The 42,977-nt window shown below is 32.7% G+C and carries 24 protein-coding genes and 1 pseudogene; 12 read left to right on the top strand and 13 right to left on the bottom strand.

Features of this window, described 5'->3' with window-relative positions:
* Positions 1-547, bottom strand: a 547-nt coding sequence (locus FWJ34_RS03235; RefSeq protein ID WP_308253892.1) for a 1-(5-phosphoribosyl)-5-amino-4-imidazole-carboxylate carboxylase, incomplete at its 3' end; no start/stop codon positions are given.
* Between the two features lie 289 nt (positions 548-836).
* Between FWJ34_RS03235 and dnaN the strand changes: the two genes are divergently transcribed.
* Together dnaN and FWJ34_RS03225 are read left to right on the top strand one after the other, a co-directional pair.
* A complete protein-coding gene (gene dnaN, locus FWJ34_RS03230; RefSeq protein WP_308253891.1) occupies positions 837-2,006 on the top strand; it encodes a DNA polymerase III subunit beta in 1,170 nt (389 codons plus the stop codon).
* Positions 2,007-2,433: 427 nt separating this feature from the next.
* Positions 2,434-11,196, top strand: a complete 8,763-nt coding sequence (locus tag FWJ34_RS03225) for a hybrid fatty acyl-AMP ligase/type I polyketide synthase (RefSeq protein ID WP_308253890.1) — start codon at positions 2,434-2,436, stop codon at positions 11,194-11,196.
* A gap of 208 nt (positions 11,197-11,404) precedes the next feature.
* Here FWJ34_RS03225 and FWJ34_RS03220 read toward each other — a convergent pair whose 3' ends face one another.
* The 5 genes from FWJ34_RS03220 to FWJ34_RS03200 form a co-directional block, all read right to left on the bottom strand.
* Complete coding sequence (locus tag FWJ34_RS03220) at positions 11,405-12,316, bottom strand: DUF6208 family protein (RefSeq protein ID WP_308253889.1); 912 nt, start codon at positions 12,314-12,316, stop codon at positions 11,405-11,407.
* A 93-nt stretch (positions 12,317-12,409) separates the two neighbouring features.
* Positions 12,410-13,876: a glycolate oxidase subunit GlcD gene (glcD, locus tag FWJ34_RS03215; protein WP_308253888.1), complete on the bottom strand. Its 1,467-nt coding sequence runs from the start codon at positions 13,874-13,876 to the stop codon at positions 12,410-12,412.
* Positions 13,877-13,943: 67 nt separating this feature from the next.
* Positions 13,944-15,224: a glutamate-5-semialdehyde dehydrogenase gene (gene proA, locus FWJ34_RS03210; RefSeq protein WP_308253887.1), complete on the bottom strand. Its 1,281-nt coding sequence runs from the start codon at positions 15,222-15,224 to the stop codon at positions 13,944-13,946.
* A gap of 240 nt (positions 15,225-15,464) precedes the next feature.
* Positions 15,465-19,034 (bottom strand): transcription-repair coupling factor, encoded by a 3,570-nt coding sequence (gene mfd / locus FWJ34_RS03205; RefSeq protein ID WP_308253886.1) that lies wholly within the window; start codon positions 19,032-19,034, stop codon positions 15,465-15,467.
* A 126-nt stretch (positions 19,035-19,160) separates the two neighbouring features.
* Positions 19,161-19,454 (bottom strand): hypothetical protein, encoded by a 294-nt coding sequence (locus tag FWJ34_RS03200; protein ID WP_308253885.1) that lies wholly within the window; start codon positions 19,452-19,454, stop codon positions 19,161-19,163.
* A 595-nt stretch (positions 19,455-20,049) separates the two neighbouring features.
* On the opposite strand from FWJ34_RS03200, the gene glpX reads away from it, so the two are divergent.
* Positions 20,050-21,090, top strand: coding sequence for a class II fructose-bisphosphatase (gene glpX / locus FWJ34_RS03195; RefSeq protein ID WP_308253884.1), 1,041 nt, complete (start codon positions 20,050-20,052; stop codon positions 21,088-21,090).
* A gap of 160 nt (positions 21,091-21,250) precedes the next feature.
* Here the strand turns inward: glpX and FWJ34_RS03190 are convergent, their stop codons facing one another.
* From FWJ34_RS03190 to FWJ34_RS03170, 5 genes and pseudogenes are all read right to left on the bottom strand, one after another.
* Positions 21,251-22,345, bottom strand: coding sequence for an alanine--glyoxylate aminotransferase family protein (locus tag FWJ34_RS03190; RefSeq protein ID WP_308253883.1), 1,095 nt, complete (start codon positions 22,343-22,345; stop codon positions 21,251-21,253).
* Between the two features lie 150 nt (positions 22,346-22,495).
* On the bottom strand, positions 22,496-23,452 hold the full coding sequence (locus FWJ34_RS03185) for an RNA polymerase sigma factor, RpoD/SigA family (protein WP_308253882.1): 957 nt from the start codon (positions 23,450-23,452) through the stop codon (positions 22,496-22,498).
* Positions 23,453-24,168: 716 nt separating this feature from the next.
* A pseudogene (locus FWJ34_RS03180) lies at positions 24,169-25,047 on the bottom strand (ribonucleotide-diphosphate reductase subunit beta); the annotation flags it as partial.
* A gap of 157 nt (positions 25,048-25,204) precedes the next feature.
* A complete protein-coding gene (locus tag FWJ34_RS03175) occupies positions 25,205-25,795 on the bottom strand; it encodes a hypothetical protein (protein ID WP_308253881.1) in 591 nt (196 codons plus the stop codon).
* Between the two features lie 137 nt (positions 25,796-25,932).
* Entirely contained in the window at positions 25,933-26,127 is a 195-nt protein-coding gene (locus FWJ34_RS03170) for a hypothetical protein (RefSeq protein WP_396231612.1), read from the bottom strand.
* 354 nt (positions 26,128-26,481) lie between these two features.
* Between FWJ34_RS03170 and FWJ34_RS03165 the strand changes: the two genes are divergently transcribed.
* The 5 genes from FWJ34_RS03165 to FWJ34_RS03145 all read left to right on the top strand — a co-directional run bounded on the left by FWJ34_RS03165 (position 26,482) and on the right by FWJ34_RS03145 (position 35,459).
* Positions 26,482-27,759, top strand: a complete 1,278-nt coding sequence (locus FWJ34_RS03165) for a VWA domain-containing protein (RefSeq protein ID WP_308253880.1) — start codon at positions 26,482-26,484, stop codon at positions 27,757-27,759.
* A gap of 536 nt (positions 27,760-28,295) precedes the next feature.
* The gene (locus FWJ34_RS03160) at positions 28,296-29,162 is read left to right on the top strand and encodes a GGDEF domain-containing protein (RefSeq protein WP_308253879.1); all 867 of its coding nucleotides are present in this window, start codon (positions 28,296-28,298) and stop codon (positions 29,160-29,162) included.
* A 5-nt stretch (positions 29,163-29,167) separates the two neighbouring features.
* Complete coding sequence (locus FWJ34_RS03155; RefSeq protein ID WP_308253878.1) at positions 29,168-29,755, top strand: slr1658 superfamily regulator; 588 nt, start codon at positions 29,168-29,170, stop codon at positions 29,753-29,755.
* A gap of 26 nt (positions 29,756-29,781) precedes the next feature.
* Complete coding sequence (locus tag FWJ34_RS03150) at positions 29,782-30,126, top strand: slr1659 superfamily regulator (RefSeq protein ID WP_308253877.1); 345 nt, start codon at positions 29,782-29,784, stop codon at positions 30,124-30,126.
* A 53-nt stretch (positions 30,127-30,179) separates the two neighbouring features.
* On the top strand, positions 30,180-35,459 hold the full coding sequence (locus FWJ34_RS03145; RefSeq protein WP_308253876.1) for an AAA family ATPase: 5,280 nt from the start codon (positions 30,180-30,182) through the stop codon (positions 35,457-35,459).
* 106 nt (positions 35,460-35,565) lie between these two features.
* Here the strand turns inward: FWJ34_RS03145 and murF are convergent, their stop codons facing one another.
* Positions 35,566-36,921 (bottom strand): UDP-N-acetylmuramoyl-tripeptide--D-alanyl-D-alanine ligase, encoded by a 1,356-nt coding sequence (murF, locus tag FWJ34_RS03140; protein WP_308253875.1) that lies wholly within the window; start codon positions 36,919-36,921, stop codon positions 35,566-35,568.
* A 157-nt stretch (positions 36,922-37,078) separates the two neighbouring features.
* On the opposite strand from murF, the gene FWJ34_RS03135 reads away from it, so the two are divergent.
* From FWJ34_RS03135 to FWJ34_RS03125, 3 genes are all read left to right on the top strand, one after another.
* Positions 37,079-38,389, top strand: a complete 1,311-nt coding sequence (locus FWJ34_RS03135; protein WP_308253874.1) for a hypothetical protein — start codon at positions 37,079-37,081, stop codon at positions 38,387-38,389.
* A gap of 206 nt (positions 38,390-38,595) precedes the next feature.
* Complete coding sequence (locus FWJ34_RS03130; protein WP_308253873.1) at positions 38,596-40,302, top strand: extracellular solute-binding protein; 1,707 nt, start codon at positions 38,596-38,598, stop codon at positions 40,300-40,302.
* 24 nt (positions 40,303-40,326) lie between these two features.
* Positions 40,327-41,049, top strand: coding sequence for a hypothetical protein (locus tag FWJ34_RS03125; RefSeq protein ID WP_308253872.1), 723 nt, complete (start codon positions 40,327-40,329; stop codon positions 41,047-41,049).
* Positions 41,050-41,169: 120 nt separating this feature from the next.
* Here FWJ34_RS03125 and FWJ34_RS03120 read toward each other — a convergent pair whose 3' ends face one another.
* Positions 41,170-41,496: a hypothetical protein gene (locus FWJ34_RS03120; RefSeq protein WP_308253871.1), complete on the bottom strand. Its 327-nt coding sequence runs from the start codon at positions 41,494-41,496 to the stop codon at positions 41,170-41,172.
* Positions 41,497-41,661: 165 nt separating this feature from the next.
* Between FWJ34_RS03120 and FWJ34_RS03115 the strand changes: the two genes are divergently transcribed.
* A complete protein-coding gene (locus tag FWJ34_RS03115; protein WP_308253870.1) occupies positions 41,662-42,852 on the top strand; it encodes a substrate-binding domain-containing protein in 1,191 nt (396 codons plus the stop codon).
* The last annotated feature ends 125 nt before the right edge of the window (positions 42,853-42,977 follow it).

The raw sequence follows: 42,977 nt of genomic DNA, 5'->3' as shown, positions 1-42,977 counted from the left end.
CCATTCCAGCTACCACAATTAGCACATCAGCTTCAGCAATTAAATGACGATGACTTAACAATCGATGAATTCCAGCCACTCCTACATCCCATAATCTTTCTACTTCAAAACCGCATAATTGAGCGGTAATCGCTGATTCTTCCGCTACGGGTAAGTCAGCCGTACCCGCAGTAACGATGGTAATTTTACCCTTATATTTAAGAGAATTTTGCCCAATAGCGGCAATTTTTGCCATAGGATAGTATCGCAAATCTGGAATGTTTTCTTGTAATACTTGTGCTATTTCAGGTTCTAATCTGGTAGCCATGACGATAGATGCTTTTTCTTGCATCACGGGGATAATTTGGATCATTTGTTCTGGGGTTTTTCCTTGACTCCAGATTACTTCAGGAAAACCAGTGCGTAGTTGTCGATGATGATCAATTTTGGCAAAATCTCCTATAGGCTCAAAATCAAGATATTTCAGTTTTTTGATACCCTCTTGGGGGGATATTTTCCCCTCTGCGATGGCTGATAATAGTATTTCTAGGGATTGGCGATCGCTCATTTATTAAATAGGGGTTGCCTCATAGTATTTTTATTTTGATGAGGGTAGCTATTAGCAGTAGGCTATCAGCTTCAATGACCAAAAATCAAATTTTTAGCTTAGTAGTGTTATTGAGTTAATAGTTTATTAACTACTATTTAATTTACCACAACCTATTTCAGATTGCTATAGTTAATTGTTAATTGTTAATTGTTAATTGTTAAGTTATTCTAGTTATTCTGTGCTGAAAAAAAACAAATATTTAGTACAATAGAACTAAAAATCATAAATAAGATATAGGAAAATTGTCGTGAAAATTGTTTGCTCTCAAGTTGATCTTAAGAATAATTTATCGTTAGTTAGTCGTTCTGTGCCAAGTCGTCCGACTCATCCGATTTTAAGTAATGTTTTGTTGGTAGCTGATAAGGCTAAAAATTGTGTCACTCTTACTGGTTTTGATTTAAGTTTAGGTATTCGTTCTAGTTTTTCTGCTGAGGTAGAAGAATCTGGGATGATTACTTTACCTTCAAAGTTTTTAAATGATATAATCTCTCGTTTACCTGATGGTGAGGTTAGTTTATCTTACGACGAAGAAGATCTTGAAGATAACCCTTTAGTTGCTATCGATTCTTTATCGGGTAAATTTCAACTGCGTGGTGTTAGTGGTGATGAGTTTCCAGAATTGCCTACTATTGAGAAAAAAGAATCTTTTTTATTGCCTATCAGTGCTTTAATTGAGGGTTTAAAGGGTACATTATTTTCTGCTAGTACCGATGAAACTAAACAGGTTTTGACAGGGGTACATCTTACTCGTCATTTGAATATTCTTGAATTTGCCGCTACGGACGGACATCGATTAGCAGTAGTAAAAACTACTGAGGAAAGTTCTGATGAAGATACAGAGACTGGGGTTAGTGATGAGCAGAATTTTAGTCTTACTATTCCCTCCCGTGCTTTGAGGGAACTAGAGAAGATGTTATCTTCAGGAAAAGAAAATGAAGCTGTGGCGTTGTATGTTGATAACGGTCAACTTGTGTTTGAATTGGGTAATCAACATTTGACGAGTCGAAAATTAGAAGGTGGTTATCCTAATTATAATCAGTTGATACCGACTAAGTTTGAACGAAAGATGATTGTCGATCGCAAACGGGTTATTGAGGGTTTAGAACGAGTTTCTGTTTTTGCGGATCAAAAGAATAATCTGGTTAAGTTTAAGTTAGATCCTGATAATAATCAAGTCATTTTATCGGTGGAGGCTAAAGAATTAGGTAATGCGAAAGAGTCTTTTTCTGTAGAGATTTATGGAGATGGTGCTTTTGAGATTGGTTTTAATATTAAATATTTGATGGAGGGGTTAAAGGCTTTGTCGGCTAATGAGATTACTTTTCATTTTAATGGTGCAACTCAACCAGTTATTCTTACTCCATTAAGCGGTTTACAAATGACCTATCTCATTATGCCTGTCCAAATTAGGGATTGATATAATATGTTGATAAATAATAAATAATAAGTAATAGGTAATAGGTAATTAGGTAATAGGTAATAGGTATAGCAATAAACGGGTTAGTTAAGACATTCTCAAAATCTATAGTTGTCATTCCGAGCATAGAAAGGAATCTCAAAACGTCCTAATCAACTATTTATCTGTTATGACAAAGGGCTTATAATTTTATAGACAAATATTCAATCAATGAAATTACTTTATTAGCTTAACCAATAAACTAAATAGAATTACTCCTAATCCTTCTTCTCAAATGTGCTACCTTTAATAATAATTTTATCTCTAACTAAGGTAACATCAACCTTACTGCTTAAATCTGCTAAAATAGTAAGATTGATTGTTGTTAATTGTTAACGATTGTTTAATAATTAGAAAGATACTTAATAATTACGTTAATTCGATATACATGGGATACGTTAAACATTCTAACTTCGTTAATCTACTTCAAGAACGCGCGCTTTCACAACCTGACAAGGTTATATTTACTTTCTTAGGCGACGGTGAAGCACAGACAGAAAGTTTAACCTATCAACAATTAGATAATCAAGCAAAAGCCATCGCCCATAATCTTTCTAAGGTTGCCACTAATTTATTAGGTAACAAAGGGGAAGGGGAAAGGGCATTATTATTGTATCAACCCGGTTTAGAATTTATTACGGCTTTTTTAGGGTGTTTATATGCTGGAATCATCGCAACCCCTGCCTATCCTCCCCGTCAAAATCGATCTTTTACTCGTTTAGAGACTATTATTAAGGATGCCGGTGCAGTTTTTGCCCTCACTACAGAATCTTTAAAGCAAAAAATTGAACAAAAATTAACTAAAAATAGCAATATTACTTGTATCCCGACAGATAATATTCCCCTAGAATTAGAACACCATTGGCAACAATCCCCTTATATTCAAGAAGATAATCTCGCTTTTTTACAATATACCAGTGGTTCGACCGGTACGCCTAAAGGAGTTATGGTAAGTCATGGTAACTTGATTCACAATTCTCATTTAATTAGCAGTTGTTTTGAAAATGATAATACAAGTATTGGTTGCTCATGGCTTCCCCCTTATCATGATATGGGCTTAATCGGGGGTATTTTACAGCCAATTTATTCTGCCATCACCACCATTATGATCCCCCCCGTGAGCTTCTTACAACGGCCTATTCGTTGGCTGAGAGCTATTTCTAAGTATAGAATAACTACTACGGGCGGTCCAAATTTTGCTTATGAAATGTGTGTCAATTCTGTTACCGAAAAACAAAAGGCGGATTTAGACTTAAGCAGTTGGAATTTGGCGTTTAGTGGTGCAGAGCCCGTAAGGGCGGAGACTATTGCCAAATTTAGCCAATATTTCGCCGATTGTGGCTTTAAACGGGAGGCTTTTTACCCTTGTTACGGCATGGCAGAGACTACCTTAATTGTTTCGGGGGCAGAAAAAAATCACCCTCCGGTTATCAAAACCTTGTCAGCAGAAGCATTAACTAAAAATACCATCACTGTTGTGGAGGAAAATTCCCCTGATAGTCAAGTATTGGTTAGTAGTGGTAAAATTGCTCAAGATTTGCAGTGTTTGATTGTCAATCCTGATAGTTTAGAAGAATGTTTAGAGAATGAAGTAGGAGAAATTTGGGTAAAGGGTGCGAGTGTCACTCAGGGTTATTGGCAGAGAGAAGAAGCTACTAAAAATACTTTTCAGGCTTATACCAAGGAAGGAAAAGGCACTTTTTTACGCACAGGAGATTTAGGTTTTTTGAGTGAGGGAGAGTTATTTGTGACAGGAAGACTCAAGGATTTAATTATCATTCGAGGTAGAAATCATTATCCTCAAGATATAGAAGAAAGTGTCGCTAGTTGCCATAGAGGTATTAACTCTGAAAGTGGTGCGGCTTTTGCCATTGATGTTAATGATGAAGAGCAATTAGTAGTAATTTTTGAAATTAAGCGCACTTTTTTGACCAAAATCAACCAAGATGCTAGTTTAAAGCAGGAGATTTTTGCAAAAATTCGTCAAATTATCGCCGAAAATCATGAGTTGCAAGTCTATAGTATTGTCTTGTTAAAAACTGGCAGTATTCCCAAAACTTCTAGTGGCAAAATTGCCCGTTATGCTTGTCGTCAGGGATTTTTAGATAACACTTTACAAGTTGTCGCCCACTGGGATATTAATCATCAGCTATCACCAGAGGAAACGAAAAGACTCGGTGATGAAGAAATGACAGAAATAGGAAATGGGGAGATAAGAAGAAAAGAAGATAACGAGATAAGGAGAGAAGGAAATGAGGAGAAAATTAACTACCAATTCTCAAGTTTCAACTCTCAACGGTTAACTATTCAAAATTGGTTAAAGGAAAATATCGCGCAACGCATTGGGGTTAAACCTCAACAAATTGACATCTATCAACCTTTTATTAATTATGGTTTGGATTCCGTGCAAGTTGTAAGATTAACAGCAGAATTGGAAGATTGGTTAGATTCTCGTTTATCTCCTACTCTTGCCTATGATTATCCTAATATTGCCCAATTATCAGAATATTTAGCGGAGGAAAAAACTACCGTTACCCCTATTAATAATAGTCAGAGTCAATTTTCCTTAAATGAAACCAAAATTGCTATTATTGGCATGGCTTGTCGTTTTCCCAAAGCCAATAATTGTGAGGAATATTGGCAACTATTATCTCAAGGGAAGGATGCTATTAGCCAAAGTAATCGTCAAAACTTGCCCTATCTTGGTGGTTATATTAATAATTATGACCAATTCGATCCTCTTTTTTTTGAAATATCCCCTAGAGAAGCTGTAAATATTGATCCGCAACAAAGAATATTACTACAAGTAACCCATGAAGCCTTAGAAAATGCTAACATCACTGTGGAAAGTTTATCTGGTAGTGATACTGGAGTTTTTATCGGTATCAGTAGTTCGGATTATGCTCAGTTACAAGTGAAAAATGGTTGGGATGTAAACGTTTATACCGGCACTGGTAATGCGGCTTCTATTTCCGCTAATAGAATATCTTATAACTATAATTTACTTGGTCCTTCTTTAAGTTTCGATACGGCTTGTTCATCTTCTCTGGTTGCGGTACATTTAGCAGTTAATAGTTTGAAAAATTGTGAGTGTAGTCAAGCCATTGTCGGTGGTGTCAATCTTATTCTCTCTCCTGAATTAACCGAAACTTTTCAAAAGGCGGGGATGATGGCAGAAAATGGCAAGTGTAAAACTTTCTCTGCTGATGCTGATGGTTATGTTAGAGGAGAAGGTTGTGGTGTTATTATTTTGAAACCTCTTGCTCAGGCGATCGCCAATGATGATAATATATTAGCAGTGATTTATGGTTCGGCGATTAATCAAGACGGGCGAAGTAATGGATTAACTGCACCGTCGGGAAAAGCACAACAAAAAGTGATACAATCGGCATGGCAAAATTCAGGGATTAATGCTGATAAAATTAATTATATCGAAGCTCATGGCACTGGTACAGCATTAGGCGATCCGATTGAACTTAATTCCCTCAGTGAGTTATTATACTCTAGTGGTGGGCAGGAATTTTTTACTTATGTAGGTTCTGCAAAAACAAACATCGGACATTTAGAAGCGGCCGCCGGAATAGCAGGATTAATAAAGACAGTTTTGGCATTAAAACATAATATTATCCCTCCTACGATTAATTTTACTAAACTTAATCCTTATATTAATTTAGACAAAAGTCGAGTTAAAATCGCCACAAAATCTATTTCTTGGGAATCTTCCACTCAACCTCGTTATGCAGGAATAAGCTCATTTGGTTTTGGAGGGACAAATGCTCATGTTATTATTGGTGATAAATTACCTCCCTTAATCCCCCTTGATAATCAAGACAAAAGACAAACTTCCTTTAATCCCTCCTTACAATGGGTGAATACAAAAGGAGAAGAAAAAAAAGAAGTTGTTAACAAAAATGAAGGTGAAACTAATTCTCTTCTATCGTCAACAGACAGGAAAAAAGAAAAAGGAGATGGTAATAAACAAAAATCAGGAGACGAAAGTCAGTCATTTTCTTTTGCTAATTCCTCATTATCAACTCTCAACTCTCAATTTTCAACTATTAATCCGAGTTATCATATTCTGACATTATCGGCACAAAGTGAGACAGCTTTAGATGATTTAATTATTCGTTATCAATCTTATTTACAAGAAAAATCTGAGGTTAATTTTGCTGATATTTGTTTTACTGCTAATGTTGGGAGATCGAGTTTTCAATATAAGTTAGCATTAGTAGGTAAGAATCGAGAAGAAATTTTTTCGCAGTTAAAACACCGTCAAAATAGGATAGTTAACTATAATCAACAAATTGCTTTTTTATTTACCGGGCAAGGATCACAGTATAGTAAAATGGGCTATGAGTTATATCAAACTTCCCCGACTTTTAAAAATACCATCGATTATTGTGAGCAAATTTTAAATAACTATCTAGACAAACCAATAACAGAAATTTTATTTGATGGCGAAAATGAAAACTTATTAAATCAGACAATTTATACTCAACCAGCTTTATTTGTCATTGAATATGCCTTAGCAAAATTGTGGTTAACATGGGGCATAAAACCGGCTATAGTTATGGGGCATAGTGTAGGAGAATATGTGGCGGCAACGATAGCTGAAATTTTTAGTTTAGAAGACGCTTTAAAGTTAATTGCTTATCGAGGAAAATTAATTCAAAAGTTACCCCTTGATGGTGGAATGTTATGTTTATTGACTAATGAAGAAAAAGTTAATCAATTAATTGACAAGTTTAATGATCAAGTTGAAATTTCTGTTATCAATGGTGATAATAATATAGTCATCTCTGGTTATCAGCAAATCTTAGATGTTATTGAAAATGAAGCAAGAAAAAATAATATCAAGACGAAAAAATTAACCGTATCCCACGGGTTTCATTCTTTTTTGATGGAGTCAATCTTAGCTGAATTTAGAGAAATCGCCCTTACTGTTGACTATAAGTTACCAAAGTTGCCTATTATTTCTAATGTCACGGGGAATGTTAATCAACAAGAAATTGCTACGGCACAATATTGGGTTGAGCATATCATAAAACCTGTGAGATTTAATCAAAGTTTGGCATATCTACAACAGGAAAATTATCAAGTCTTATTAGAAATTGGGGCGAAGCCTATCCTCTTAGGTATGGCAAAACATTCTTTAAATAATGACGACAATATTTATTTACCTAGTTTGAGGAATAAGGCATCAGACTGGCAAAATTTACTGACAAGTTTAGCCGAGTTATACACTTTAAACATTAAAATTAATTGGGTAAGTTTTTATCAAGATTATCCTCAATTAAAAAAAGTACAACTACCAAATTATCCTTGGCAAAATCAGCGTTATTGGTTAGGAGATAATGAAGATAACAAGGAAGACAATCAAAAATTATCTTTCGATGGGTTGTATAAACTTCATTGGTTAAAAGCAGAAAAGTTAGACGTTAATAATCACACTAAATATAGTTACTTAATTTTCGCTAACAAATCATCTCAAGAAGAAACGTTAGCTAGTCAATTAATCTTTCAAGGAAATCAAGTTTATTTAGTCTATCGGGAAAAAGAATATAAACAAGAAGGTAACAATTATTGGTTAAATCCGAGTAATCCTCAAGATTATCAAAATTTATGGCAAAATATTGAGCAACCTATCGACAAAATAATTTATTTTTGGGGTTTATCTACATTAACGCCAACAGCAACTTTAGATTTAGAGGAAACTAATTTTTTAGGCTGTCTTCCCGTCATCTATTTACTACAAAGTTTGGTAATGACTGCATATAAAAGTAAAATTTGGTTAGTGACTCAAAACTCTCAATTAGTTACTACCGATGAAGAAATAAATCCTCAAGGTGGTAGTTTATGGGGAATAGGAAAAGTTATCAACCTTGAGCATCCCGAATATTGGGGGGGTATAATTGACATTGATAATCAGGAAAATTCTTTTCAGTTATCGTTATTATTAACAAAAATTAATGACGATAATGATAACCTTGAAAATATGAGTGCCATTCGAGAAGAAAATATTTACTATCCTCGTTTGCAAAAACAATTTTCTCCTGTTGATAATCAACAACTGGGGTTGCTTAATCAAGATATGATTATTTCTCGCAAAGACGCAAAGACGCAAAGATATTCATATAACATCATACCTAAGATCAGAAATCCTCAAGAATCTTATACTCTAAGAGAAAAATCCCCTCAAGTTTCTATTAATAATGAATCAAGTTATTTAATTACTGGTGGATTAGGTGCCCTAGGTATTCAATGCGCCCGTTGGTTAATTAGTCAAGGGGCAAAAAATTTAATCTTAATATCTCGTCGTCAACCATCCATAACCATTCAACGGCAATTAGATTCTTGGCAGAAACAAGGAATAAAAATTTTGGTGGCTAATGTTGATGTCTCAAACTTAGAAAATTTAAGAGGAATTTTTCAACAAATTTCTTCCTCATTTTTCCCGCCTCTCAAAGGTATCATTCACAGCGCCGGAGTTTTAGCTGATGGAATCTTAACTACTCTTACTGCCGAAAAGTTATCTTCAGTTATGGCAGGAAAAATTCAAGGCGCATGGAATTTACATCTCCTTTCTCTTGATTTATCCTTAGACTTTTTTGTGATGTTTTCTTCTGTCGCTTCTTTGTTAGGTTCAGCAGGACAAAGTAATTATGGTGCGGCAAATGGTTATTTAGATAGTTTTGCTAGTTATCGTCATCGTTTAAATCTTCCTGCTTTAACAATAAATTGGGGTGCCTTTGATGTTGGTATGACAGAATTAAAACAACATTCTCTTTCTGCTGACGGCATTGACTTAATTAATGTCCATGAAGGGATAAACTTATTAGGAGACTTGATTAACTCTTCTTCATGGCAATGGGGAGTAATGAAGATTAATTGGCAAAAATTAGCCCAAAAATTCCCTAATTTATTGACTTATCCTTACTTAAAAGAAATTGTCGCTGATTTTGATGACAAAACTTTCACTAATCAAGGCGTTAACAATCTCTTTACAGAATTAACTCAAGCTGATAATAACGAAAGAGAGATTTTATTAGTTGATTATCTCACAAAAGCGATTGCCAATATTTTACATCTCAACCCGAAGGAAATTAATCCTGATGAAAGTCTTTTAGATTTAGGTATGGATTCTTTGATGATAATGGAAACAATTAACTACCTAAAAACTGACTTACAATTGATATTATACCCTCGTGAATTTTATCAGCGCCCTCGAATTTCAGTATTAGCTAGTTATTTAAGTGAGGAATTTTCTTCAACTCACCTTTTAGAAATAGGAAGACTCGAAGGCAAAGAGACTCAAAAACAAGAAGACTCAAAGACAAAAAGACTTGAAGATAGAAAGACAGGGAAACTCGAAGCGGAAAATAAGTCATTTTCTGTTGCTAATCCTTCACTATCTACTATTAACTATCCACTATCGACTATTAATCCAAAGCCTATTGCTTTTATTTTATCAAGTCCGCGCTCTGGATCAACTCTCTTAAGAGTCATGTTAGCAGGGCATGGGAATTTAGTCTCTCCTCCAGAATTGCATTTATTACCTTTTGTGAATATGCAGGAAAGACAAAAACAATTAGAGACTTCTCATCTCGGAGAGGGATTAATTCGTACTATTATGGATTTAAAAGGAATTTGTGCCCAAGAAAGTGAAGATTTAGTTAATCAATGGGTGAAGGAAAATTTATCTATCTCTGAGTTATATAAAATTTTGCAACAATTAAGCGGTAATCGTCTTTTGGTAGATAAGTCTCCTACCTATGGCATGGCAAAAGAAATTCTTTACCATAGTGAAAAAATGTTTTCCCAAGCAAAATATATACATTTAATTCGTCATCCTTATTCAGTGGTAGAATCTTTTTCCCGTTTACGCATGGATAAATTACTAGGGTTAAGTGACGGCAACCCCTACGAAATTGGTGAGTCTATTTGGCATCAAACCAATCAAAACATTCTCGATTTTACTCGTGGATTAAACCCATCTAAAATCTATCAAGTTTTTTATGAAGACTTAGTGACACAACCGGAAAAAATTATGCAGGAAATGTGTGACTTTTTAGAAGTGCCTTTTTCTGAATCAGTCTTAAATCCTTACGAGGGTGACAGAATGACAGATGGTGTGCGTAGTAAATCTATGTCAGTAGGTGATCCTAATTTTAACACCCGCAGTCACATTGATCCTAAATTAGCTAATCATTGGCGTAAAATTCAGTTGCCTATTTTTCTTCATCCTATCACTGTCAATCTGGCAAAATCTTTTAACTATCAACTACCTCACGAAGCAACAACGGTAAAAATGACAGAAGAATTTATCAATGTCGGAGGGTTAAATCTCTGTGTTTGTCTATGGGGAAATCCCGCAAATCCCCCCATCGTCCTAATACATGGTATCTTAGAACAAGGTTATGCTTGGGAAAAAGTTGCTCAATCTCTTGCTAAACAAAATTATTATATCATCGCTCCTGATTTACGAGGTCATGGAAAATCTGATCATCTTAGTCAAGGTTGCTCTTATAATTTACTAGATTTTGTTGCCGATTTAGACTCTTTAACCACTAAATTAACTGACAAACCTTTTACATTAGTAGGACATTCTTTCGGCTCAATTATTACCGCCGTTTTCACTAATATGCGATCGCCGAAAGTTAGTAATTTAGTATTAGTAGAGCCAGTTTTACCTGTAGAAAACAATAACTATCAAGATTTAAGCAATATCACCAGTCAATTAGACTATCTATTATCACCTCCTTCTTTGCCGATTTTCCCCGATGTGGAAACCGTTGCTAAACGTCTGCAAACCGCCAACCCTGATTTAACCTTCGACTTCGCTTTCAATTTAGCCAAACGTACTACTCGTGCTGTAATCAATGGAGTTACTTTCTCCTATGCACCCCTTTTAACTACTCGCGCTGGTATCGTTAATAGCATTCATCGAGCACAATATTTACAGTTACTATCACAAATCAATATACCTTTAACCATTATATATGGCGATCGCAGTAATTTTAATCGTCAGGAAGATTTAGAGGCACAAAAATTAGCAATGCCTCAAGCTGATATATTTACTATTGAAGGAGGACATAATTTACCCTTAGAAAAACCAATTAATTTAGCGGAAATAATTAGGAATTTAGAATGAGGAATTTAGAATGAGGAATGAGAAATTACCAGCAGGATGCCTATTTTACAACTATAGCAATCCTAAATCATTTGTGAAGAATTAAAGATTAAAAAATAAATCTGTAAATCTTACTATACCTTAAAGCTGACCACTGAAAGCTGATAGCTAACACCTCTTTAAATCTGACAACTCCCATAGGATTATTACATAATTAAAAAAATGTGGTTTAGTAATTTGAAAACTGCTGTAAATTAATGTTTAAATCAGCAAATTTATTCTCTAAATTCTCATTGCGACGCACCCTAATTAAATAGTATCCTTTATTTGTTAACGGGGTACTTTTTTCTTCAAGTTTAGTCATTTGAAACCAACTAACTGGTAAGCTACACCTATCATAAATAGTTACATAAATATCATAATTTTTTAAGGTAAATTCATCTACATTTATCTTTAATAATTCCCCTTTCTCTAAACAATCATAGTAAAATTTAGTATCGGTAGCACCAACAGGTAAAAACTCATTTTTGATAAAAGATTCTGGTAGGTATTTTCTATACTTAAAAATCGTATAAATATAATAGTGAAGGAATAAAAAATAAAAGTTTTTACGGTTGATTAAATAATTATAAAAATTATTACTATTACTAGGTATTTCTAAGGTTGAAGTAAAATTTTCTCCGTCAACTTTGATAGCTGGTAAGACTAATTTTTGATCATAATTATAATACCTCAAACCGATGGAATATTTTCCTTTTTTTAACTTTATTGAATGCCAATCATCTTGGGAATTAACTTGATTAGACTCAATGGTAGTTATCGTTTCATACTTAGGAAAATTATAAAAAATTGCGATCCAAGATTGACAAGAATTATTAGCAGATTTTAAGTCAATTGTCAAGGAATTATTCACAGAAAAAGGCCCTAATGTACCAATAATAGCATGGGTATTCCAACGAGGAGCTTTTGTCATTAATACTCCTAAATTGAGGTTAGAAGATACTAATTCATTATCAATAACTCGCCACTGTTTTGATTTTTTTTGGTTTAAACTAAGGTAGATAGTATATAAATTACCGATCAAAAATTTATTAATCTTAGCAAAGATAAACGATAATAAAGCGATAGGAATTTCTATCATAAGAATAGTTAATAGTTAATAGTAGTAAAACAGGCATCCTGCTGGTAATTTCTCATTCCTGATTCCTGATTCCTGATTCCTGATTCTAAATTCCTAAAATGCCTGTATGTTTTTATATTCTACTTGTTTTGCATTTGCCGCCTCCCCACAAGTGCGAGGGGTAGGGAAAATTTTATCAGGATTTGCCAAGCCTTTAGGGTTAAAACTGCTTCTCACATATTGCATGGTTTCTAAATCAGTTTCCGTAAACATATCACTCATATAACATTTTTTATCACTACCAATACCATGCTCTCCTGAAATACTACCTCCTACTCTCACACATAACTTAAGAATTTCTCCCCCTAATTCTTCTACTTTTGCAAAAGAGCCCTCAACGGCATTATCATATAAAATCAGAGGATGTAAGTTACCATCTCCCGCATGAAAAACGTTAGCAATACGATAGCCAAATTGTTCACCTAAAGCATTTATTTCCCCTAACACTTGAGATAATTTTGATCGAGGTACGACTCCATCTTGTACAAAATAATCGGGACTAATTTTACCCATAGCCGCAAAAGCTGCCTTTCTTCCTTTCCACAATTTTAAACGAGTAGGCACATCAGAAGCTGAAGTAACATTTCTTGCACCACAAGCCCGACAAATAGCATCTACTTTTTTCTTGTTAGTATCAACCTCTACCTGTAAACCGTCTAATTCTACCAATAAAATGGCTTGGGCATCCCTTGGATAACAATTAGTAGCGACAACATCTTCTACCGCATTGATACTAAAATTGTCCATTATCTCCATACCTGCCGGAATAATCCCAGCACTAATAATCTCGGCTACAGCACTTCCTGCTTCTTCAATACTCTTAAAATCTGCTAAAACAACACAGATAGCATCAGGAGTTTTGAGAATTTTTAAGGTAATCTCCGTTGCAATACCTAGAGTGCCTTCTGAGCCTACAAATAAGCCTGTTAAGTCAAATCCGGGCATTTCTGGCACTTTACCCCCTATTTTCAATATATCACCTTCGGCAGTGACTATAGTTAAGCCTAAAACGTGATTAGTAGTTGTACCATATTTTAAACAGTGTACACCTCCAGAATTTTCGGCTACATTACCACCAATAGAACATATTATTTGACTAGAAGGATCAGGTGCATAATAAAATCCTGCACCATTAACTGCCTGTGTTACCCAATTATTAATAATACCGGGTTGCACCACAATTCTTTGATTATTATAGTCAACATCCAAAATTTGACGCATTCTAGCGGTAACGATTAACAAGCAATCTTCTACGGGTAACGCCCCACCTGATAAACCTGTACCAGCACCTCTAGCAACCCATTTTATTTCGTATTTATTACATATTTTGACAATTTCGGCTACTTCTTCGGTAGTTTTCGGTAATGTTACTAATGCTGGGCGTTGACGATATTGGGTTAAACCATCACATTCGTAGGTTAAAAGTTCGTCTTTACGTTTGATTATGCCATTTTTACCTAATATTACTTCTAATTCTTTGATAATAGGTTGCCATTTATTAGGGATACTGGTTGAAAACATGGTAAATAATTAATAATTAATAATTAACAATAAACAATAAACTATCGTAATCCTCAATCACTATTATTTATAAATTTCGGTGAGTAAAATGTTTAGGATTATTCCCCGTATAGGTTGACGCAATTTGTCCATTTCCCATTAATTTATACTTGTAGGTAACAAGTCCTTCTAACCCCACAGGGCCTCTGGGAGGCATTTTTTGAGTACTTATACCTACTTCAGCCCCAAAACCATAACGAAAACCATCGGCGAAACGGGTAGAACAATTATGATATACTCCTGCTGAATCTACTTTATTCATGAAAATTTCTGCATTGCTTTGATTATTAGTGACGATAGCATCGGTATGTTTTGAGCCATAATAGTTAATATGTTCGATCGCCTCTCTTAAATCGTGAACAATTTTAATTGCTAAAATCAAATCACTGTATTCTGTGTGCCAATCTTCTTCCGTTGCCGTTTTACAGTTGATAATTTTTTGGGTGTCTTCATCTCCTCTTAACTCAACACCTTTTTTTGTCAAGGCTTGAGCTATCGTTGGTAAAAATTTATTGGCGATCGCCTTGTGAACTAATAAAGTTTCTATAGCATTACAGGCGGCAGGATATTGAGTTTTTGCGTCAACAGTAATATCAACTGCTTGGGATAAATCAGCGTCAGAGTCAATAAATAAGTGACAGATACCATCTGCATGACCTAAAACAGGTATTTTGGTGTTATCTTGTACATAACGGACAAATTCATTAGAGCCTCGGGGTATAATCAAATCTACATACTCATCCAATGCCAACAATCCCTTAATTTCTTCTCTGGTAGTTAACAGTTGTATCGCATTAGGGTTAACTGCTGTTTTTTTGAGGGTTTCTTGAATAATTTTAACTAAAGTTGTACAAGTTTGTAAGGCTTCTTTTCCCCCTTTTAAAATAACGCCGTTACCTGATTTAATGGCTAAACTGGTAATCTGAATTAAAGCATCGGGGCGTGCTTCAAAAATTACCCCTAAAACACCTAAAGGGCAACTAATTCGATGTAAGATTAAACCCTCATCTAACTCTCTTTTTAAGGATACCATACCAATAGGATCAGCTAATTTTGCCACATCTGTGACACCTGCGATCGCACTTTTTAACTTAGATTCGCCTAATTTTAAACGGGCATAGAGGGCATTAGAAATTATCCCTTCAGAGGCATTAAGATCGGCTTGATTAGCTGTAATAATCTCATTTTGATGTTTTTCAAGGGCAGAGGCGATGGCTTCTAAGGCTTCATTTCTCGCCGTCTCAGATAATATTGATAATTCCCGGGCCGCAATTTGAGTTTGTTGAGCAATAATATGTAAATCAGACATATATATAATTAACAATAAATAATAAGTTAACAAGATATTATAAATCTTTAACTATTATTTTATTTCTAATGATGAATTTTTCATCAACACTTAGATCCGTTAGTTATGATGGCTTATAATTTTGATGACAATAAGGATTTATTAACTCAAATCTTAACTTTAAATTTGGCGATCGCTGATTATAAAAATTAACAACAGTATTAGATTCTATTTAACTTTTAGAACTAACGGTTAAGAACATTATTCAACAAGATAACTAAACCAACTATTTAGACTGTCTAATTGTTGACTAGCTTTCATCGCTCCTAAACCTCTCACAATTACCTTATTTTTAGCGTAAAGAAAGCGATTGCGTAAATGAGGTGGCAATTTTTCATTGAATAATAACCAAGCAGGTTCTTGCATTGGTGTTTCAAGAATTAGATTTTGTTTACCTTCAAGTTTGATGCGTGAAAAACCGATAGATTTTGCTTTTAATTTTAATTCGGCTACCTTTAATAATTGTTTCGCTGGTTCAGGAATTTCGCCATATCTATCTTTCCAGTCATCTTCAATTTCCTTAATTTCTCGATGACTAGAGACAGTTGCGATCGCACGGTAAGCATCCATTTTTTGCTCTAAATCAGGAATATAACGATTAGGGATTAAAGCAGTGAGGGTTAAATCGATTTGACACTCTTCCACCGTAGGAATTTCCTGCCCTTGAATTTCGTTAATGGCTTCTTTTAACAACTCAGAATACATCTCAAAACCGATAGCCTCCATTTGCCCCGATTGCTCTGCACCAAGCAGACTACCCACTCCACGAATTTCCATATCGCGCATAGCTAAATGATAACCTGAACCCAGTTGAGAAAACTCCTGTAACGCTCGTAATCTTTTTCGAGCCACATCGGATAAAATTTCGTTTTCGGGATACAATAACCAAGCATGAGCTTGAATACCAGAACGTCCTACTCTCCCCCTAAGCTGATATAATTGGGCTAATCCAAATTTTTGGGCATCTTCCACAATGATGGTGTTAACCCTAGGAATATCTAAGCCCGACTCAATGATAGTCGTACATATTAATAAATCTGCATCACCATTATTGAAACCTAACATTGTCGCCTCTAATTCACCTTGTGGCATTTGTCCATGAGCAATGGCTATGCTTAAACTAGGAATCATAGACTGAAGTCTATTAATAATTTGTTCCATACCTTCGATACGAGGTAAAACGTAAAAAATTTGTCCTCCTCTGTCTAATTCATTCCGAATAGCTGTACGAATCACTGCCTGATTAAAAGGCATAATATGAGTTTTGATAGGGCGACGACTCGGAGGAGGAGTGTTAATTAAACTCATTTCTCGCACACCAGAAATGGACATATAAAGAGTACGAGGAATAGGAGTTGCACTGAGAGTTAAAACATCAATAGTGCTTTTCATTGCCTTAATTTTCTCTTTTTGATTAACTCCAAATCTTTGCTCTTCATCTACCACTAGTAACCCTAAATCTTTATACTTAATTTTGCCATTTAAAACTCCTTGAGTACCGACAACAATATCTAATTCTCCCGTAGCTAATTTTTGGATAATTTCTTTTTTTTCAGACTCTGTGCGGAAGCGATTTAATAAACCGATATTAATAGGATAAGGTGCAAATCTTTCTAATAGAGTATGATAATGTTGTTGAGATAAAATTGTTGTTGGGGCGATAAAAACTACTTGTTTATTACCTGCTGTTACCATCTTAAAAATTGCTCTAATTGCTACCTCCGTTTTACCAAAACCTACGTCACCACAAACTAATCTATCCATAGGTCGATCGCTTTCTAAATCTTTTTTTACATCCTGAATTGCCTTTAATTGATCAGAAGTTGGTTGATAGGGAAAAGAGTCTTCTAACTCTAATTGCCAAGGGGTATCTTCAGGACAAGAATAGCCTTTTAACTCCGCTCTGTTTGCATATAATTTAACTAAGTCGATCGCTAATTTTTTGAGAGATTTTCTCACTTTATTTTTGACATTTTCCCACTCTCTGCCAGACATTTTATTTAATGGAGGTGGAGCTTCTCCTGTATGTCTATAGCGTGATACTAATTCTAAACTATCCGCTGGAACTCTTAATAAGCCATCACTATATTTAATAACTAAATACTCTCGACTTTCATAAATTTCTAACTCTAAAAACTTTCCTATTCCGTGATATTTATGAACAATAAAATCATTAGCTCTTAACTTGTTTAAATCTACTTGTTTTGATGCCGCTTGACGACGTTTTCTGATATAAGTAGGACTAGCTAAATTATGTTGTCCAAAAAACTCTTTATCTGTAACAACAGCAATGCGAAAAGTAGGTAAAATAAACCCTTCTAATTCTGCTTGTCCTGAGTATTTTAAAGCAGTAGAAATATTTTGACGATGGAGTTTTTCAATCATACCAAAATCAAGAGGATTTGCCATAAATTGGGCCGGGCAATCATGTTCTTGTAATAGGGCAACTGATCGAGAAGGTTGAGCCGAAATTAACCATTTATTATACTTACTTAAATTAATAGTATTATAAATCTCTTTTTTACCCCTTAATATTTCTGCCAATTTCGCAAATTGATGAGGAGATACTGGTAAAAGGCGAGAGGATAAATTAATAGTAGGAGTTGGGTTTTCGTGAATTTCTAAAGCTATTTCTGACAAATGAATTTGTGGATATTTAATTAACTCTAAAGATGCCTGAAAATCTCGATGAATTTTTGTTTTTGCTAAATCTATTGACAGGCAAGACATTCCTTTCACTGTGTTTTTTTCTTCTAAATTATTCCCCGCTTCGGAAAGGAGGTTAGGAGGAATTTTTTGAGCTAATTCATTCATTAATTGCCATTTTTCGGCGGCTTGTTCTACCCAAATATGGCTATGGGCTTGACACTGTTCTAACTCGTCAATAGCCACTATCGTATTATTAGGAAAATAGTCTAAAATTGAGGCAACTTGACCTTTTTTACCATTAAAAGCCAACCCCAAAAACCGAGTCATACCTTCGGGATAAATACTATTTTCTAAATTTTCTTGCTCTAAAGTGCTAATATATGGTTTAATAATTTCTAAGCTAGGCAAATTATGACTAATTATACTAATCCATGTGCTAGGAGTCAAAGTTAACTCTTCAATTTTATCTAAACTTCGTTGGGATACAGGATCAAATTCTCTGATAGACTCTAATTCATCTCCGAAAAATTCTAATCTGACGGGTAATTCGGCTGAAACGGGGAAAATATCGATTAAATCTCCCCTTCTACTCCATTGTCCTTCAATTTCTACTAAATTAACCCTTTCATAGCCCATTTTTGCTAAGGTTAAATCTATCCCTTTACTCTCAAAAGTCATCCCCTTGTCCAAGTTTAAGCAATAGTCTGCAAACACTGATAAAGGTGGTAAATGAGGTTGTAAGGCTTTTTCTGTGGTGACGACGGCAAGGGGTGAACTTGTAACATCTCGATTAATTAGACTTGAAAGGGTCTGCATCTGCCCCCAAACCATCTCAGATTCGCTATTAAAAGGCTCATAAGGTGTTGCTTCAGAGGTTGGATAAAACAAAACTCGTTTCCAACCCATAACTTCAATATTCGCCATCCAACGAGCTGCTTCTTCTAGGGTAGCACAAACTACAAGTAAGTTTTTCTTTTCTTCTTGGGCAATGGCTGAAGTAACTAAGCCCTTGGGTAATCGAGCAACGCCTTGTAAATTCAGCTTTTGACTGGTGTTAAGTCTCTGGATTAATTCTGTAGTTAAAGGAGATTTGGCGATTAATCGAATAACAGAATTGAACATAAAGAAGCTTAAGTTTAGAAATGCTATTATGAATTCTGATTATATCTCACTTTCATTGTGGATTCATGGGGAGTTTGATCATGCTTGGGGATTGCTTCATACCTCGCAATGGCAGGATGAGGAGAGTTAAATTTTATCTCGGAAAATCCAAAATACTGAAGTAATAAAACCCGTTAAAAGTACGATTGCAATCTGTTTCCAATTTCTTAACTCTCCTATTTTTTCCGATAAGTCAGCAGTTTTATCTATGGAAGGTTTCCAGTCATTTAACCGAGTTTGTACTTCTGTTTGATTAATTCTTAGCTCAGTTATCTTTTCATCTATTTGATTAAAACGAGTTTCCACTTGGTTAAAGCGATTCTTTACTTGGTTAAAACGATTCTCTACTTGATCAAAACGTTCATTTATCCGATAATCCATCAGTGAGATTAGAAGATATTAGGGTATTGATGTTAAGATTGCTTCGTGCCTCGCAATGACTGGATAATAGGGAGTTCGATCGCGTAGCACCACTTTTAGTGATCGATTGTGGGAGGGTTCGATCGCAGTATGAAGATATTTAGTCTTAGTTTTGGGGATTAACAGCTTTTTTTACCATCTCTAGGGGTTATAATCCATAAAGCGATGTCTTTTTTTTGTTTTTTAAAAGATTGTTTTTTACACTAATTAATTTGCCAATACAATCCATAATCTGCTCGGCTTGAACATGATTACGGTAAACTTCTATTAAACAAGTTGTTTGTGCAATTTTCCCTAATAATCCTAATGTGTCGGGTGTTGTCGGTATTCATTTATTAGGAATAAAAAGAATGTTGAGTTTCTGAATTAATTCTGTAGTTTTTTTTTTAAAAGCGATCGCCGTTTGAATTGGTTTAAACAAAGTGCAACTTCAAAATTTCACCTCAAATATAAGTTAGATTCAAAAATGATCCCTGACTCTGATACACTTTTCCTTAACGACTTTTTATTAATTTAGATACCAATAAAATTAATTACATATCTTTGGAGGATATAAATGTTAGAGACAACACTCGGTTTAGAGATTATTGAAGTGGTAGAACAAGCGGCGATCGCTTCGGCAAAATGGATGGGAAAAGGCGAAAAAAATATTGCCGATGAAGTAGCTGTAGAAGCTATGCGGGAAAGAATGAATAAAATTAATATGCGTGGTAGAATCGTCATCGGTGAGGGAGAAAGAGATGATGCTCCCATGCTTTATATTGGAGAAGAAGTAGGTATCTGTACCAAACCTGATGCTGCTAATTTTTGTAATATTAATGAATTAATAGAAATTGATATTGCGGTAGATCCTTGCGAAGGTACTAACCTTGTAGCATATGGTCAAAATGGTTCAATGGCAGTATTAGCTATTTCTGAAAAAGGCGGATTATTTGCTGCACCTGACTTCTACATGAAAAAATTGGCTGCACCTCCTGCCGCTAAAGGTCATGTTGATATTAACAAATCAGCTACAGAAAACCTCAAAATTATTGCTGAGTGTATGAATCGTAGTATTGAAGAATTAGTAGTTGTCGTTATGGATCGTTCACGTCATAATGACTTAGTCAAAGAAATCCGTCAAGCAGGTGCAAGAGTCCGTTTAATCAGTGATGGAGACGTTTCTGCTGCTATTTCTTGTGCCTTCTCTGGTAGTAATATTCATGCTTTGATGGGTATTGGTGCTGCCCCTGAAGGAGTTATTTCCGCTGCGGCAATGCGCTGTTTAGGTGGACATTTCCAAGGACAATTAATCTATGATCCTGAAATAGTACAAACTGGTTTAATCGGCGAAAGCAAAGAAAGTAATCTTGAGCGTTTACGCAGTATGGGTATTAATAATCCCGACAAAGTTTATGAGACTGAAGAACTAGCTTCTGGTGAAACAGTGTTATTTGCGGCTTGTGGTATTACCCCCGGTACTTTAATGGAAGGTGTACGCTTCTTTCATGGTGGTGCGAGAACACAAAGTTTAGTTATTTCTACTCAGTCTAGCACTGCTCGTTTTGTGGATACTATTCATATGTTCGATAAACCCAAAACTATTCAATTAAAATAGTTAATTCCCCAAAATTAAGAAGTTAACTTAAATCTCTCTAAAAAAAAGCAGAGGTTTGCGATTAGATAAGTTGAAAAACAAATCTACTAATAAACCTCTCCAAAATTAATACAAGTCTTGTCCTATAATTAATTCCTAATTTATTATTCCTAATTAATATCTAGCTTAATTGTGCTAAAGTTTCTTTTAATGCAGCTAAAGCACTGAAAACATCTCTTTCCGATACAAAACCTAAATGACCCATACGGAAAATTTTACCACTGAGATGATCTTGTCCTCCGGCTAAGGCAATATCAAATCTTTTACGCATGGTTGAGCGAATTGCTTCCGCATCATGTTTGTCTGGTATTACTGCTGTGATAGCTAACGCCGCTGCTTCATCACTGGCAAATAAAGGTAAACCTAACGCTTTAACACCTTCACGGGTAATTTTAGTTAAGAGTTTATGGCGATCGAATATATTTTGTAAGCCTTCTTCTTGCATCATTTGTAAGGATGCTTGTAACGCAAACATCAAATTAATGGGGGGAGTAAAAGGGGAGCTATTTTTAGCGTTGGCTTTCTTATAAGGTGCTAAATCTAAGTAAAATTTAGGTAAAGTTGCTGTTTTGTAGGCTTCCCATGCTTTCTCACTCACCGCCACAAAACCTAATCCGGGAGGAATCATGTAGCCTTTTTGTGAACCAGAAGCAACCACATCTAAACCCCATTCATCCATCGGCACATTTACTGCTCCTAAACTGGTGACAGCATCAACAATAATAAGGGCTTCACCATGAGCTTTAACGTGTTTATTGATGGTTTCTAAATCATTTAAAACCCCTGTGGAAGTCTCAGAATGAGTGATAATTACGGCTTTGATTTTTTTCTGTGTATCCGCTTCTAATTTAGCCCTAAAATCTTCAGGATTGAGTTGTTTACCCCATTGGGCAGTAACTTCTTCTACCTCTAAACCAAAAGCACGACTCAAAATCGCCCATCTTTCACCAAATTTACCATTATTTCCCACTAAAACTTGATCACCAGCACTTAAGAAATTGATTATACCCGCTTCCATCGCTCCAGTACCTGATGCACATAAAGTCAAAACTTCATTTTTTGTTTGATGTAACCATTTTAAATTCTCGTTTAATTCGCCGATAATTTTACTAAAATCACCGCTACGATGCCCCATAGGGTGTTTTGCCATAGCTAATAACACTCTCTCTGGTACAGGTGTAGGACCAGGAATCATCAACATTAATTTATCTTGCATCTTTTTTATTTTTAATTACAGTAAATAATTATCAGTGAATAGTGAACAAATAACAATCTGGTTTTAGGTTGCAGGTTTTAGGTTGCAGGTTTTAGGTTGCAGATTTAATTCCTAATTCCTAATTCCTAATTCCTAATTCTTCATTCCTCATTAACTTGCGATATATTCTTCAACAACTTCTTTCCGTTTACGAAGTTTAGTTAAGGCTTCCCTCTCAATTTGTCTAACTCTTTCACGGGAAATTTTCAGAATTTCACCAATTTTTGACAAAGTTAAAGGTTTACCATCATCCAAACCATAACGTAATCTAATAACATCTTGTTGTTGTTGAGTTAATTCCGACATCATACGATTTAAGTCAAACTGAAGACATGAGTAATCAGTGAAGTCATCTGGTGACTGTCCTTTATCTTCTAATAACTCTCCTAATTCCGTGTCATTGTTATCCCCTACTTTCAAGTCTAAGGATAAGGGTTGACGAGCTCTACCTAAATATTCTCTGACTTGCTCTGTAGTTAATTCTAAGGCTTCTGATAACTCTGCAATGGTAGCAGGGCGCCCTTTTTCTTCTGATAATTTACGTTGAGTTTGACGAATTTTATTTAATTTTTCTGTAATGTGTAAAGGTAAACGGATAGCACGGCTTTTTTCAGCGATCGCTCTTGTAATCGCTTGACGTATCCACCAATAAGCATAGGTAGAGAAACGATAACCCTTAGTCGGATCAAATTTTTCGACACCTCTTTGCATTCCAATTGTACCTTCTTGGATTAAATCTAATAAGTCTAAATTGCGTTTGAGATATTTTTTAGCAATGGATACCACAAGACGCAAATTAGCTTCCACCATTTTACGCTTGGCTTTTTCTCCTTGACTAATTTTTAGATCTAAATTTTTTTCAGAAATTTTGGCATCTTTTGCCCATTCAGTTTTTGAAGGCTCACGTTCTAGTTTTTTTTTCAAAGTTTCCCGTTTTTTTTCGAGGATAACTAACTCTTGAATTTGTTTAGATAAAATAATTTCTTCCTCTTGACTTAACAAAGGAATGCGTCCGATTTCTTTCAAATAAACACGGATTGTATCAATATTTTTGGGTAAGGGTTGCATAAGACAATATATATTTCTAGCTGATTAATTAATAATATTAGGGACTTAAAATTATACAGAATAACGTGTAAAGGTCAGCAAATTTTGGGACTTTTATGAGTAAAATAGTCTATTTGCGAATAGTCAACCTTGTCTAACTCGGATTAGTTACGGCATAATAGTAAAGTTAACCTTCCATAATCATAGAGCATAGATTTAAGTTTTGTAAAACTTTTTTTTGACTCCTTGCCTGATTCTTGATTTAATTAGAGTTTGGGTAAAAATAATAAATGTGTTCTATTATACAGAAAATCAGCAATCTTAAATTAAACTCCCCAAAACTGTTTCATTCTCAAAGGTTAAATCATATTTTTATTGCTCATTACTATTAACTCACCTCAAACCGAAGTTCAAGGCTTACAACGAACGTTAAGTAAGTAAGCTAAATTAATTGTGGATTTTCCTTTTCTCAAATCCATAGTCACAAGGGGTAACAAAGGGTAACAAGGGGATAGGAGCCCCTTGCCTTGCCTATATACAATTAATTTTGCATGAGTACTCATTTAAAGATAACTTTGAGTTTTCCCCAAATTAAAGCACATTTATTCTTAATTGTTTATTAGGCATCTCCGATAATTCTCATTCAGAAGGGCTAAAGCCCTGTACGGGCATAATACCCAACTGCCCCTAGTCGCCTATATAAATATTTTACGGAGATGTCTGTTAATTTCGTGAAGCTAAATTTCATCCCATCCAGAAACTCCCGACGACATCATATAACTGGTGACACTGGCTTCAAAAAAATTGGCTTTAGTATTACCTTCTTTCTTGGTATCAGAAAATTTTTCGAGATGAGTGTAAGGACTTTTGCTATACTGGGCACCTGTATAAAGAGGATCTAAACCGATCGCCCGTAAACGAGTATTAGCAAGGTATTTAGTATAACGCTCAGTGCTAGATTCAGTGATACCTAAGATGTTATTGCCGACAATATGATTTGTCCATTTACATTCATGCTCTACAGCAGTATTAAACATTTCATAAATATATTCTAAAGAATAATCAAAAGTTTGCATCGCTTCAGGAATTAATTTTTGATATAATCTCACATGACTTAATTCATCACGATTAATCATTTTAAATATATCAGCAGAACCCGGCATTAACATTCTAGCAGCTAAATTATAAAAATAAATAAAGCCATTATAAAAGTATAAACCTTCTAATAAATAATCACTTAAAAGGGCAATAAAATAATTTTCTTTGGTGGGATTATCAATATATTTTTGATAGAAACCAGCAATAAATTCACATCTAGCAGATAAAACTTTATCAGTCCGCCAAAAATCATAAACTTTGTCTCTTTTATCACTAGGAATAATCGTCTCAATCATATATTGATAAGCGTGATTGTGCATCCCCTCCTGAGATATTTGTTCCGCCATACAAAGACTAATTTCAGGGGCAGTAATGGCACTTTTTAAGTGAGGAATATTGCAAGTTTGAACGGAGTCTAAAAAGGTTAAATAAGATAAAATTCCTTCAAAGGCACGACGCTCATCATTGGTTAAATTCCAATAATCAGTTACATCTTGTGTTATATCTAGTTTTTGAGGTCATTTCTGTTCAGTTAAGATCGCTACTCCTAACTCGCTTTGTTCAAGCTGCCATAAGTCACCTTATGGATCGGACTATATCATCATCCTTTACTGGTATAAAGGAGTCCCCCGCTTCGACAGTCCATCGCTTACTGCCTACTCTACTGATATTTAATCAGCCTGATTCTAAATTAATATCAATTTTATAATCAAAACATCCAACTTTTTCAACATATGGCTTGATAAGTTGGATAAATTTTCGACTTTCTGAAGTACCACAACGAATACTAAATTTACCTTTATTCCTTTTAACAGTGAAATTTATATTTAGCTTGGTTTTGAACCAATCAATTATTTCATTAGCTTTTTCTTCTGAATTAAAGTAAGTAGATAAAACCAACTCATAGGCATGGATTTTTCCATTTCTTTTTTTTTTAATCAAAGAACCATCATCCATATACCAAATTGCCAATCCAATTACTCCAATTCTATTCAGAATTTTTGGAGTTATTTTTTCCTGCTTATACAAATATGGTTTTATTTGCTTAAGAAAAGTTAATCTTTTTGTATTAAATCTATAAGCAACATAGCCATTATTTATAAAGCGAGAAATTTTCCCACTAATATTTTTGATTAGTTCATGTTTCCAATCCAAATATTGCTTTTGTTTTTCACAATGAACTATAAAAAGACAACCATTGTTAATATTACCGTCACCAATAGCCATTGCTAGAATAAGATTTCTAGTTTCTTTTGTGAGTTTCATTTTTTTTAACTACACGTTGGTAGCTTTAAATTAGAATCAGTTTTAGTCTCTACACCTTCTGTCATTTGTAACAGCTTGGCACGGTATTGTCTATTAAAAAGAGTTTCACCGTTTTCAAGGGATTTAAACTGGACTACCTAGTTAATCCAAAAATTTTCTCTCATTTGCTGATACAATCCGATGGCCCATGAATAGCGAACATCATTGAGTTGCATTAAGTTTGTCGTATTTCCGAACCAGATCGTCCGATTCTCAATGCGATCATCACCTCCCGGATTAAAAATAGGAGTAAGAGGCATTCTTTGGTTACTTCCGTTAAATGTAGCTACCATAAAATAAAAAAATGTGAAATAATTGCAGTGCAAATTATGATTATAACGATTTAGAGGATTATTGTTTTTGTATTTTTTTAATAGTTTTTATTGTTGTACTTAATAATATAACAATTGACACGTTAGTTAGGATATTTGAATCCTTTAGGCAGAGGTTTAAACCCTTTGTTAATAATGTCAATAGCATCATGGCGACTGCTATAAAAAATAATTCCTGATTTCTGTTGACAAATCTAAAAAAAATCTAAAATTTTCATCAACAACTGCATAAATTGACAAAGTGAGACTGATAAATAGATAAGGAAAAAAGAAACCTACGAATAACTTAATATTAACCTTAACCAAATTTTTAAGATGCAATCATTAATCAAAGGACAAAAAGTTCAATTATCTCAGTTAGCCTTAACTGATGAATTTGTTATTGTTATTGAGACAAATATTCATAAAAATATTAAAATTGAGATAAATTGCTTTGGAGTTAATGCTGAAAATAAACTGTTTGCTCAAGAATATTTTATTTCTGATAATCAGTTATCTTCACCTTGTAAATCTCTTGAAAATATTAACAATAATATTAAAGGAAATAGAACTTTTAAGATTAATTTATCTACTTTACCTCCTAGTATTACTAAACTTGTATTTAGTTTAACTATTGAGCAACATATTTCAATTTCTGAATTAGAAAATAATTCTTTTAAAATTATTAATAATCAAGGTAAAACTGTAGCAGAATATAATTTTTGGGGAAAAGACTTTCAGGAAGAAAAAGCATTAATTATTGCTGAAATTTATTTAAAACAAGTATGGCGTTTAGGAATTATAAGTCAAGGATTCAAAAATGGTTTAAGTTCATTATTAGAGCAGTATGGAACTAAACTAGAGGATATTATAATTATCAAATCAGAGCCTAAAATATCCCTAGAAAAAAGATTAGAAAAGAAAGCTCCTCAACTCATAAATCTAGTCAAAAAAGTTGATATTCAGCTAAAGAAAAGTAATCTTAATAATACTATGGCTAGAGTCGCTTTTGTTTTAGACGCATCAGGCTCGATGAGTTTTCAATATAGTAGTGGAAATGTACAAGCCGTATTAGAAAGAATTATGGCATTAGCTATTCGTTTTGATGATAATGAAGAATTAGAATCATGGGCTTACGCAGATAAATATCGTCAATTAGATAATATCAATATTGATAATATTACCGGATATATTAATTCTTTAACAAAACCAAAAGGGGGTTTTTGGAGTACACTTTTTTCAGGAATTATTCAAGATTTAGGAATAGCTAATAATGAACCTCCAGTGATGGAAGATGTTGTTAACTATTATAAAAATACAGATATTCCGGCATTTATTATTTTTATTTCAGACGGTGGTATTTGTCGTGAAAAGGAAATAGCAAAGATTCTTATTGATGCCTCTAAATATCCTATATTTTGGCAATTTGTGGGTTTAGGCGGTTCAAACTATGGAGTTTTAGAAAGATTAGATAGTCTTAAAGGTAGAACTATTGATAATGCCAATTTCTTCGCTATTGATGATTTTAAAAAAGTTACAGATGAAGAATTATATAAAAGATTACTGAAGGAATTTCCCAAGTGGTTAAAACATTTTCCCACCCCGAAATCTTAAGATAAAATTTTAAAAATTGTTTCTTAGTAAGAGATTTATCTTTTTTGTACAAATATATTATATGCTCATTGTAAGTTTTAGACTTCTACCAAATAGATTTTTCCGAAGGCTCGTAGTAAGGGTTTCAACCCTCCGAAAAGCCAAATATAGTCGATGTCTTTTTTATTTTTACTTTGATTTTTAAATCTCCCTAATTAGAGCTTTGCCGAAAAAGTAATGTCATGAGGGGATAAGCAAAAGTTAAGACTCAGATCTTGCACCAGTACAATAATACCAATAAAACAAAACGGGAAAAATCAATTTTAGGAGTTTTAAAATCAATTCTGATTACTTTTCCCTCTTCCCTCTTCCCTCTTCCCTTTTCCCTATCCTCATCGAGAATTGATGATAGAGATGCAAGATCTAAGTAAGAGATTTTTAGTAATTTTTACTATATACTGGAATACTTATAACGTATCTAACCTTAAAACAAAAATTTTTTTGCCAATTCTAAACAGACGGGTATAATATATTTAACAGAGGGGATGAGCAAATTTATGAGTAAATTTATTAACGACTCAATTGATGATTATTCAGAACAACAATTACGATTAGAAATTGAGCGTCTTTTACAAGATATAACAATTTTACAACAAGAAAATCATGATTTACAAATAGCTTTATTAACTACAGCAGAACATGGTGATACCATAGAAGAATTATTAGAAGAAACAAATAAAAAATTAAGGCACGAAATAGAGCAACGAAAAAAAGCAGAAATTAAACTTCAACATTTACTAGAACTAGTATCACAACAACGAGATGATTTAGAATTACTGATCAATATTTTAACAGAGCATGGAGATATTATTGATAATCAATGGCTTGAAAAAATTAGTGAAATTAATCAATCAGTAATGAAAGATTATTTAACTAAAATTTGTAACCGTGGTGGCTTTGATTTTAATTTACATAAACAATGGAAAATTCATGAAAAAACAGGTAATTATTTAACTATATTATTTTTTGATATTGATTATTTTAAACAGTATAATGATTTTTATGGACATCCTAAAGGCGATGATTGCATCAAAAGTGTAGCCAATATTATTAATGAAGAATTTACGCCTATTAATGGTATAGTTTGCCGGTATGGAGGAGAAGAATTTGCTGTTATTTTACCAAATAAAAATCTGGAAAATGCCGTTAAAACTGCGAGAAAAACTCAAGAAAAATTAGCGGAATTTAGAATTGAACATTCAAGATCTTTAGTTAGTTCTTATATTACTATTAGCGGTGGTATTACCTCAGTCATTCCTTCGTCTAATATTCAGCCTGAAGAATTTATCGATTATGCTGATAAATTAATGTATATTGCTAAAAGTCAAGGTAGAAATCAAATTGTTGCCCAAATAATGAATTAATTAATATGAACAATATATATGGTAATTTTAGAGAAATTGAAACAGAAAAAAGTACTGAATATTTACAATTATCTTTTTCCCCTTCCTCTTTATCCTTAAAAGAAAGATGGGGAAATAATGGTTTATCAGCGGATTTTTTAGGGGATTATTTTAGAACCTTTTTACCTAAAACCCTGGGAGATAATGAAAATTATAGTAGGCGAGATGAAATAAAAAGTACCGTTAGTTATATCGCTAATGAGTTATTAGAAAATGCCATTAAATTTAATAACGACAATATTGATTATTCTATCAGTATTCGTTTAAATTTAGATGTAGATAAAATTACTTTATGGTTAACTAATAATGTTACTCAAAGTCTCTATGAAGCCTATCAAAATTTTGTTGAAGAATTACTCAATAATGATCCTCAAGAATTATATTTTGAACGATTAGAACAAAATGCAGAAAAGGAATTTGCTGATTCTTCAGGGTTAGGTCTTCTTACTATACTTGTTGATTATAAAGCTAAATTAGCATGGAAATTTCAGTCGATCAAGAATAATGGGGAGGAAAATTTTGTTGTTGTTACAATGGTTGAATTAGAAATTTAGTTGGTAAAAAATGAGGAAAAATTTGCATGAAAGTTGAAAATGAAAATTTTTTAGTTGACTTTATTCCGTCTGAAAATACTGTTAAATTTAATGGTTCTTTAAGACTCAATGGCATGAAAGAATATGAACCTATTTTAGAAATCTTAGATCAAGGACTTCAAGAAGCAAATTCTCCGTTAATTTTAGACTTAACCTCTTTAGATTTTCTCAATAGTTCAGGTATAAGTATGTTCTCAAAATTTGTAATTAAAGTGCGGAATCAACAAAAAATTAATTTAATCATTATGGGTTCACAAAAAATTCCTTGGCAAAGTAAATCTCTCAAAAATTTACAAAGATTAATGCCTAGTCTTGTGTTAGAAATAGTTTAGTTATTGATTATAAAATTTTATATTCTTATTAATAAAATAAATACAATTTAATAATGATCAATTTACCTGATTACCAAATAATAAGTAAGATTTATGACAGTGTCAACTCAGAAGTTTATAATGCTGTTGGTAAAATTGATCAAAAAAAAGTAATTTTAAAAGTTTTAAAACAAGACTATCCTACCCCTAATGAATTGATTCGTTATCGTCAAGAATATCAATTAACTAATTCTCTTAATATTGATGGTGTAATTAAAGCCTATAGTTTAGAAAAATATCAGAATAGTTTATTAATTGTTTTAGAAGATTTTGGTGGTAAATCATGGAAAAACTTAGCAGAAAAACAGTCATTTAATTTAGAAAAGTTACTATCAATTGCCATTAAAGTTACTGCCAGTTTAGGGCAAATTCACAAGACAAATATTATTCATAAAGACATCAATCCTTCTAATATTGTTATTAATCTAGAAACAGAAGAAGTAAAAATAATTGATTTCGGTATTTCCACAAAATTAACTAGAGAAAATCCTACTTTTAAAAGTCCTAATATCTTAGAAGGAACTTTAGCATATATTTCTCCTGAACAAACAGGGAGAATGAATTGCAGTATCGATTATCGTACTGATTTTTATTCTTTAGGGGTTACTTTTTATGAAATGTTCACAGGAAAGTTGCCTTTTAATACTGAAGATGATTTAGAATTAGTGCATTGTCATATTGCTAAACTTCCTTTATTTCCTACCGCAATAAATTCTTTAATTCCGCCAATTATTTCTAATATTATCATGAAATTAATGGCCAAAAATGTGGAAGATCGTTATCAAAGTGCATGGGGTTTAAAAGCCGATTTAGAAAATTGTTTACAGAGATTACAGACTACGGGAAAAATAGAAGATTTTGAATTGGCTACTCATGATATTTCTGATAAGTTTCAAATTTCCCAAAAATTATATGGTAGGGAGACAGAAATCGAAATTTTATTAAAGGCTTTTGAGGGAGTAAATGGTGCTGAATTGATGTTAATTGGCGGATATTCAGGTATTGGAAAAACTGCACTAGTTAAAGAAATTTATAAACCAATTTCAGCAAAAAAAGGTTATTTTCTTAGTGGTAAATTTGATCAATTTCAGCGAAATATTCCCTATAGTGCCATAGTAAATGCTTTTCGAGGATTAATCAAACAATTGTTAACAGAAACAGAAAATAAACTTAAACAATGGCAAGATAAATTATTAGCTGTATTAGGTATAAATGGTAAAGTTATTGCAGAAGTTATTCCTGAAATAGAATTAATTATTGGCAAACAACCAGATTTAATTGAATTAGGGGCAATAGAAGCACAAAATCGTTTTAATTTAGTTTTTCAAAAATTTATCAACGTTTTTACGCAACCTCAACATCCTTTAGTCATATTTTTAGATGATTTACAGTGGGCTGATAATGCTTCTTTGAAATTATTACAAATGTTAATCACACAAAATTTATCAGGTTTATTTGTCATTGGTGCTTATCGAGATAATGAGGTTTTTTTATCCCATCCTTTAATGTTAACTTTAGATGAAATCGCTAAAACAGGAGCTATTATTAATCAAGTTTTTCTTTCTCCTTTAAATTTATCTGATATTGCTCAATTAATAGGAGATTCTATTAATTATCCTTTCACAGAAGTTCAAGATTTAGCAGAATTAGTAGAGATTAAAACTGGTGGAAATCCTTTTTTTGTTAATCAATTTCTTAAATCTATTTATACAGAAAAATTTTTACAATTTGATTATCAATATCTTCGTTGGCGATGGGATTTAAGCCAAATTAAAGAGCGAGGATTTACTGATAACGTTGTTGAATTTATGACAACTATTATTCAAAAATTACCACAAGATACACAAGAATTATTAAAAATAGCATCTTGTATTGGTAATCAATTTAATGTGCAAGTTTTAGGGGTAATTATTAATCAATCTTTGACGAAAACTGTTGATATTTTAGAATTTGCGGTAGCCGAGGGTTTAGTAACTTTTTTAGAGAGTAGAGAAGAGGTTGATTTAGCTTTAATAAAAACAGATTATATTTTACCTCAATATAAGTTTATTCATGATCGAATTCAACAAGCGGCTTATTCCTTAATTTCAGAAAAGGAAAAATCGGCTTTTCATCTAAAAATTGGACAAATATTGCTAGAAAATTATTCAGAAAAAGAGCGAGATGAAAAAATATTTGATATTGTAGAACATTTTAATTTAAGTAGAGAATTAATTACTGAACAAAATCAAAAAAATCAATTAGCACAATTAAATTTGATTGCTGGGCAAAAAGCCAAAAAATCCATCGCCCATATTGCTGCTATGGAATATTTAAACATAGGAATAGAATTGCTTCCTCAAAATAGTTGGCAAACTGAATATGATTTAACTTTAGCTTTATATTTAGAAGCCACAGAAGTTAGTTATTTAAAAGGAGATTTTTCTCAGATGGAAACTTTAGGAGAGAGTGTAATTAATAATAGTAATAATCTCTTAGATAAAATTGGTGTTTATGAAACCAAACTTCAGGCTTATTCAGTCATGAATCGATTTTTAGATGGCATTAAATTAGGTTTATTTTGTTTACAATTATTAGGAATTGAATTGCCAGAAAATTCTGACGAAAATATTATTATAGCTTGGCAAGAACGAACTCAAACTCAACTTGATCATTATTCCTTACAAGAATTAATTGATTTGCCAAAAATGACAGATAAAGCAATGTTATCAGCAATGCGCATTTTAACTCGTATGACTCCTTTAAGCTATTTTTGTAATCCTAATTTATTTCCGTTAATTAGTTGTCAAGGGGTTTTAATTTCTTTGAAATATGGGCATAGCGATGAAACTCCTAATTCTTATGCTTGTTATGCTTTAATTTTATGTAGTCCGGGTGTAGATCAATTCTCTCGAGGCTATCAATATGGAATGGTTGCCACCAATTTATTAGAAAAACAAAATAATCAACGATGTCGAGCTATTATTTTAAATAATGTTCATGCTCTTGTCACCCTATGGAAAAAACATCATAACGATTGTATCCCTCCCCTAAAAGATGCCTATAAAAGTGGTATAGAATATGGTGATTTGGAATTTGCAGGTTATGCTTTCACTAACATCTTACGTTTAGAAAAAGCGGCGGGAAAAGAATTAAGCCAATTAGAAACGGATTTTAAAAGGGCGATCGAATTTACTAATTCTATTAAAGCAGAGGGAACTAGACAATATACCCTTGCTAATTTACAAACTGTAACTAATTTAAGAGATTCACAAACCCCATGGAATCTTGATGGAGAGATTTATCATGAGAAACAAGCACTTTTATTCTTTACTCAAACGAATAATTTACTCGGTTTAAGTATTCATTACTATAGTAAACTCTACCTTCACTATTTATTTGGTTATATTTCTGAAGCAATGGAAGATGTATTAGAAGGTAAAAAGTATATTTATAGTATTTGTGGACACAATCCTTTACCTCAATTTGTTTTTTTTGCCGCTTTAACTCACTTATTAGCCCTAGAAATTGCTTCTGATAGCGAAAAGCAATATCATCAGCAACAAATTGAAAATTTGCAAAATCGGCTCAAAATGTGGGCTGATAATGCACCGATGAATTATTTACATAAATGGTATTTAGTAGAAGCAGAAAAAACTCGCATTTTGGGGGATAAACTCCAATGTATAGAATTATATGATAGTGCCATCGCCTGTGCCAAAGAATATGAATATCTCAATGAAGAAGCCTTAGCCAATGAATTAGCGGGTAAATTTTACCTCCATTGGGGAAAAGAAAAAATAGCTAATGTATATTTAGTAGAAGCACATTATTGTTATTTGCGTTGGGGGGCGATAACAAAAGTTAAACATTTAGAAAAAGAATATCCCCAATTTTTGGCAACTCACAGCAAAAAATCACATCGTACAATTACAACCAACGCAACAGCTTCTGATTCTCATTCTAACTTAGATATAGCAACAGTAATGAAAGCTAGTCAAGCAATTTCAGGGGAAATAGTATTAGAAAAATTGTTAGTTTCTCTGATGAAAATTATTATTCAAAATGCGGGGGCACAATTAGGTTATTTAATCTTAGAAAATAATCATCAATTATTAATTGAAGCCGAAGGATTTATGGATAATGACAATATTACTGCTTTACAATCTTTACCCATGGAAAATAAATTACCTGTCACCCTCATTAATTACGTCGCTAGAGTCAAAGAAGATCTTGTTTTAAATGATGCTAATTCTCAAGGAAATTTTATTAATGATTCTTATATTATCGCCAAAAAACCTAAATCAATTTTATGTACTCCTTTACTAAATCAAGGTAAATTAATAGGAATTGTTTACCTAGAAAATAACCTTACTACATCAGCTTTTACCGAAGATAGATTAGAAGTAATAAAACTCTTATCAGGACAAGCATCTATCGCCATTGAAAATGCTATATTATACCAAACTTTAGAAGATAAAGTCAAGGAAAGAACCGCCCAATTAGCTAGTGCAAATCAAGAAATTATTACTTTAAATGAAAAATTGAAAATTGAAAATTTAAGATTAAGTGCAGAGTTAAATGTTGCCAAAAAATTGCAAGAAATGGTTTTACCTAAATCTGAAGAATTAGAAGCTATTTCCGAATTAGATATAGCCGGATATATGTCAGCAGTTGAAGAAGTAGGCGGCGATTATTATGATGTTTTAAAAAGTGAAAGTGGAGTTAAAATAACCATTGGAGACGTTACCGGCCATGGTTTAGAAAGTGGAGTTTTAATGTTAATGGCACAAACAGCAATCCGCACTTTACAAAAGACTAATGAAACCGATGCTGTGCGATTTTTAGACATTTTAAATCAAACTTTATATGATAATTTACAACGAATGGGATCTGATAAAAATATGACCTTAACCGTGTTAGATTATACTAATAATATACTTAAAATTAGTGGACAACATGAAGAAATAATTCTTATTCGTGCTGATGGAAACATAGAAAAAATAGATACTCTTGATTTAGGTTTTCCTCTCGGTTTAGAAAGTGAAATAGCCCATTTTATTAACGAAATAAAAATTAAATTGAATCCTGAAGATTTAGTAATTTTATATAGCGATGGTATTACCGAAGCTGAGAATCTTAATCAACAACAATATGGGTTAGATAATTTATGTCAAATAGCCTTACAGAATCGTCACAAATCTGCTCAAGAAATTCAAGAAAAAATCATTAATAATGTAAGAGAATTTATAGGTAATCAAAAAATATTTGATGATATAACTTTAGTGATTTTAAAACAGAAAAATAACGAGTAGGTTGTCGTTAAACGAAGTGCAACCTAACAAACACCTACTTAAAACTGTAGTTTGTTTAATGATAAAAGTATCCCCAATGTTCAAGATATTGGTTTGAGATAATTAGCTATAGACTACAAAATTGTTCAACAACTTTACTTAATCCCACTGAATTAGAAGCCTTAAATAAAATGCGATCGCCGGGTATAACTATTTCTTGTAAACGGTGTAATAAATCTTGATGAGTGGTATAAATTTCGGTGGAGATACCTTGAGCACCTTCAGCCATGGCTTTTGTTACATCTTCATCAGCTAAAATTAATAACAGATTAAGATTCAAAGTTTTTACTGTTTCTCCTACCTGTTGATGAAGTTTAAAACCATACTCGCCTAATTCTTTCATCGTACCTAAAACTGCTATATGACGTTTACCTTCAGTTTGTTTCAATAAATGTAACGCCGCAATCATCGATTCTAAACCTGCGTTATAGGTTTCGTCTAATACCTCTATATCATTAGCTAATTGATAACATTTAGCCCTTCCTTTAGGTAAAATAACTTCAATTCCTGACTCTAAAATACTCAAATCAATACCTAAGACTTTAGCAGTGGCGATCGCCCCTAAATAATTAAGAGCATTATGTTCACCAAGTAAAGGTAAAGGATACAATTTGTTATCAACTTTGAGAGTATGAGAATCTACCAATTCACCCAATAAATTACCTGATTTTAAACCATAAGTAATAGTTTCACCGTGCCAAATATCCGCAGCAGTTTTGATTAATAAATCATTATCACCATTGAGAATTGCTACCCCAGAATTATTCATCTTTTCTAATAATTCACATTTAGCTTTTGCGATAGCTTCCCGTGAACCTAATCTGCCAATATGTGCCGTTCCTACATTAGTAATTATCCCTATATTTGGGTTGACAATTTCCGTTAATAAAGCAATTTCTCCCTTTCCTCTCATCGCCATTTCAATGACAGCAAAATCATGACTTTTATCTATTTCTAAAAGAGTCTTAGGAACACCAATTTCATTTTTATAATTAGCCTCTGTTTTTAAGACTTTTCCTTGAGTATTTAACACCGCCGTAATTAATTCTTTAGTCGTAGTTTTACCAACTGAACCAGTAACTCCAATGATAGGTATATCTAGCTTTTCTCTCCACCAATGGGCTATATTTTGATAGGCTTGAAGAGTATTTTTTACTTTAAATTCAGGTATTTTTATTGACTCTAAACGGGGATAGTTTTCTTGAGTTATTAAAGCAATCGCCCCAACTTGTATTGCCTGATTCAGAAAGTTATGGCCATTAAAATTTTCACCCTCTAAAGCTAAAAAAATTTCTCCTGATTTAAGAGTACGAGTATCCGTATTAATACCACTACATTCTTGATTAAGAATATCCCCTAGAAAATCATTGCCATTTGTATCAGTAATTTCACGGATAGATTGGAGATTCGCAAAAACTTTCATAAAAAAATAACAATAAAAATTCAGTAATTTAGCTGATGGTAAAACAAACTATTGATAGTAAAATTTAGGTAATTAAACTGAGAACAACTCTTTACAATTCCTTTAAAATAGAAAATAAGGAAACAATAAACCAAAATATACTATACCATGAAAAGCCGTGAATAGTCCCTCTCTATCAGAACATCATAACCATGACATTACTGCCTATGAACAGTTTGTTTATGATCACTTGCTAGAATGTGTTAAAACCCAGTCACCAGAGCAAGTGTTAGATAGATTTCGGTATTTATTTATTCAGGCTAGAAATTATGATAATCCTAAAGTGATAAAAGTATTAGCTAAAATTATAGCTAATCATGATGCTTCCGAAATATTTCCCCCAATTTTAAATCGTTGTTGTCATATTTTAGTTAACCGATGGCAACTAAGCTCAAAAACTCAGGCTTATGTAGTTGAGTTAGTACAATTATTTGATTTAATTCCTTCAGGAATGAATAGAAGTTATAACAAGTCTTATGCTAATCGTATGAGTCAATTAGTAAGAGAATTTTTACATTCAGATTACTACAAACAACTCCAACGGCTAGTCACGATTCTAACTCAGACTCAACAGAAAAAAACTAGCCCTAAAAAAGAAGAAAAAGTAGGTAATTTAATTACTCGCTATCCTTATCTTTATGATCATTGTCTTTTAGGTGCTGATAGTAGTACAGAACAACAACAAACCGTTTCTAAAGTTAAAACAGAATTAGAAAAACAATTTGAGTCTAAGCTCTCTAAATTCGTAACCTATCAAATCAGAGTAGCACAAAACGGACGACAAAAAATGGAAGAATTAAATGGCGATCGCATAATTCGACCTATAGATAATCCTACTCTATTAAGCGATCGAGATTTAGGAAAAAGTTTAAGACATTATGTTGGTACAGTAGAAAATGGTCATTCTTATCAAGACTTATCCCGTAGTTTTTTAACCCATACTAATGATGTGCGCAATTATCAATTATTCAAAGATGATTTATATGAGTATGTAGTGCAATCTATCGACGGAAAATATGGTAAACAAAGTTTTAACAAAAGGTTATATGCCAAATTACAAGAAATGTATCCCAAATATAACTATAAAAAACCCGATGAATTTTTAAAAATGCGTACCTATAGTCAATTATTTAACTATTTAATTGTTGATAGCCCTCAAAATCCTAGTCATTTAGTCTTTATGGATATGATTAGTAATATGGGAACGACTAAAACCATTGGCTTATTATTAAAATTAACCTTAGCCTGTAGTAAAGTGAAACCATATTTAGAAAAAAGATTTTCGATTTTATTTAATCACTATGAATCTTTTACCAAAGATGGTGCAGCATGGTTAGTCAGAAGTTTAGAAAAAGTCAATGTCGCTTTTAGTGTCAATTTCGGCAATTTAGATATGTCTTTTCTTCGCCGAATTTATGCCAAGATTTAGCTAAGCAAAATTAATTGTATATAGGAGGGGGGTTTAAACCTCTTGTTATCATAGATTTAAGAAAAACAAAGGGCATAGATTAATTTTGCTTACTTACTTAGTCTCTTATGGCTCAAATTTTTAATTATTAATTTAATTATTCTTTAACTTTAATCATAAATAAATTAGTTATGATTTTTATAACAAAAGAAATCTAACTTTTATTTATGGTTTCAAATTTTAAATTAATTTTTCTTTTTCTCGTCACGCCTTTATTAATTATTGGTGGATGTAATCAAACAGATAGTAATAAGAATCAACCTTCAGGTATTCCCATTAAATTTTTAGTAGGAAGCGACTTAGAGGAATTTTGTCAACAAACTGCAACAAAACTTAATGCAACTAACCCTAAACTCAGTAGCGGTAAATCTTTTTATTTGACTTGTGATGCTAAAGGAAGCGGAGATGTTATTAATGAAGTCGTATCACTAGCACAACAGTTATCTAATGGCACAATTTTAGCGGAAGATGCTCAATTTCCTTCTTTAATTGCTGTAGATGGTGAAATTTATCAAAATCAATTAATTTATCAAATCGATAAGATTTTTCCGGGTAAAAACTACATTCCGGCTATTACCGATACCCCTTTAATTGTTTTCAGCCCGATGGTGTTTATGACAACGAAGGATTTAGCCCCTGCCCTTGAGAAAACCTCTAATATTTACACAGGTTTAGCTCAGTATAATAATTATCAAGAATTAGATCCCAATAGTCAACCCCTACCTATCTATTTTGTGCAAACTGCACCCACTCGCTCAAACTCTGGATTGCAAACATTAGTAGCTCAATTTGCCTCCGTTGCCAATAAACCTTCTCAAGACTTAACTATAGAAGATGTCAAAAAATATCAAGACAAGGTTAAAGCAATTCAAGAGAAAGTCACCCGTTATGGTGTTTCTACCGCTTCTTTAGCTAATTCGATGGTAGAAAATGGCATTTTTTGGGCAAATGTAGGTTCTGTGTATGAATCTTTAGTTATTCGTGCCAATAGTCAAGGAGATGCAAATTCTACCAAATATCAAGCAGTATATCCCAAAGCAACTTTTAGCTCTAATATTCGAGGTATCTTACCCAATGCCTCTTGGGTGTCAGAAGAAGAAAAAGAAGGCGCTCAAAAAGTCTTAGATTTTATGTTGACTCCCGAATTGCAAACCTTAGCCTCAGAGTTGGGATTACGCCCTGGTATTTCAGGCATTCCTTTAGGTAATAAATTTAACGCTCAATTTGGAGTTAATCCTAATGCCACTTATGAATCTTATCGCCCTCCCAAGCCCGAAGTGGTGGAAACAATGCTTAAAAATTGGCAAGATTACGCTAAAAAACCTTCTCAAGTGGCAGTAGTTGTCGATATTTCAGGCTCAATGCGGGGGCAAAAAATGTCAGCAGTACAAAATACTTTACTTCATTATGTACAAAATTTGGGAGTAAAAGAAGAAATAGTATTAATTACTTTTAGTGATGAAATTAATCCTCCCGTAATGATAAAAGGCACTCCTGAAGGTAAAAATAAAGGTATTCAATATATCAGTAGTTTACAAGCAAGAGGCGGCACAAAATTATATGATAGTGCTTTATTTGCCCGGGATTGGCTGAGGAAAAATCTTAAACCTGACGCTATTAATGCAGTTTTAATTCTCACCGATGGAGAAGATTCTGATAGCACAGTAACCTTACAAACATTAGAAGCCGAATTGAAAAAAAGTGGTTTTAATAGTGATGAAAGAATTGCTTTTTTTACGGTAGGTTATGGTAAAGAAGGAGAATTTAATGCTCAAGTTTTAGAAGAAATTGCCAAAATAAATAGTGGTTATTATCGACAAGGTAATCCTGACACTATTGATAAGTTAATGAATGATTTGCAAGTAGAATTTTAATGATTATCATAGGGAGTTTTAAATATGAGAATAGTTAACCCTCTTAATTATCCTTTCGCAATTTTAATCAGTGGTATTTGTTTCTTTTTAGGAGTAAGAGTTATTAAATTAACTAACGTTATCATTTTACTATCGACTATGGCGATCGCATTTATTAGTTCAACAATTTTAGCCAATAATAACTTACAAAATAATAGAAAAATTGATTTAGATAATAAAACCTTAGAGATAGAATTAAACCAAGTCAAAAAAGAAGCACAATTATTAGTAAATAAAGCTGAAAATTTACGATTAGAGGCGAAAAAATTATTACATGACTCATGGCAAATGGAATTATTAACCACTATTGAATATTCTTGCGATCGCACTTTAGAATTACCACAAAAAATAGAGGATTTAAGTAATAAATTATCAGGAGGAGATTCCTTATTATCAGTAGAAGAATTAGAGAATAAGTTAAAAGAAATCAAAAAGAAAAAAAAATCGACTGCTGGTGTTGCTTTACAAAAAATACAGCAAATTGAGTTAAGTTTAATGCGTAATATTAATTTAGCAAAAGAAGGTCAATCCGCACGGGAAGCTCAAGTATTTTCTTTGACAAATATTATTACTGAATCCGCCGGACTTTTACAACAATTACAGAATAAATTACGCACAGCAGATTTAACTAATTCACAGGAATTAAATGATTTACAAGCCTTAACTCAAGAATTAACAAATCTACAGGAAAATGTTTATTTAGTTTAAAAATAGTCTCGTTTATTTTATACAAAAGGAAAAGATGGCAATATTTTATCTATATCATTCATTATTTTTATTGTTTGAGAAAGAGAAAAAACAACTTGTTTAAAATATTCAATGTCTTTTTTACTTAAAATAGTATTCTTTCTTTCGGAAAGCCATAATAACAGAATTGCAATATTTATCAATTTGTAAGTTATCTTTAGTATTTAACTGATATATATTTTTATTAATATTTTTAGCTTCAATATAACCGACTAAATTATCATTAACTCTAACACTTATATCGGGAACACCTGCAGAAATACCCGTTTCCTCAACAAAGCTACGAATAACTAATGCCCAAGATTCAATAAATGAACAAATAGGTGGATAATTAGTTCTTTCTTGACTTCTAAAAAAGTTTTCTTGTAAAGATTTAACATAATTTTGAACATCTAAATTTGTGATCATAGTTTAAAAAAATAGAAAAATAAGTTATCTTTAATAAAAGTAGCTTGTTTTATTTATAGTTAGGAAACTATTATTCATAATAACTTTAATTTTACCCATTAACTACGAAAAAGAAATAAAAGTATAATAAAGATAAGGTAGTTAAGTTTATTTTTTATAAAAGTTATGGATAGATTAACACACAAATTTTTATCAATATTTAAAATACCTTCTTCATCGGGAGAAATAGTTGCTAATAATCATCAAAATAACAACAAAAATTCTGTTAATAAAGTGATTTCGATAGGTATTATTATAGCTTCTTTAGGTATAACTTATTTACCTCTTATTTTAGGCGTAAAAACTACTATTACTATTGTTGGTGGTACGGAATTAAAAGACGTATTAGAAACCCTAGAGAAAAAATTTGAGCAAGAAAATCCTCAGATTAATTTAAACTTAAAGTTTGAAGGTTCTCAAGATATTGTTACTAATTTTATTGAAGAAAAAAATGATTTTCAATCTACTATTTTAATTCCAGCTAATAATGAGTTAATTAATGAATTAGAAACTAAACTAAAAGCCCAAGGAGAAACTGATATTTTTTATGATACCCCAACAGCCATCGCCAAAACTATCTTAGTTGCCATTGCATGGGAAGAGAGAGGAAACATTTTATTTCCTAATCATAAATTTAGTTGGCAAAAATTAAAAACAGCTTTACAGACAAAAAATTGGGATAAATTAGGAGGTAAAAAAGAATGGGGTAGTTTTGATTTTATCACAACAGATCCCACTCGTTCAAATAGTGGTCAATTAACCTTAAGTTTATGGGCAAAAAGTTTATTAAATCAAAATAATTTAACTATTAATGATATTAATAAGCCAGAAATTGAGCAACTTTTTCAACTTATAAAAAACTCTATTTATCAACCTCCAAGATCTACCGATATTTTACTACAAGAATTCATCGCTAGAGGAAAAAATGATGCCGATGTTGCTACAGTTTATGAAAGTATAGCTTTATCTCGTTGGTTACAAGTCAGAGATAGCCAAACACAAACCTATCAAATTTATTATCCTAATCCTACTATTGAGACGACAGTGACAGGAGCAATTGTTAAGAAAAATGTGAGTAAATCTGAAGCAAAATCTGCCAGAAAATTTCTGGATTTTTTAACAGCAAATGAACAACAAACAATTTTCGCTGAATATGGTTTTCGTCCGATCATTAATTTAGAGTTAAAATCTTTAGCAAACACCCCTTGGAATCAAAACATACCCGGAGTTGAAATCAACCCATCAATTACCATTAATTCTAGCCCTAATTCAGATGTGATCAACGAAATTCAAAAAGTTTGGTATCGTGCTAATTAAATATTCATTAGTATTACATAAAAAACATTAATGAATAACTAATAAAAATTTCATAAAGGTAGATTAGTGGCTGAGAATGAAACCAACAACATTTGTAAGTCTCTATCCGCATTTAATATTACCTC

It is taken from the genome of Geminocystis sp. GBBB08 (assembly GCF_016743215.1).
In the GTDB taxonomy this organism is placed as follows: Bacteria; Cyanobacteriota; Cyanobacteriia; order Cyanobacteriales; family Cyanobacteriaceae; genus Geminocystis.
Note: the sequence above shows the minus strand (reverse complement) of the source record. Positions and strands in the feature narration are given on the sequence as shown.

What these genes read in the sequence shown, in the direction of transcription:
- FWJ34_RS03160 (WP_308253879.1), top strand. Translation starts at nt 28,296, where the DNA reads ATGAGTAAATTTATTAACGACTCAATTGATGATTATTCAGAACAACAA.
- FWJ34_RS03220 (WP_308253889.1), bottom strand. Translation starts at nt 12,316, where the DNA reads ATGATAGAAATTCCTATCGCTTTATTATCGTTTATCTTTGCTAAGATT.
- FWJ34_RS03165 (WP_308253880.1), top strand. Translation starts at nt 26,482, where the DNA reads ATGCAATCATTAATCAAAGGACAAAAAGTTCAATTATCTCAGTTAGCC.
- glpX (WP_308253884.1), top strand. Translation starts at nt 20,050, where the DNA reads ATGTTAGAGACAACACTCGGTTTAGAGATTATTGAAGTGGTAGAACAA.
- mfd (WP_308253886.1), bottom strand. Translation starts at nt 19,034, where the DNA reads ATGTTCAATTCTGTTATTCGATTAATCGCCAAATCTCCTTTAACTACA.
- FWJ34_RS03150 (WP_308253877.1), top strand. Translation starts at nt 29,782, where the DNA reads ATGAAAGTTGAAAATGAAAATTTTTTAGTTGACTTTATTCCGTCTGAA.
- FWJ34_RS03120 (WP_308253871.1), bottom strand. Translation starts at nt 41,496, where the DNA reads ATGATCACAAATTTAGATGTTCAAAATTATGTTAAATCTTTACAAGAA.
- FWJ34_RS03115 (WP_308253870.1), top strand. Translation starts at nt 41,662, where the DNA reads ATGGATAGATTAACACACAAATTTTTATCAATATTTAAAATACCTTCT.
- FWJ34_RS03190 (WP_308253883.1), bottom strand. Translation starts at nt 22,345, where the DNA reads ATGCAAGATAAATTAATGTTGATGATTCCTGGTCCTACACCTGTACCA.
- FWJ34_RS03155 (WP_308253878.1), top strand. Translation starts at nt 29,168, where the DNA reads ATGAACAATATATATGGTAATTTTAGAGAAATTGAAACAGAAAAAAGT.
- FWJ34_RS03225 (WP_308253890.1), top strand. Translation starts at nt 2,434, where the DNA reads ATGGGATACGTTAAACATTCTAACTTCGTTAATCTACTTCAAGAACGC.
- FWJ34_RS03175 (WP_308253881.1), bottom strand. Translation starts at nt 25,795, where the DNA reads ATGAAACTCACAAAAGAAACTAGAAATCTTATTCTAGCAATGGCTATT.
- glcD (WP_308253888.1), bottom strand. Translation starts at nt 13,876, where the DNA reads ATGTTTTCAACCAGTATCCCTAATAAATGGCAACCTATTATCAAAGAA.
- FWJ34_RS03130 (WP_308253873.1), top strand. Translation starts at nt 38,596, where the DNA reads ATGGTTTCAAATTTTAAATTAATTTTTCTTTTTCTCGTCACGCCTTTA.
- murF (WP_308253875.1), bottom strand. Translation starts at nt 36,921, where the DNA reads ATGAAAGTTTTTGCGAATCTCCAATCTATCCGTGAAATTACTGATACA.
- FWJ34_RS03145 (WP_308253876.1), top strand. Translation starts at nt 30,180, where the DNA reads ATGATCAATTTACCTGATTACCAAATAATAAGTAAGATTTATGACAGT.
- proA (WP_308253887.1), bottom strand. Translation starts at nt 15,224, where the DNA reads ATGTCTGATTTACATATTATTGCTCAACAAACTCAAATTGCGGCCCGG.
- FWJ34_RS03185 (WP_308253882.1), bottom strand. Translation starts at nt 23,452, where the DNA reads ATGCAACCCTTACCCAAAAATATTGATACAATCCGTGTTTATTTGAAA.
- FWJ34_RS03200 (WP_308253885.1), bottom strand. Translation starts at nt 19,454, where the DNA reads ATGGATTATCGGATAAATGAACGTTTTGATCAAGTAGAGAATCGTTTT.
- FWJ34_RS03170 (WP_396231612.1), bottom strand. Translation starts at nt 26,127, where the DNA reads ATGGTAGCTACATTTAACGGAAGTAACCAAAGAATGCCTCTTACTCCT.
- FWJ34_RS03125 (WP_308253872.1), top strand. Translation starts at nt 40,327, where the DNA reads ATGAGAATAGTTAACCCTCTTAATTATCCTTTCGCAATTTTAATCAGT.